Annotated in this window: 55 protein-coding genes (1 of these 55 running past the window's edge); 16 read left to right on the top strand and 39 right to left on the bottom strand. The window is 68.7% G+C overall.

Translation table 11 applies throughout. From position 1 onward, the window contains the following. On the top strand, positions 1-368 hold the end of the coding sequence (locus tag ACZYYX_RS23220; RefSeq protein ID WP_463817201.1) for a PQQ-dependent sugar dehydrogenase. Its footprint begins 736 nt before the window's first position; only the last 368 of its 1,104 coding nucleotides appear in the window; the start codon falls outside the window, past its left edge; it ends in the stop codon at positions 366-368. 6 nt (positions 369-374) lie between these two features. Here ACZYYX_RS23220 and ACZYYX_RS23225 read toward each other — a convergent pair whose 3' ends face one another. The 5 genes from ACZYYX_RS23225 to gatC all read right to left on the bottom strand — a co-directional run bounded on the left by ACZYYX_RS23225 (position 375) and on the right by gatC (position 6,228). After that, on the bottom strand, positions 375-1,745 hold the full coding sequence (locus ACZYYX_RS23225; protein WP_463816968.1) for a sensor histidine kinase: 1,371 nt from the start codon (positions 1,743-1,745) through the stop codon (positions 375-377). 7 nt (positions 1,746-1,752) lie between these two features. Continuing rightward, a complete protein-coding gene (gatB, locus tag ACZYYX_RS23230; protein WP_463816969.1) occupies positions 1,753-3,264 on the bottom strand; it encodes an Asp-tRNA(Asn)/Glu-tRNA(Gln) amidotransferase subunit GatB in 1,512 nt (503 codons plus the stop codon). Between the two features lie 100 nt (positions 3,265-3,364). Then, positions 3,365-4,396, bottom strand: a complete 1,032-nt coding sequence (locus tag ACZYYX_RS23235) for an ATP-dependent 6-phosphofructokinase (RefSeq protein WP_463816970.1) — start codon at positions 4,394-4,396, stop codon at positions 3,365-3,367. A gap of 18 nt (positions 4,397-4,414) precedes the next feature. Beyond that, a complete protein-coding gene (gene gatA, locus ACZYYX_RS23240) occupies positions 4,415-5,932 on the bottom strand; it encodes an Asp-tRNA(Asn)/Glu-tRNA(Gln) amidotransferase subunit GatA (RefSeq protein WP_463816971.1) in 1,518 nt (505 codons plus the stop codon). Continuing rightward, complete coding sequence (gene gatC / locus ACZYYX_RS23245) at positions 5,929-6,228, bottom strand: Asp-tRNA(Asn)/Glu-tRNA(Gln) amidotransferase subunit GatC (protein ID WP_463816972.1); 300 nt, start codon at positions 6,226-6,228, stop codon at positions 5,929-5,931. Before gatC ends, gatA begins: the two co-directional genes overlap by 4 nt. 82 nt (positions 6,229-6,310) lie before the next feature. Here gatC and ACZYYX_RS23250 point away from each other — a divergent pair, with 82 nt between their 5' ends. Further along, complete coding sequence (locus tag ACZYYX_RS23250; protein WP_463816973.1) at positions 6,311-6,970, top strand: ACT domain-containing protein; 660 nt, start codon at positions 6,311-6,313, stop codon at positions 6,968-6,970. Here the strand turns inward: ACZYYX_RS23250 and ligA are convergent. Beyond that, positions 6,967-9,111 carry an NAD-dependent DNA ligase LigA gene (gene ligA / locus ACZYYX_RS23255; RefSeq protein WP_463817203.1) on the bottom strand — a complete coding sequence of 715 codons (2,145 nt, stop codon included), beginning with the start codon at positions 9,109-9,111 and terminating at the stop codon, positions 6,967-6,969. The genes ACZYYX_RS23250 and ligA overlap by 4 nt on opposite strands. A 93-nt stretch (positions 9,112-9,204) precedes the next feature. On the opposite strand from ligA, the gene ACZYYX_RS23260 reads away from it, so the two are divergent. Together ACZYYX_RS23260 and ACZYYX_RS23265 are read left to right on the top strand one after the other, a co-directional pair. After that, on the top strand, positions 9,205-9,636 hold the full coding sequence (locus ACZYYX_RS23260; RefSeq protein ID WP_463816974.1) for an MmcQ/YjbR family DNA-binding protein: 432 nt from the start codon (positions 9,205-9,207) through the stop codon (positions 9,634-9,636). Between the two features lie 16 nt (positions 9,637-9,652). Further along, on the top strand, positions 9,653-11,269 hold the full coding sequence (locus ACZYYX_RS23265) for a 4-coumarate--CoA ligase family protein (RefSeq protein WP_463816975.1): 1,617 nt from the start codon (positions 9,653-9,655) through the stop codon (positions 11,267-11,269). A gap of 35 nt (positions 11,270-11,304) precedes the next feature. On the opposite strand, the gene ACZYYX_RS23270 is transcribed toward ACZYYX_RS23265, so the two are convergent. Beyond that, on the bottom strand, positions 11,305-12,315 hold the full coding sequence (locus tag ACZYYX_RS23270) for a uroporphyrinogen decarboxylase/cobalamine-independent methonine synthase family protein (protein WP_463816976.1): 1,011 nt from the start codon (positions 12,313-12,315) through the stop codon (positions 11,305-11,307). A gap of 35 nt (positions 12,316-12,350) precedes the next feature. Between ACZYYX_RS23270 and ACZYYX_RS23275 the strand changes: the two genes are divergently transcribed. Then, positions 12,351-13,004, top strand: coding sequence for a sensor domain-containing protein (locus tag ACZYYX_RS23275; protein WP_463816977.1), 654 nt, complete (start codon positions 12,351-12,353; stop codon positions 13,002-13,004). Between the two features lie 24 nt (positions 13,005-13,028). On the opposite strand, the gene ACZYYX_RS23280 is transcribed toward ACZYYX_RS23275, so the two are convergent. After that, a complete protein-coding gene (locus ACZYYX_RS23280) occupies positions 13,029-13,631 on the bottom strand; it encodes a TetR/AcrR family transcriptional regulator (protein ID WP_463816978.1) in 603 nt (200 codons plus the stop codon). A gap of 94 nt (positions 13,632-13,725) precedes the next feature. Here ACZYYX_RS23280 and ACZYYX_RS23285 point away from each other — a divergent pair, with 94 nt between their 5' ends. Continuing rightward, positions 13,726-14,445, top strand: coding sequence for an SDR family NAD(P)-dependent oxidoreductase (locus tag ACZYYX_RS23285; RefSeq protein ID WP_463817204.1), 720 nt, complete (start codon positions 13,726-13,728; stop codon positions 14,443-14,445). A 3-nt stretch (positions 14,446-14,448) separates the two neighbouring features. On the opposite strand, the gene ACZYYX_RS23290 is transcribed toward ACZYYX_RS23285, so the two are convergent. The 8 genes from ACZYYX_RS23290 to ACZYYX_RS23325 all read right to left on the bottom strand — a co-directional run bounded on the left by ACZYYX_RS23290 (position 14,449) and on the right by ACZYYX_RS23325 (position 22,275). Then, a complete protein-coding gene (locus ACZYYX_RS23290; RefSeq protein WP_463816979.1) occupies positions 14,449-16,029 on the bottom strand; it encodes a Na+/H+ antiporter in 1,581 nt (526 codons plus the stop codon). A 35-nt stretch (positions 16,030-16,064) separates the two neighbouring features. Then, the gene (locus tag ACZYYX_RS23295; RefSeq protein WP_463816980.1) at positions 16,065-16,235 is read right to left on the bottom strand and encodes a hypothetical protein; all 171 of its coding nucleotides are present in this window, start codon (positions 16,233-16,235) and stop codon (positions 16,065-16,067) included. Between the two features lie 40 nt (positions 16,236-16,275). Further along, entirely contained in the window at positions 16,276-17,349 is a 1,074-nt protein-coding gene (gene mnmA, locus ACZYYX_RS23300) for a tRNA 2-thiouridine(34) synthase MnmA (RefSeq protein ID WP_463816981.1), read from the bottom strand. Positions 17,350-17,351: 2 nt separating this feature from the next. Next, positions 17,352-18,545, bottom strand: coding sequence for a cysteine desulfurase family protein (locus tag ACZYYX_RS23305; protein ID WP_463816982.1), 1,194 nt, complete (start codon positions 18,543-18,545; stop codon positions 17,352-17,354). Positions 18,546-18,592: 47 nt separating this feature from the next. Then, positions 18,593-19,438, bottom strand: a complete 846-nt coding sequence (locus ACZYYX_RS23310; RefSeq protein WP_463816983.1) for a lysophospholipid acyltransferase family protein — start codon at positions 19,436-19,438, stop codon at positions 18,593-18,595. Beyond that, positions 19,435-20,295: a GNAT family N-acetyltransferase gene (locus ACZYYX_RS23315; protein ID WP_463816984.1), complete on the bottom strand. Its 861-nt coding sequence runs from the start codon at positions 20,293-20,295 to the stop codon at positions 19,435-19,437. Before ACZYYX_RS23315 ends, ACZYYX_RS23310 begins: the two co-directional genes overlap by 4 nt. A gap of 163 nt (positions 20,296-20,458) precedes the next feature. Continuing rightward, positions 20,459-21,415 (bottom strand): electron transfer flavoprotein subunit alpha/FixB family protein, encoded by a 957-nt coding sequence (locus tag ACZYYX_RS23320; protein ID WP_463816985.1) that lies wholly within the window; start codon positions 21,413-21,415, stop codon positions 20,459-20,461. 68 nt (positions 21,416-21,483) lie between these two features. After that, positions 21,484-22,275 (bottom strand): electron transfer flavoprotein subunit beta/FixA family protein, encoded by a 792-nt coding sequence (locus ACZYYX_RS23325; RefSeq protein ID WP_463816986.1) that lies wholly within the window; start codon positions 22,273-22,275, stop codon positions 21,484-21,486. 191 nt (positions 22,276-22,466) lie between these two features. Between ACZYYX_RS23325 and ACZYYX_RS23330 the strand changes: the two genes are divergently transcribed. The 3 genes from ACZYYX_RS23330 to ACZYYX_RS23340 are packed head-to-tail and all read left to right on the top strand — an operon-like array spanning position 22,467 to position 26,091. Then, complete coding sequence (locus tag ACZYYX_RS23330; protein WP_463816987.1) at positions 22,467-23,273, top strand: class I SAM-dependent methyltransferase; 807 nt, start codon at positions 22,467-22,469, stop codon at positions 23,271-23,273. Further along, entirely contained in the window at positions 23,270-24,850 is a 1,581-nt protein-coding gene (locus ACZYYX_RS23335; protein ID WP_463816988.1) for a 1,4-alpha-glucan branching protein domain-containing protein, read from the top strand. Before ACZYYX_RS23330 ends, ACZYYX_RS23335 begins: the two co-directional genes overlap by 4 nt. Positions 24,851-24,852: 2 nt before the next feature. Next, positions 24,853-26,091 (top strand): glycosyltransferase family 4 protein, encoded by a 1,239-nt coding sequence (locus ACZYYX_RS23340; protein ID WP_463817205.1) that lies wholly within the window; start codon positions 24,853-24,855, stop codon positions 26,089-26,091. On the opposite strand, the gene ACZYYX_RS23345 is transcribed toward ACZYYX_RS23340, so the two are convergent. Next, the gene (locus ACZYYX_RS23345) at positions 26,088-26,825 is read right to left on the bottom strand and encodes an acyltransferase (RefSeq protein ID WP_463816989.1); all 738 of its coding nucleotides are present in this window, start codon (positions 26,823-26,825) and stop codon (positions 26,088-26,090) included. The two genes, ACZYYX_RS23340 and ACZYYX_RS23345, sit on opposite strands and share 4 nt — an antisense overlap. Positions 26,826-26,907: 82 nt before the next feature. Between ACZYYX_RS23345 and ACZYYX_RS23350 the strand changes: the two genes are divergently transcribed. Further along, positions 26,908-28,185, top strand: a complete 1,278-nt coding sequence (locus tag ACZYYX_RS23350) for an outer membrane protein assembly factor BamB family protein (protein WP_463816990.1) — start codon at positions 26,908-26,910, stop codon at positions 28,183-28,185. 4 nt (positions 28,186-28,189) lie between these two features. Here ACZYYX_RS23350 and ACZYYX_RS23355 read toward each other — a convergent pair whose 3' ends face one another. The 8 genes from ACZYYX_RS23355 to ACZYYX_RS23390 form a co-directional block, all read right to left on the bottom strand. Then, complete coding sequence (locus ACZYYX_RS23355) at positions 28,190-28,879, bottom strand: esterase (protein WP_463817206.1); 690 nt, start codon at positions 28,877-28,879, stop codon at positions 28,190-28,192. Between the two features lie 109 nt (positions 28,880-28,988). After that, positions 28,989-30,206 (bottom strand): THUMP-like domain-containing protein, encoded by a 1,218-nt coding sequence (locus ACZYYX_RS23360; protein ID WP_463817207.1) that lies wholly within the window; start codon positions 30,204-30,206, stop codon positions 28,989-28,991. After that, positions 30,152-31,162, bottom strand: coding sequence for a class I SAM-dependent methyltransferase (locus tag ACZYYX_RS23365; protein ID WP_463816991.1), 1,011 nt, complete (start codon positions 31,160-31,162; stop codon positions 30,152-30,154). The genes ACZYYX_RS23360 and ACZYYX_RS23365 overlap by 55 nt, the downstream gene beginning before the upstream one ends. Before the next feature lie 34 nt (positions 31,163-31,196). Continuing rightward, positions 31,197-31,862: an enoyl-CoA hydratase gene (locus ACZYYX_RS23370; protein ID WP_463816992.1), complete on the bottom strand. Its 666-nt coding sequence runs from the start codon at positions 31,860-31,862 to the stop codon at positions 31,197-31,199. Then, positions 31,859-32,716 (bottom strand): NUDIX hydrolase, encoded by an 858-nt coding sequence (locus tag ACZYYX_RS23375; protein ID WP_463816993.1) that lies wholly within the window; start codon positions 32,714-32,716, stop codon positions 31,859-31,861. The genes ACZYYX_RS23370 and ACZYYX_RS23375 overlap by 4 nt, the downstream gene beginning before the upstream one ends. Further along, a complete protein-coding gene (locus ACZYYX_RS23380; RefSeq protein ID WP_463816994.1) occupies positions 32,716-33,564 on the bottom strand; it encodes an ABC transporter ATP-binding protein in 849 nt (282 codons plus the stop codon). Before ACZYYX_RS23380 ends, ACZYYX_RS23375 begins: the two co-directional genes overlap by 1 nt. Before the next feature lie 13 nt (positions 33,565-33,577). Beyond that, complete coding sequence (yczE, locus tag ACZYYX_RS23385; protein ID WP_463816996.1) at positions 33,578-34,267, bottom strand: membrane protein YczE; 690 nt, start codon at positions 34,265-34,267, stop codon at positions 33,578-33,580. Further along, positions 34,264-34,416 carry a hypothetical protein gene (locus ACZYYX_RS23390; RefSeq protein ID WP_335333498.1) on the bottom strand — a complete coding sequence of 51 codons (153 nt, stop codon included), beginning with the start codon at positions 34,414-34,416 and terminating at the stop codon, positions 34,264-34,266. Before ACZYYX_RS23390 ends, yczE begins: the two co-directional genes overlap by 4 nt. Positions 34,417-34,478: 62 nt before the next feature. Here ACZYYX_RS23390 and yczR point away from each other — a divergent pair, with 62 nt between their 5' ends. After that, a complete protein-coding gene (yczR, locus tag ACZYYX_RS23395; protein WP_463816997.1) occupies positions 34,479-35,918 on the top strand; it encodes a MocR-like transcription factor YczR in 1,440 nt (479 codons plus the stop codon). Between the two features lie 18 nt (positions 35,919-35,936). On the opposite strand, the gene serB is transcribed toward yczR, so the two are convergent. Beyond that, on the bottom strand, positions 35,937-37,166 hold the full coding sequence (serB, locus tag ACZYYX_RS23400; protein ID WP_463816999.1) for a phosphoserine phosphatase SerB: 1,230 nt from the start codon (positions 37,164-37,166) through the stop codon (positions 35,937-35,939). Between the two features lie 26 nt (positions 37,167-37,192). Next, on the bottom strand, positions 37,193-38,938 hold the full coding sequence (ctaD, locus tag ACZYYX_RS23405; protein WP_463817000.1) for an aa3-type cytochrome oxidase subunit I: 1,746 nt from the start codon (positions 38,936-38,938) through the stop codon (positions 37,193-37,195). Between the two features lie 228 nt (positions 38,939-39,166). Here ctaD and ACZYYX_RS23410 point away from each other — a divergent pair, with 228 nt between their 5' ends. Then, positions 39,167-40,300: an iron-siderophore ABC transporter substrate-binding protein gene (locus tag ACZYYX_RS23410; RefSeq protein WP_463817208.1), complete on the top strand. Its 1,134-nt coding sequence runs from the start codon at positions 39,167-39,169 to the stop codon at positions 40,298-40,300. On the opposite strand, the gene ACZYYX_RS23415 is transcribed toward ACZYYX_RS23410, so the two are convergent. Genes ACZYYX_RS23415 through ACZYYX_RS23465 form a run of 11 tightly spaced genes read right to left on the bottom strand, consistent with a single transcriptional unit; the run spans position 40,293 to position 51,886 of the window. Next, positions 40,293-41,336, bottom strand: coding sequence for an isopenicillin N synthase family dioxygenase (locus ACZYYX_RS23415; RefSeq protein WP_463817001.1), 1,044 nt, complete (start codon positions 41,334-41,336; stop codon positions 40,293-40,295). The two genes, ACZYYX_RS23410 and ACZYYX_RS23415, sit on opposite strands and share 8 nt — an antisense overlap. Further along, positions 41,333-41,848: a hypothetical protein gene (locus ACZYYX_RS23420; protein WP_463817003.1), complete on the bottom strand. Its 516-nt coding sequence runs from the start codon at positions 41,846-41,848 to the stop codon at positions 41,333-41,335. The genes ACZYYX_RS23415 and ACZYYX_RS23420 overlap by 4 nt, the downstream gene beginning before the upstream one ends. Then, positions 41,845-42,864 carry an allantoicase gene (alc, locus tag ACZYYX_RS23425; RefSeq protein WP_463817004.1) on the bottom strand — a complete coding sequence of 340 codons (1,020 nt, stop codon included), beginning with the start codon at positions 42,862-42,864 and terminating at the stop codon, positions 41,845-41,847. Before alc ends, ACZYYX_RS23420 begins: the two co-directional genes overlap by 4 nt. Positions 42,865-42,877: 13 nt before the next feature. Further along, positions 42,878-43,648: an aspartate/glutamate racemase family protein gene (locus tag ACZYYX_RS23430; RefSeq protein WP_463817005.1), complete on the bottom strand. Its 771-nt coding sequence runs from the start codon at positions 43,646-43,648 to the stop codon at positions 42,878-42,880. After that, the gene (allB, locus tag ACZYYX_RS23435) at positions 43,645-44,988 is read right to left on the bottom strand and encodes an allantoinase AllB (RefSeq protein WP_463817006.1); all 1,344 of its coding nucleotides are present in this window, start codon (positions 44,986-44,988) and stop codon (positions 43,645-43,647) included. Before allB ends, ACZYYX_RS23430 begins: the two co-directional genes overlap by 4 nt. Further along, positions 44,943-45,782 carry an N-acyl homoserine lactonase family protein gene (locus tag ACZYYX_RS23440; RefSeq protein WP_463817007.1) on the bottom strand — a complete coding sequence of 280 codons (840 nt, stop codon included), beginning with the start codon at positions 45,780-45,782 and terminating at the stop codon, positions 44,943-44,945. Before ACZYYX_RS23440 ends, allB begins: the two co-directional genes overlap by 46 nt. Beyond that, positions 45,782-47,359: an ABC transporter substrate-binding protein gene (locus ACZYYX_RS23445; protein ID WP_463817008.1), complete on the bottom strand. Its 1,578-nt coding sequence runs from the start codon at positions 47,357-47,359 to the stop codon at positions 45,782-45,784. Before ACZYYX_RS23445 ends, ACZYYX_RS23440 begins: the two co-directional genes overlap by 1 nt. Beyond that, on the bottom strand, positions 47,356-48,003 hold the full coding sequence (locus ACZYYX_RS23450; RefSeq protein WP_463817009.1) for a cysteine hydrolase family protein: 648 nt from the start codon (positions 48,001-48,003) through the stop codon (positions 47,356-47,358). Before ACZYYX_RS23450 ends, ACZYYX_RS23445 begins: the two co-directional genes overlap by 4 nt. Beyond that, positions 48,004-49,008: an ABC transporter permease gene (locus ACZYYX_RS23455; RefSeq protein ID WP_463817011.1), complete on the bottom strand. Its 1,005-nt coding sequence runs from the start codon at positions 49,006-49,008 to the stop codon at positions 48,004-48,006. Then, positions 49,005-49,877: an ABC transporter permease gene (locus ACZYYX_RS23460; protein ID WP_463817209.1), complete on the bottom strand. Its 873-nt coding sequence runs from the start codon at positions 49,875-49,877 to the stop codon at positions 49,005-49,007. The genes ACZYYX_RS23455 and ACZYYX_RS23460 overlap by 4 nt, the downstream gene beginning before the upstream one ends. Next, positions 49,877-51,886, bottom strand: a complete 2,010-nt coding sequence (locus ACZYYX_RS23465) for a dipeptide ABC transporter ATP-binding protein (RefSeq protein WP_463817012.1) — start codon at positions 51,884-51,886, stop codon at positions 49,877-49,879. Before ACZYYX_RS23465 ends, ACZYYX_RS23460 begins: the two co-directional genes overlap by 1 nt. 224 nt (positions 51,887-52,110) lie before the next feature. Between ACZYYX_RS23465 and ACZYYX_RS23470 the strand changes: the two genes are divergently transcribed. From ACZYYX_RS23470 to ACZYYX_RS23485, 4 genes are all read left to right on the top strand, one after another. Further along, on the top strand, positions 52,111-52,776 hold the full coding sequence (locus ACZYYX_RS23470; protein ID WP_463817013.1) for a TetR/AcrR family transcriptional regulator: 666 nt from the start codon (positions 52,111-52,113) through the stop codon (positions 52,774-52,776). A gap of 130 nt (positions 52,777-52,906) precedes the next feature. Further along, on the top strand, positions 52,907-53,953 hold the full coding sequence (locus ACZYYX_RS23475) for an NAD(P)-dependent alcohol dehydrogenase (RefSeq protein WP_463817211.1): 1,047 nt from the start codon (positions 52,907-52,909) through the stop codon (positions 53,951-53,953). Between the two features lie 202 nt (positions 53,954-54,155). Further along, the gene (locus ACZYYX_RS23480) at positions 54,156-55,751 is read left to right on the top strand and encodes an APC family permease (protein ID WP_463817014.1); all 1,596 of its coding nucleotides are present in this window, start codon (positions 54,156-54,158) and stop codon (positions 55,749-55,751) included. 40 nt (positions 55,752-55,791) lie between these two features. Beyond that, a complete protein-coding gene (locus ACZYYX_RS23485) occupies positions 55,792-56,445 on the top strand; it encodes a response regulator transcription factor (RefSeq protein ID WP_463817015.1) in 654 nt (217 codons plus the stop codon). Here the strand turns inward: ACZYYX_RS23485 and ACZYYX_RS23490 are convergent. Next, on the bottom strand, positions 56,427-56,807 hold the full coding sequence (locus ACZYYX_RS23490) for a response regulator (RefSeq protein ID WP_463817016.1): 381 nt from the start codon (positions 56,805-56,807) through the stop codon (positions 56,427-56,429). The two genes, ACZYYX_RS23485 and ACZYYX_RS23490, sit on opposite strands and share 19 nt — an antisense overlap. Positions 56,808-56,853 lie beyond the last annotated feature (46 nt).

The following is a 56,853-nucleotide window of genomic DNA, read 5'->3' on the forward strand; positions in this document are numbered from 1 at the left end:
CGACCGGCGACCGGCTGCAGCGCATCACCAAGGACTCGAAGGTGTCGACGGTGTGGTCCTGGCCGGACCGCCCCGGGGTGGCCGGCTGCGCCGCGCTCGACGGCACCGTGCTGGTGAACCTCGTCAACACCAAGCAGACCGTCGCGGTGCGGATGGCGCCCGACACCGGCGCGGTGACCGGCGAACCCGAGGTGGTGCGCCAGGACCAGCACGGTCATGCCTGGGCGCTGCAGGTCGCACCCGACGGCAACATCTGGGGTGCCACGGTCAACAAGACCTCCGGGGACGCCCAGAAGCTCGACGACGTGGTGTTCCCGCTGTTCCCGCAGGGCGGCGGCTTCCCGCGGGCCAACGACGAAAAGACCTAGAACGACTCAGGTCTGGCTGGGCCCGGACCCCGGCAGGCGCAGGATCAGACGCGTACCGCCGAGCGGACTGTGCTCCAACGTCGCTGTGCCACTGTGGATTTCAGCCTGCTGAGCGACGAGCGCCAACCCCAGGCCTGAACCGGAGCGCGACGCGGTGGACCCCCGGTGGAAGCGTTGGAAGACTTCCTGACGTTCCTCGTCGGGCACACCGGAACCGTTGTCGTCCACGGCGATCTCGACGCCGTCGGCCGAACTGATCACGCTGAGCTGGACGCGCGTGGCACCGCCGTGCTTGACGGCGTTGGCGATCGCGTTGTCCACCACCAACCGCAGACCCGCGGGCATGCCGAGCATCAGCACCGTCGTCGACGAGGCGAGGGTGACCTCCAGCCCCGGGTAGTTGTGCATGGCGTCGTGGGCGGCGCGGTCGAGGAGTTCGGCGACATCGAGGGGGACGAAGTCGGCCGTCGTGGTCAGCTCGCCTTGGGCCAGCCGCTCGAGGGCCGACAGCGTCGCCTCGATACGCGTCTGCGTGCGCATGACGTCACCGATGACCTCGCGGCGCTGCTCCGGGCCCAGGTCGAGGGTCATCAGCACCTCGAGGTTGGTGCGCATGGCCGTCAGCGGGGTGCGCAGTTCGTGCGAGGCCACCGCGGCGAAGTCACGCGCTGATTCCAGCGCCGCCCGGGTCCGCTGCTGCTCGTCACCGATGCGCGCGAGCATCCCCTCCACCGCCTCGGAGATCTCGACGGCCTCCCACACCCCGCGCACCTGCACCTCGTCGGGGTTGGACTGGGCATTGATGGCGCGCGCCTGCTGGGCGAGCAGCCGGAACGGGTTGACCATGATCAACCCGATCACCCACCCCACCAGCAACGTGGCCAGGATCACGCCCGCGCAGATCCAGAACACCCGCCAGTGCAGCGAGTCGATCCGGGCCTTGGTGTCGGCCAGCGGCGCACCGAGTGCGATCGACGCGGACCCGGTGGTGATCGTGCGGATGCGGTACTCGACGCCGCCGATGGTCGCGTCCGCGTACCCGTTGGGCAGCTCCGGCAGCGTGATCTCGGGCGGCATCGAGACGGCGACGGGGCCGATGCGCGCAGTCCGCACGAGTCCGCCCTCGGCCGGTTCCGGTCCGACTCCCTCTTGCGCGCTGCGCAGCAGCGTGTTGACGTCGCCGAGGCTCGACAGTGAGTCCAGCCGCCGGTCGAGCTGGTCGTACTGGTCGTTGGTGACGCCCACCCACACCCAGATACCGAGGGTGAGAACCAGGATGATCACGCCGACCTGGGCCAGGATGACGATCGAGCGCAGCGACAGCAGCCGCAACGGGTGCGAGAGCAGGCGCAGTACCAGGTCCTGGGCGCGCGTCATCGGAGCGTCAACTGCAGGCGGCCATGACCAGCTCGCGCACGCGCGCGGCGTCCGCCTGCCCCTTGGTCGCCTTCATCACCGCGCCGACGATCGCGCCGGCAGCGGCGACCTTGCCGCCTCGGATCTTCTCGGCGATATCGGGATTGGCGGCCAGCGCCTCGTCCACCGCGGATTGGATCAGCGAGTCGTCGCGGACCACCGCGAGACCGCGCGCGGTCATCACCTCGTCGGGTTCACCCTCACCGGCCAGCACACCCTCCACGACCTGGCGGGCGAGCTTGTTCGAGAGCTTGCCGTCGTCGACGAGTTCGACCACTGCGGCCACCTGGGCGGGGGTGATGGCGAGCGCGTCGAGCTCGACCCCTTGCTCGTTCGCCTTCTGCACCAGGAAGTTTCCCCACCAGGCACGTGCGGCGTCGCTGGAGGCCCCGTGCTCGACGGTGGCCGTGATCAGGTCCAGCGCCCCGATGTTGACCAGATCGCGCATCACCTCGTCGGAGATGCCCCAGTCCTGCTGAACTCGCTTGCGCGACAACCACGGAAGTTCGGGGATGGTGGCGCGCAGCCGCTCGACGAGGTCATCGCTCGGGGCGACGGGCTCGAGATCCGGTTCCGGGAAGTACCGGTAGTCCTGCGCGGTCTCCTTGCTGCGCCCCGGCGAGGTGTAACCGTCCTCGTGGAAGTGCCGGGTCTCCTGGGTCACCGTGCCGCCGGACTCCAGAACCGCTGCCTGCCTGCGCATTTCGTAACGCACCGCGACTTCCACGCTCTTGAGCGAGTTGACGTTCTTCGTCTCGGTGCGGGTACCGAACTCGGCTCGGCCGATCGGCTTGATCGAGACGTTCGAGTCGCAGCGCATCGAGCCCTGATCCATCCGCACATCGGATACGTCCAAGGCGCGCAACAGGTCTCGCAATGCGGTCACGTACGCCCGGGCGATCTCGGGGGCGCGCTCACCGGTGCCTTCGATCGGCTTGGTGACGATCTCGATCAACGGCACGCCGGAGCGGTTGTAATCGGCCAGCGAGGTCGTGGCGCCGGCGATGCGACCGGTGTCACTGCCCAGGTGGGTCAGCTTGCCGGTGTCCTCCTCCATGTGCGCGCGCTCGATCTCCACGCGCCACGTGCTGCCGTCGTCGAGCGGAACGTCGAGGTATCCGTTCACCGCGATCGGCTCGTCGTACTGGCTGATCTGGTAGTTCTTCGGCTGGTCGGGATAGAAGTAGTTCTTGCGGGCGAACCGGCCCCACGGCGCGATCTGGCAGTTGAGCGCGAGGCCGATGCGGATCGCGGACTCGACCGCGGCCCCGTTGAGCACCGGCAGCGAGCCCGGCAACCCGAGGCACACCGGGCACACCTGGGTGTTGGGTTCGCCGCCGAAGCGGTTCGGGCAACCGCAGAACATCTTGGTCTGCGTGGAGAGCTCGACATGCACCTCGAGGCCCAGCACCGGCTCGTAGGCGGCGATGACCTGGTCGTAGTCCAGCAGCGGTGCGGTGGCCGAGGTCACGGAAGACATGACCCCGATCCTAGTGGGTCACTTTTCCCCGGCGAGCAGACGCGAACTCGCGTGGTTTCGCGGCGAGTCGCGCGAGTTCGCGTCTGCTCGCCGGGAAAAGTCAGCCGAAGAACTCCGCGGCGTCGTCGTAGCGGCTCTGCGGCACCAGCTTGAGTTGACGCACCGCGTCGCCCAGAGGGACCCGACCGATGTCCTGCCCGCGCAGCGACACCATCATCCCGAACTCCCCGGCATGCGCGGCGTCGGCGGCGTTGACGCCGAACCGGGTGGCCAGCACGCGATCGTAGGGCGTGGGGGTGCCGCCGCGCTGGACGTGCCCGAGCACCGTGACCCGGACCTCCTTGTTGATCCGCTTCTCGACCTCGATGGCCAGTTGCTGGGCGACCCCGGTGAAACGCTCGTGGCCGAACTCGTCAGTGCCACCCTGCTTCAGCGACATCGATCCCTCGGCCGGCTTGGCGCCCTCGGCGACCACGCAGATGAAGTGCGAATCTCCGCGCACGAAGCGCTGTTTGACCAGCCGGCAGACTTCCTCGACGTCGAACGGCTGCTCGGGGATCAACGTCATGTGGGCACCCGAGGCCAGGCCCGCGTTCAGCGCGATCCAGCCGGCGTGGCGACCCATGACCTCGACCAGCATCACCCGCTGATGGGACTCTGCGGTGCTGTGCAACCGGTCGATGGCGTCGGTGGCGACGTGCAGCGCGGTGTCGTGGCCGAACGTGACGTCGGTGCAGTCGATGTCGTTGTCGATCGTCTTCGGCACGCCGACGACGGGGACATTCTCTTCCGACAGCCAGTGCGCCGCGGTCAGCGTGCCCTCGCCGCCGATGGGGATCAGGACGTCGATGCCGTTGTCCTCGAGTGTCTGCTTGATCTGATCGAGGCCGGCGCGCAGTTTGTCGGGGTTGACCCGCGCCGTGCCGAGCATCGTGCCGCCCTTGGCGAGCAGCCGGTCGTTGCGGTCGTCGTTACGCAGCTGGATGCGGCGGTCCTCGAGCAGGCCGCGCCAGCCGTCCTGGAAGCCCACCACCGACGAGCCGTACCGCACGTCGCAGGTGCGCACCACGGCCCGGATCACCGCGTTCAGGCCAGGACAGTCACCACCGCCGGTCAGCACTCCGATACGCATGGTGACCATCCTCCTCTGTCAGAGCGCAGTTGGCAGAGGACCCCGGGCAACTTCATAGGCCGCACCCACGCGGTAGAGCCGGTCGTCGGCCAGCGCCGGCGCCATGATCTGCAGCCCGACCGGCAGGTTGTCGTCAGCCGACAGGCCCGAGGGCACCGACATCCCGCAGTGGCCGGCCAGATTCAGCGGAAGTGTGCAGAGGTCGAACAGGTACATCGACAGCGGATCGTCGACCTTCTCGCCGAGCCGGAACGCGGTGGTCGGGGTCGCCGGCGAGACCAACACGTCGACGCGCTGATACGCCTCGTCGAGGTCGCGCGCGATCAACGTGCGGACCTTCTGCGCTTGGTTGTAGTAGGCGTCGTAATAGCCGGCCGAGAGCGCGTAGGCGCCGATCATGATGCGACGCTTGACTTCTGGGCCGAAGCCGGCAGCGCGGGTCAGTGCCATCACCTCTTCGGCGCTGTGGGTGCCGTCGTCGCCGACGCGCAGCCCGTAGCGCATGCCGTCGAACTTGGCGAGGTTCGACGACACCTCCGACGGCAGGATCAGGTAGTACGCCGGCAGCGAGTAGTCGAAGTGCGGGCAATCCACCTCGGTGATCTCTGCGCCGAGCGCGCTGAGTTGGTCGACGGCCGCGGTGAACGACGCGAGGACGCCTGGCTGGTAACCCTCGCCGCTGCGCAGCTGCTTGACCACTCCGATGCGCACCCCGGTGAGATCACCGGCCGCGCCGGCCCGCGCGGCTGCGACGACATCGGGCACCTCAGCGTCGATCGACGTCGAATCGCTCGGATCGTGCCCGGCGATGACCTGGTGCAGCAGTGCGGTGTCCAGCACGGTACGGGCGCACGGGCCGCCCTGATCCAGGGATGACGCACACGCGATGAGCCCGTAGCGCGACACCGTGCCATAGGTCGGTTTCACCCCGACCGTGGCGGTCAGCGCGGCCGGCTGGCGGATCGACCCGCCGGTGTCCGAACCGATCGCCAGCGGCGCCTGGAACGCGGCCAGCGCCGCCGCGCTCCCGCCACCGGAACCGCCGGGCACGCGCTCGGTGTCCCAGGGGTTGCGGGTGGGCCCGAAAGCCGAGTTCTCGGTCGAGCTGCCCATCGCGAACTCGTCCATGTTGGTCTTGCCGAGGATCGGAATCCCGGCGGCACGAAGCCGCGCGGTCACCGTCGCGTCGTACGGGGACGTCCACCCCTCGAGGATCTTCGATCCGCAGGTGGTCGGCATGTCGGCGGTGGTGAACACGTCCTTGAGTGCCAGCGGCACGCCGGCCAGCGGCGAGCTCAGCTGACCGCCTGCGGCGACGGTGTCGTCGACCTCGGCGGCGGCGGCCAGCGCCTGATCACCCGCGACGTGCAGGAAGGCGTGGTACTCGCCGTCGGTCGCGGCGATCTGATCGAGGCAGGCCTGGGTCGCCTCGACCGAGGACACGTCGCCGGCGGCGATCTTGGCTGCCAGCGTGGCGGCGTCGAGCCGGATCAGGTCGCTGCCTTCTGCTCTTCGCGTAAGCGGCTCATCGCTCATTCGGGCTCTCCCAGGATGCGCGGCACCGCGAAGCGTCCGTCGACGGCGTTGGGCGCCTCGGCAAGTGCCTGGTCTTGGGTCAGGCACGGCTGCGGCTCGTCGGACCGGAAGACGTTCACGCTCGCGAGCGGATTGTCGGTGGCGGCGACGCCGGTGACGTCGACGGCTTGGATCTGGCTGACATGGCCGAGGATGGCGCCGAGCTGACCCGCGAAACTATTCAGTTCTTCGTCGGTCAGGGCCAGACGGGCCAGGCGCGCCAAGTGCGCTACCTCGTCTCGGGAGATCTGGGACACGACCCCGAAGCCTAGTTCACCGTGACGCCGGGGCTTTCGTCCGAGTCGCCGCTGCACAGGAGTCCGTGACACAGTGTTGCGCGTGCCGTCGTATCTGCTGCGCGTCGAGCTGGAGGACCGGCCGGGCAGCCTCGGTTCCCTGGCCGTGGCCCTGGGGTCCGTCGGCGCCGACATCCTGTCGCTCGATGTGGTCGAGCGCACCTCCGGCTATGCCGTCGACGACCTGGTGGTCGAGCTCCCGCCCGGCGCCATGCCCGACTTGCTGATCACCGCGGCCGAGAAGCTCAACGGTGTCTACGTCGACAGCATCCGGCCTCACACCGGGCTGCTCGAAGCGCACCGCGAACTGGAGCTGATCGACCATGTGGCCGCCGCGGACGGTAAGGACCGCCGCCTGCAGGTGCTCGTCGACGAAGCACCCAAGGTGCTGAGGGTCGGCTGGTGCACCGTGACCCGCCTCACCGAGCAGGGGCCGCACCGAGTGGTCGGCAGCTCCGGGGCGCCCGAGACGCAGGCTGCGCAGACGCCCTGGCTGCCGCTGGACTCACCGACGGCCCTCGACGGTCACGCGGACTGGGTGCCCCAGGTGTGGCAGGACATGGACACGACACTGGCCGCCGCGCCGCTGGGCGACCCCCACACCGCGATCGTGCTCGGCCGGGCGGGCGGGCCCGAGTTCCGTCCGAGCGAGGTCGCGCGGCTGGGTTACCTCGCTGGCATCATCGCGACGATCCTGCGTTAGCCCGCCGGCTCGACATCCGAATCGACCTGCGCGTCGGCCTCCGGCGCGACCTCGGATGCGACGCTGTCGGGGCCGCCGTCGAGCAGGCGGCGGAACCCGTCCTCGTCCAGCACCGGGACGCCCAGTTCGATCGCCTTGTCGTATTTCGATCCGGGGGCGTCGCCGGCGACCACGTAGGCCGTCTTCTTGGACACCGAGCTGGCGGCTTTGCCGCCACGCGCGATGATCGCCTCTTTCGCGTCGTCGCGGCTGAATCCCGTCAGTGAGCCCGTGACCACGATCGAGAGCCCCTCGAGCGTGCGCTCGATGCTCGCGTCGCGCTCGTCCTCCATCCGGACCCCGGCGGCCCGCCACTTGTCGACGATTGCGCGGTGCCAGTCGACGGTGAACCAGTCGATGACGGCGGCGGCGATCGTCGGACCGACACCTTCGGTGGCGGCGAGCTGTTCTTCGGAGGCCGACGTGATCGCCTCGAGGCTGCCGAATTCTGTGGCGAGGGCACGCGCGGCCGTCGGCCCGACGTGCCGGATGGACAGCGCCACGAGCACCCGCCACAGCGGCTGCGCCCTGGCCTTGCCCAGATTGGCCAGCAGCCGCTTGCCGTTCGCCGAGACCTGGCCGGCCTTGGTGGTGAACAACTCGGTGCGCAGCAGGTCCTCGGCGGTGAGCCCGAACAGGTCCCCCTCGTCGGTGATCACCCTGGCGGCCAGCAGCGCGGTGGCGGCTTCGTAACCCAGCCCCTCGATGTCGAAGGCGCCGCGACCGGCGACGTGGAACACCCGCTCGCGCAACTGCGCCGGGCAGGACCGCGAGTTGGGGCAGCGGATGTCGGCGTCGCCCTCTTTGGCCGGCGCCAGCTCGGTTCCGCATTCCGGACAGTGCGTCGGCATCGTGAACTCGCGCTCGGAGCCGTCCCGCAGATCCACCACGGGGCCGAGCACCTCGGGGATGACGTCGCCGGCTTTGCGGATCACCACCGTGTCGCCGATCAGCACGCCTTTGCGTTTGACCTCCGAACCGTTGTGCAGCGTGGCCAGCCCGACCGTAGAACCCGCGACCTTGACAGGCTCCATGTAGGCGAACGGTGTCACCCGTCCGGTGCGGCCCACGTTGACGCGGATGTCGAGGAGCTTGGTCGTCGCCTCCTCCGGCGGATACTTGTAGGCGATCGCCCAGCGGGGCGCACGCGAGGTCGCCCCCAGGCGGCGCTGCAGCGCCACCTCGTCGACCTTGACCACCACGCCGTCGATCTCGTGCTCGACGTCGTGGCGGTGCTCGCCCCAGTAGGCGATGCGCTGGGTGGCCGCTTCCAGCCCTCGGACCTGCGCGGTGTGCTCAGACACCGGCAGACCCCACGCTCCGAGCGCGCGGTATGCGTCGTGCAGCGTCGCGAACGGAAAGCCCCCGGGACTCTCGATGTGCCCCAACCCATGGCAGATCATCCGCAGCCGGCGCTTCGCCGTCACCGCCGGATTCTTCTGGCGCAGCGAGCCGGCGGCGCTGTTGCGCGGATTGGCGAACGGCGGCTTGCCCTCGGCGACCAGCCCCGCGTTCAGCTCTTCGAAGTCCGCCACCCGGAAGAACACCTCACCGCGCACCTCCAAGACTGGAGGCACCGGAAATTCGTCTGTGCCCGTGAGGATTTCGGGGATGTCGGAGATGGTGCGCGCGTTCAGCGTGACGTCCTCACCCGTGCGGCCGTCACCTCGGGTGGCGGCGCGGACGAGCCTGCCGTCACGGTAGACGAGCGCGAGCGCCACACCGTCGATCTTCAGCTCGCACAGGTACTGGGCGTCCGGGCCGATCTCCCCCGCGATGCGCGCCGCCCAGGCGGCCAGCTCCTCGGGATCGAAGACGTTGTCCAGGCTGAGCATTCGTTCGAGATGCTCGGCCGGGGTGAAGTCGGTCGCGAAGCCGGCGCCACCGACCAGCTGGGTCGGCGAGTCGGGTGTGCGCAGCTCGGGATGGGTGTCCTCGAGGGCCTGCAGGCGACGCAGCAGCGTGTCGAACTCGGCGTCGGAGACGGTCGGTGCGTCGCGCACGTAGTAGCGGAACTGGTGCTCGCGCACTTCGTCGGCGAGCTCCTGCCAGCGCCGACGCACCTCGGCGTCCGGGGCGTCGCCGGCCTGCTCGGCCAGCATTGCCTCGGGATTCGGGGACGGCTTCGGACTCACCCTCGCAGGCTATCGAAGAGCACAGACATGATGGCCGGGGCTTCTGGCTACTCTGCTGACATGCCGCATCCGGTCATGTTCTCCGAACACGATCCCGGGCTCGCGGAGGTCCGCGCGATCGCGCTCGCCTACCCCGGCGCATTCGAAAAGGTCTCTCACGGCAGGCCCGTGTTCTGCGCACCGAAGATGTTCGTCGTCTACGGCGGCTCCCAGAAGGGCACCCGGGGTGGGGAACACATCCGCTTTCCGTATGCGGTGCTGGTCAAGGTCGATCAGAGCGACCGGCTGGCCCTCGAACAGGACGATCGCTTTTTCGTGCCCGCTTACCTGGGTCCGTTCGGATGGCTCGGGCTGGACCTCGCCGCGACGCCCATCGCGGAGGTGGACTGGGGCGAGGTCGGAGAACTCATCGACGCCTCCTACCGTTTGACCGCGCCGAAGAAATCGATCAAGCAGCTCGACCAAGACCGACCCGATGCGCCCCGGACATGATTCGATCGGAGACACCATGAGCTTCTCGAGCCCCTTCCCCGAAGTCGACATCCCCACCGCAAGCGTCTACGACTATCTGTTCGCCGGCTTGGCGGGCCCGGACGCCGAGCATCTGGACCGCGTCGCGCTGGTCGATTCCACCACCGGCCGCCACACCAGCTATCGCGAAATGGTCGCGAGAATCGACTCGTTCGCGGGCGCGCTCGCGGCACGCGGATTGGGGGTCGGCGACGTCGTCGGGCTGTTGGCCCCCAACAGCTCGGCGTTCGCCGTCGCGTTTCACGGCATCCTGCGTGCCGGAGCGACCGCAACGACCATCAACGCGCTGTTCACCGCGAAAGACATCGCCAAACAGCTGACGGATTCACGAGCGACCATGCTGATCACAGTGTCCGCATTGGCCTCTGCGGCGGCGGAGGCCGTCGAGCTGGTCGGGATTCCCGCCGAGAACCTCGTGGTGCTCGACGGACCGGGCCGGGCCGTCGACGGCCACCCCAGCGCCGTCGAACTCCACGACGGCAACCCCCCACCTCCGGACGTGACGTTCGCGCCGTCGTCGCATCTGGCCGCGCTGCCCTACAGCTCCGGGACGACGGGCAACCCCAAGGGTGTGATGCTGACCCACCGCAACCTGGTGGCCAACGTCGCGCAGATCCGACCGCTGCACGGCATGGTTCCCGACGACGTCGTTCTGGCGGTGCTGCCGTTCTTCCACATCTACGGGATGACGGTGCTCCTCAACGCCGCGCTGCACGCGCGGGCCCGCTTGATCATCATGCCGAGCTTCGACCTCGGCCAGTTCCTCGGCAACATCGCCGAGCATCGGTGCACGATCGCGTTCATCGCACCGCCGGTTGCCGTCGCGCTGGCCAAGCACCCGCTGGTCGACGAGCACGACCTGTCGTCTCTGAAGGTGGTGATGTCGGGGGCGGCTCCGCTGGACGCCGACCTCGGTCGCGCCGTCGCCGAGCGGCTGGACTGCCGTGTCGTGCAGGGCTACGGGATGAGTGAGCTCAGCCCCGTCAGCCACATCACCCCGTTCGACGCCGGCAAGCACGACATGCATGTCGATGCGCCGCTGAGTTCGGTGGGCTGGACGGTGTCGAATGCGGCGTCCAAGATCGTCGACCCCGAGACCGGCCAGGACATCAACCCTCCCGAGGAGGGTCTCAGTGCCACCGGTGAGCTGTGGTTCAAGGGCCCCAACGTGATGGCCGGATACCTGAACAACACCGAAGCCACTCGCTCGACGATCGACGACGACGGCTGGCTGCACACCGGTGATCTCGCGCAGGTCGACGCCCACGGCTGTGTGTACATCGTCGATCGGCTCAAAGAGCTGATCAAGTACAAGGGCTATCAGGTGCCCCCGGCCGAGCTGGAGGCCGTGCTGCTCGGCCATCCTGGCGTCGCCGACGCGGCGGTGATCGGGGTGCCGAACGACGACGGCGAAGAGGTGCCCAAGGCGTACGTGGTGAAGCAGGCCGACGCGGAGCTGACCGAGGACGAGGTCATCGACTTCGTCGCCGGCCAGGTGGCGCCCTACAAGAAGGTTCGGCAGGTCCAATTCATCGACGCCATACCGAAATCCGCGTCGGGAAAGATCCTACGCAAGGATCTGCGCAACGCCTGAGAGCTGCACCGTCTGAGCGCTACCCCGTCTGCGAGCTATGCGGAGTCGGGGTCTTCGGCCAGGCCGTCGGCGACCTTCTGTGCCAACTCGACTGCGCGGCGGGCCCACTCGACCGTCGCGGACGTGAGCCCGCATGCCGGGGTGACACCCACCCGGTCGCGCAGCACGGTCCGGGGGAAGCCGAGCCTGTCGGTCACCGCGGCCACCGTGGCGGCGATCTCCTCGACTGCTGGCCGGGGCGCGGGCGCGAGTGCCGGCACCGCCCCGAGCAGCACCGTGCGGCCGGACTCCAGGAACTCGCCGACCCCGTCGAGATCGGTCGCGTTCAGCGTCCGGACATCGACCATCACCGCAGCAATCACGCTGCGCTGCAACACCGTCCACGGAACGTCGGCGGCGCAGCAGTGCACGGCGACCTCGCCGCCGACGCGGGCGACACACTCGTCGAGCAGCCCGGTGACCACTGCCGCGTCCACCGGGTGGACCGGGTTGAGACTGCTCACCCCGCTCAGCCGCCCGGCCAGCGCCGAGGGCAGGGTGGGCTCGTCGAACTGGACGACGACTGTGGCCTGCAGTCGCCGTTCGAGCTCCGCCCGGTGCGCTGCCACCCCCTCGGCCAGCGACGTGGTGAGATCCCGCACGGCGCCGGCATCGGTGATCGCTCGATGCCCATTGCCCAGTTCCAGGTGCGCGGCGAGTGTCACTGGACCGGGGGCCTGCACCTTGACCACCCGATCACCGCCGCGCAATCCTGCCTTCTCCCAAGCCTCTTCGAGTGCGTCGACGTCCTCGTCGAGCAGGCTCACCGCACGACGAGTCGCCGCGCTGCGCCCCGCCGCGATGCGGTAACCGCGGGGCACCGTGTCCAATGCGATGTCGACCAGGAGCGCACCCGCGCGTCCGATCATGTCGGCGCCCACGCCGCGGCCCGGCAACTCGACCAGATGGGGCAGCCGGTGCAGCTCCCCCACCACCACTTCGGCGGCATCTCGGGCCGACACACCCGGCCATGATCCGATCCCTGTCGCGGTGGCGAAAGCAGTCATTCGCCCGACGATAGGCGACGCATTAGTGTCGGGGCATGACGGGCCGTGTGCTTCTGTGCGCGCTGGCAGTCGTCCTTTCCGGATGCACGCAGACCGTCTCTGGCGCAGCCACCCGACCGGTGCCCGCCCTCGACGAGAATTCCCGCTCGCCGGTCGACGTCGACGCCTTGTTGCTGGATCGGTCGCAGATGCAGGCGCTCAGCGGCGCCGGCGCCGACCTCAGCCCGGTGCCGGGCATGGAAAGCAAAGTGCCCGTGGACATTCCGACCGATCAGGGATTTCTCCCTGACCCCTTCTCCCGAGAGCTGCCGCAGGAGTGCGGATGGCTGTTCGCCGAGACGGAGGTCTTCGGCCCCGACGTCGAGGAGTTCCACAAGGAGACCTACCAGAGCCCCCGGCGGGGCGGGCTGATCTCCCAGGCCGCTGCCGGGTATCGCGACACCGCGACCGCGGTCACCGCGCTGACCGATCTGACCCGGCAGATCGATGCGTGCAGCGACACCGAGCAGGGCTCGATGCTGGTCGGCGATGTGCTCGCCACTGACGATTCGGTGCGCATCCGTCCGGGCTCGTGTGGCCGTGACTACCAGGTGAAGTCGGTGGTGATGGTCGAGGTGACGTTCTGTTCGTTTCCCGACTCGGTGCCCGAACTGGTGATGACGAACATCGTCGACAACGTGCCGCGCTGAGGGGCGCGAGCCGCAGAAGAAAAGCTACGGCAACACCGGCGCGGGGTGCGGGAGCGGGTGCGCGCCCTGCGGCCGCAACCCGTCGAAGATGATCGCGAGGTAGCGCCGCCACAGCTCCGGCGACGGGTCGGCGACGTACTCGACCGCATGGACCGGCGCGCACATCAGCAGGAACACGTCGGCCTCGGTGATGTCGGCGCGCACAGCCCCCGCCTCGCGGGCCCGCCCGACGAGCACCTCGAGGCTCTCGTGCAGTTCGGTGCGCGCCCTCACCACGCGGGGATCGTCGTCGCTGGCGGTCTGCACGAACGTCAGGTCGTGCTGCCGCCGCTGATCCGCGGCGACGGTGAGGAACTCCAGCAGGGCCTCCCCCGGTTCCACAGAATCTGCGAGTTGTCTTGCAGCACTGGACAGTACAGCGATGTGATCGCACACGACCGAGGCGATCAGATCCTCTTTGGTGGCGAAGTGCCGGAACACGGTGCCTTTGGCCACCCCCGCGGCAGCGGCGATGTCGGCCACCGAGGCGGAGTGCCCCTTGTCGGCGAAGACCTTCTCGGCCGCCGCCACCAGCGACGCGCGGTTGCGGGTGGCATCGGCGCGCTGGGGGCGGGCAGGCGACGACATGGCACCAGGGTACCAAGTTGACCGATCGGTCATGTTGTGCCACGGTGGAAACATGACCGCATGGTCATCTTCACTGCCCGAAGGGAACACTCCTATGCAGATTCACGGCGCCACCGCTCTGGTGACCGGTGCGAACCGCGGCCTCGGCCGATCCTTCGCCATCGAGCTGCTGCGACGCGGGGCGAAGGTCTACGCCGCGGCGCGACGCCCCGAACTCATCGACGTGCCCGGGGTCGAGCCGGTCCGGCTCGACATCACCGACGCCGGCCAGGTCGACGCCGCCGTGGCGGCGGCGCCAGACGTCGACATCCTGATCAACAATGCCGCCGACACCGCCGGAGGACATCTGATCACCGGAGACCTCGGTGCGATCAGATCCGTGATGGAGACGAACTACTTCGGCACGCTCGCGCTGATCCGCGCCTTCGCACCCGTCCTCGCCCGCAATGGAGGCGGCGCGATCCTCAACGTACTCTCGGCAGCAGCATGGACGACCGTCGACGGAAACGCCGCCTACGCTGCCTCGAAGTCAGCCGAGTGGGGTCTGACCAACAACGCGCGCATGGAACTCGCTGATCAAGGAACGCTTGTCGCAGCGTTGATTCCAGGTCTCATCGGTACCCAGACGCTCTTCGACTTCGCAGAACGGCAAGGAATCGAGTTCGGTGAGGGCGCTGTCGTCGACCCCGCCGACCTGGTCACCGTGGCTCTCGACGGGCTCGAGGCGGGCGAGGTGGAGATCTTCGACGCGCTCGGCCGCAAGGCCAAGGAACTACTGTCCGGCCCGCCTCTGGCCTTCCCGTTCGAGGTGTGACGGTCACGTCTCCAGGCGCGACTCTTCGAGATCGATGTCGTAGAGGATGCGGTTGAACGCCTCGTTCGAGAGCTTGCCCTCTCGCCGCATCACCAGCAGCTCGCGACGCTGCGCCTCGAGGACCGATCGCACCATGTCCTGATACGCCCGCGAACGTTCCTCGTACTCACCGACCTCGTCGCCGGCCAGCCGGGCCTCGAAACGCTGGGTGCGGTACTCGTACAGACCCCGCATGCGCTCCGCGGTGTCGGTCCGCGTCCACTCTTCGTCCGCGAGTTCGTCGATGCGCTCGATCGCCGCACGCGCAGCCGCCAGACGCGCACGGTCTTCTTCTGCGGTCTCGGGGTCGGCCGTGCGATCCAACCGGTCGATCAGCGCCGGCAGCGTCAACCCCTGCACCACCAGCGTGAAGAAGATGACCGCGAACGTGAGGAACAGGATCAGCTCGCGGTGCGGAAACGGCGACCCGTCCGCTGTCTGCACCGGCACGGCCAACGCCACCGCAAGAGACACCGCACCGCGCATCCCGCTCCACGCCAACACGAGTCGCCACGATGCCGGTGCGCGTCTCCGGCGCTGCTGGGGGCGTCGGTCGAGTACCCGGATCAGATACGGCACCGAGAAGAACCACAGGAAGCGGCTGGCCACCACCGCGGCGATCACCGCGACTGCATAGCCCATCAGCGCCGGGAAGCGGTATTCGTGCAAGCCCGACACGATCGCGTGCAGCTGCAGACCGATCATCGCGAACAGGGTGGCGTTGATCAGGAAATCGACGATGTCCCAGACGAAATAGCCCTGCAGCCGCGGCCGGGCCTCCAGCACCTCGGGGCTGCGGATCGCCATGACGATGCCTGCGGTGACGACTGCCAGCACGGCCGAGGCCCCCGCCGCTTCGGCGGGTAGGAACGCGGCGTAGCCGGTGAGAAGCGAGATCGTGACACTGATCTGCGCGTCGTAGATGCGGGCGCGCACCCACCCCGACAGCCAGCCCACCACCAGCCCGATCGCGATGCCGCCGAGCGCACCCAGCACGAAGCTCAGACCGGCATCGGCGAGCGAGAAGCCACCCGCGACCGTCGCGGCGATCGCGACCCGGAACGCGACGAGCGCGGTGGCGTCGTTGAACAGACCTTCTCCCTCGACGCTGCTGATCAACCTGCGGGGCGCGCCGAGGCGGCGCATGATCGTCGCGGCGGCAACGGGATCTGTCGGCGACACGATCGCACCGAGGACAAAGGCTGCCTCCCAAGGCATGTCGGGAATGACAGCGTGGGCGGCGCATGCGACGACGCCCATCGTGACGACGACCAGGGCGACGGCGCTGAGCGTGAGGCTGCGCAGCCCCGTGCGGAAATCGCCGAAGTTCGCATAGATCGCCGACTTGTAGAGCAGCGGTGGAAGGAACAGCGCGAGCACGAGGTCGGGTTCGAGGCTGATGTCGGGCAGGCCGGGGATGAACCCCGCCAGCGCGCCCCCGATCACCAACGGAATCGGATACGGCACCGAGAGTCGGCACGCGAGCGCACCCAGCGCCGCGACGGCCATCAGCAATGCGGTGATCAGCACCTCGGCATGGTCCACCTCGTCACCCTCACGCCACGGTGCACACCTGTCAATCAGGCGCCGCAGCGGCGGTACACGTAACCGTCATCAGCCGGGGTGACGATGCCATGGTCGCGCAGGATCATCACGGCGGGCCGACCCGGGCTGGTGCAGGCGGCGCTGAAGGCATGCTCGCCGAGCGGCGCGGCCGGAGCGAGCGCCGTGCACCACACTCCGAGCGCCACGGCACACCGGAAAGCATTGCGCCGCAGGCGAAGCGGTTCGTCAGCGCGCCTCGGCGATCGTCGCACTACCGAGCACCTCGTCCCCCTGAGGGTCAGGGCGGTAGAGCACGAGCGTCTGCCCCGGCGCTACCCCGCGCAGCGGGCTACGGAGGTCGACGACGACGGCACCGTCATGGACGTGCGCGACGGCGTCGGCCGTACCGCCGTGAGCGCGCACCTGCACCGTGGCTTCGACCGGACCGTCGGGGGCGACCCCTGAGGTGAAGACCGGCCGCTCTCCGCGCAGCGAATGCACCTCGAGATCGGCGGCGTCACCGACGTAGACGGTGCCCGAGTCCGCGTCGATACCGGTGACATACCGGGGTCGACCGTCCGGACCGGGACCGGGGATGCCGAGCCCCTTGCGTTGCCCGATCGTGAAGCCGTGCACACCGTCGTGTTCGGCCAGCACGGCGCCGGTGGTGTCGACGACCGCTCCCCTGCGCACACCGATCCGCGCGCCGAGGAACGCCCGGGTGTCCCCCGTGGGGATGAAGCAGATGTCGTGGCTGTCCGCCTTGTCGGCGACCGACAGTCCCCGCCGGGCCGCCTCCTCGCGAATCTGCGCCTTGGGGGTGTCGCCGATCGGGAACACTGCATGACGCAACTGCTCGGCGGTGAGCACCGCCAGAACGTAGGACTGGTCCTTGTCATGATCCACGGCCCGGCGCAGCCGACCGTCGGACAGTCGCGCGTAATGGCCGGTGGCCACCGCATCGAAACCGAGCGCCAAGGCGCGAGCGGCCAACGCGGAGAACTTGATTCGCTCGTTGCAGCGAACACACGGGTTGGGCGTCTCGCCGCGCGCGTAGGCCTCCACGAAGTCGTCGATGACGTCTTCTTTGAAGCGATCGGCGAAATCCCAGACGTAGAAGGGGATGTCGAGCACATCGGCGACACGACGGGCGTCGCCGGCGTCTTCCTTCGAGCAGCATCCCCGCGAACCGGTGCGCAGCGTGCCCGGCGCCGACGACAAAGCCAGATGCACGCCCGTCACGTCGTGTCCGGCGTCCACCATGCGCGCCGCCGCCACCGAAGAGTCGACGCCGCCACTCATCGCAACCAGAACCCGCATGGCTACGCCCGTCCCGTCGCGCTCGCCAACGCCGCATGCCGCGCGCGCTCCACGGCCGCGGGCAGCACAGCCAGCACCGCGTCGATGTCGTCGTCGGTGCTGGTGTGTCCCAGCGAGAATCGGAGAGAACCGCGGGCGCTGGCCGGATCGGCCCCCATCGCGGTGAGCACGTGCGACGGTTGCGCCACTCCCGCGGTGCACGCCGACCCGGTGGAACACTCGATTCCCTTGGCGTCCAACAACATCAGCAGCGAATCACCTTCACACCCGCGGAAAGTGAAGTGGGTGTTGCCGGGTAACCGGCCGGCACCCGACGGGCCGTTGAGTTCCACGTCGTCGATGGTCGCGAGCACCTGGTCGATCATGCGGTCTCGCAGGGCACGCACCCGGGCCGCCGTGACATCCATGGTCTCGACGGCGTCGCGCGCTGCAGCGGCCATTCCGGTCACCCCGGCGACGTCCTGCGTGCCCGAGCGCACGTCGCGTTCCTGGCCACCGCCGTGAAGTTGCGGTACGCACGCGGTGTCCCGCCGCAGCAGGAGCGCGCCCGCGCCGGTGGGGCCGCCGAACTTGTGTGCGGTCACACTCATCGCCGACAGGCCCGACGCGGCGAAGTCGACCGGGATCTGACCGACCGCCTGCACCGCGTCACTGTGCATCGGGACACCGGCGGCCGCAGACACGGCGGCCAGCTCGGCGATCGGCATGATCGTGCCGACCTCGTTGTTGGCCCACATCACCGACACCAGGGCGACATCGCCCGCGTCGCCGATGGCGGCGCGCAGGGCCTCGGCGGTGACCATCCCGCGCCGGTCGACAGGCACCCAGGTCACCTCGGCGCCTTCGTGGTCGACCAGCCATTCGACGGCGTCGAGGACCGCATGGTGTTCGACGGGCGTGGTGACGATCCGGCGGCGGGCGGGGTCGGCGTCACGGCGGGCCCAGTAGATGCCCTTGACGGCGAGGTTGTCGCTTTCGGTACCTCCGGCGGTGAAGATCACCTCCGAGGGGCGCGCGCCCAAGAGGCCCGCCAGGGTCTCGCGGGACTCTTCCAGCCGACGCCGCGCCAGGCGGCCCGATCCGTGCAGTGACGAGGCATTCCCGACCGAGGTCATCGCAGAGGTCATCGCCTCGATGGCAGCTGGGCGCATCGGGGTGGTGGCAGCGTGGTCGAGATACACCGCGGACGCAGTCACAACGCTCCACAATAGCCGTGACGAGGCCCGCGCCCGCATTCGAGCACTCAGGCCGCCAGCGCGTGACCCTCTCCGCGGGCCTTGATCGCGATCGCGCTGGTCCCCCGCACAGCGGCCTCGCATCGCGCGGCCAGGTCGCGGCGATCCTCTCCCGGCAGCTGCAGTGATTCGACGCGGACGTGCACGACGGTGCGTTGCGCCGTGACGAGTCTGCGGATCGAGGTGAGCAGGCTGTCGTCACCGATGTAGGCCGCCACGGTGGACGCCCGTCCGTCGCGGTGGTGATAGCTCAGCCGCAGCGGTTGCACCGGACGGCCGGCGTCGATCGCGGCCTGGAACATCGCAGGGCGAAACGGCCCGTAACCCAGGCCACACCACGTCGTGCCTTCGGGGAACGCCACCACGGTGCGGCCGGCGCGTAGCCGCTCGGCGACCGCGTGCACCACCTCCGGCAACCGGCGGAGGTTGTCCCGTTCGATCGGGATGACCTTCATCAGCCGGGCCAGCGCCCCGAGCCCGGGCCATCCGATCATCTCTGCCTTGGCGACGAAGGCGCCCGGCATGACGGCGCCGATCGCGAAGATGTCGACCCACGAGACGTGCCCGCTGACGACGAGCACGCCGGGCACGTTGCGAATCGGCCCGCCGGACACCGTGATCCGAATCCCCAGGCAGCGCAGCACGATTCGGCAGTATCGGCGCTGCAGATGCGATCGGCCTGGCAGCGGAACGGCCAGCACCGGCAGCGTCGGGAGCAGTACCACGGTCAGCGCCGCGCGCAACGTCACGCGGAAAGCGGTGGCGGCGCGCCGGCTCGACGTGGCGGTGCCCGCCGAGATGCAGGCCGGGCCGCACGAGGCGGCGGGCAACCAGGCGTGCGGGCGGGCGCTCACGATGCGCCCACCGTCGAGGTCGCCGCGCCCGCCGAGCGCAATCTCGTCAGATAGCGGATGTCGGCCCTGCGCTTGTCGAGCAGCGCCGGGAAGTCGCCGACGCCGAAGTCCGGATCGTGGGCGGGTTCGCCGCAGACCTGGGCGCCGAGGCGCAGGTATCCGCGCATCAACGGCGGTACCGACACCCGGGCGGGCGGGGCGATGTCGTCCAGGTTGCGGCCATCGACCAGCACCGGCCGGTACGGGCGGACGGTGAGGTCGCGCGGCGCGCGGTGGCGGCGCATCACGAAGTCGCGGACGCCGCGCAGGTGGGTGCCGGCGGGTTCGACACCGGCCGGGTCCGCGACGGGCACCGAGACGCACCCGGTCACGTAGTCGTAGCCGCTGTGGTCGAGGTAGGCCAGGATGCCCGACCACATCATCAGGACGACGGCACCGTTGCGGTGCCCGTCGCGCACCACGGCCCGACCCATCTCGACCAGCGACGGCCGCAGCGCGTCGAGGGCCGAGACGTCGAACTCGGTTGCGGTGTAGAGGCCGCCGGCGGCGATCGCACCCGGCGGCGGCAGCATGCGATAGCAGCCGACCAGCTCGCCGGTGCGGTCCTCGCGGACCAGCAAGTGGTCGCAGTATTCGTCGAATCGGTCTCTGTCCAGACCACTCGAGTCCCGGCCACTGCCGCCGTCGGCGAGGGTGAATCCGGGCTCAGAGGTGAACACGTCGTAGCGCAGCCGCTGGGCCGCCTCGATCGAGGCGTCGTCACGGCACAGCAGGAGCGAGTAGCGGGGCGCCGTACCGGCCGGCATGTGTGTGTCGTGGACGTCCTGGGCGGAGATGAGTACAGAAGCAGTGCTCATGGTCAGCACGGTCGCGCAGGCGATCGGCGCGACGGCAAGCGGTGCGTGACGTGTTCATGAGCGGTGGGTGACGGTTCGGGTGCGCCCCCGGACGTTCGAGGCTCGAGACAGCGAGCGGCCCCCGTCCGCAAGGACGGGGGCCGCTCGGTGTGCCTGGAGGTGATCAGCCCTTGCGAGCCTTGATGGCCTCGGTCAGCTGCGGGGTGACCTTGAACAGGTCACCGACGATGCCGAGATCGGCGATCTCGAAGATCGGCGCCTCTTCGTCCTTGTTCACCGCGACGATCGTCTTCGACGTCTGCATGCCGGCGCGGTGCTGGATGGCGCCGGAGATTCCGAGCGCGATGTAGAGCTGCGGCGAGACCGTCTTACCGGTCTGGCCCACCTGGAACTGGCCCGGGTAGTAGCCGCTGTCGACGGCCGCACGCGACGCGCCGACGGCGCCGCCGAGCGAGTCGGCGAGCTCTTCGACGACCTTGAAGTTCTCTTCGCTGCCGACACCACGGCCGCCCGAGACGACCACGGTCGCCTCGGTGAGCTCCGGACGGTCACCCTGGACAGCGGGCTCACGCTTGGTGATCTTGGTCGCGTTCTCCGCGGGTGCGGGCACCTCGACGGAGACGACCTCGCCGGCACCGTCGGACGGCGCGGCCTCGATCGAGCCCGGACGCACGGTGATCACCGGGGTGTCACCGACAGCCTCGGCCTCGACGGTGTACGCCCCACCGAAGATGGAGTGGATGCCGACGCCACCCTCGCGGACCTCGACGACGTCGCTGAGGATGCCCGCGCCGATACGCGCGGCCAGCCGTCCGGCGATCTCCTTGCCGTCGGCGCTGGAGGCGAGGATGACCGCCGCAGGCGATGCGGACTCGGCCAGCGAGGCGAGCACGTCGACGTACGGGGTGATCAGGTAGTTCTCGGCGTCGTCCGATTCGGCGACGTAGATCTTCGCGGCGCCGGCCGATTTCAGTCCGTCGACGAGCCCGTCGGCGGTGCCGGGCTTGCCCACCACGACCGCGGCGGGCTCACCCAGGGTGCGGGCGGCGGTGATCAGTTCGGAGGTGACCTTCTTCAGCGCACCTTCAGCGTGCTCCACGAGCACAAGTACTTCAGCCATGAGATTCGTTGCCTCTGAGTCTTTCGGTGATGGAAGGGGGAGTTTTTCGGGGTCGGCCGGGGGTCTGCCTAGACGATTTTTTGAGCGACCAGGTACTCGGCGATCTTGGTGCCGCCCTCGCCCTCGTCGGTGACCTTCTCGCCCGCGGTCTTGGGCGGCTTGGGCGTCGACGACAGCACCTTGGACCCGGCGTTGGCGACGCCGACCTCGTCGGACTCCACGCCGATCTCGGCGAGGGTCAGCTTCGTCACTTCCTTCTTCTTGGCGGCCATGATGCCCTTGAAGGACGGGAAGCGGGGTTCGTTGATCTTCTCGTTGACGCTGACCACGGCGGGCAGGGTCGCCTCGAGGGTGAACACGCCGTCGTCGGTCTCGCGCTCGCCGGTGACCTTGCCACCTTCGACCGTGAGCTTGCGCACGTGGGTGAGCTGCGGCAGGCCGAGGTACTCGGCGATGATCGCCGGGACGGCGCCACCGGTTCCGTCGGTGGCCTCGTTACCGGCGATGACCAGCTCGGTGCCTTCGATGGTGCCCAGCGCGCGGGCCAGCGCCCAGCCGGTCTGCACCATGTCCGAACCGTGCAGGCCCTCGTCGACGAGGTGCACCGCCTTGTCGGCACCCATGGACAGCGCCTTGCGGATCGCCTCGGTGGCACGCTCGGGACCGGCGGTGAGCACCGTCACCGTGCTGTCGCCGCCTTCGCGCTCCTTGATCAGGAGCGCTTCCTCGACAGCGCGCTCGTTGATCTCATCGAGCACCGCATCGGCGGCCTCACGATCCAGCGTGTAGTCACCGTCGGAGAGCTTGCGCTCCGACCATGTATCGGGAACCTGCTTGATCAGAACCACGATGTTCGTCATGAGTTCGTCCTTCTCGAAGGGGCCGGTGACCGGCCCGCCTTATCACGTTTGGAGCTCTCACCCCCATGTTACCAGTGGGTAACTTAAGGCGGTTCGCAAAAACACCATAGCTGGTCGAAGTACGCGGTCTCGCCCGCCCGGGTGCGACGAACTATTCGTCATCGCTCGGTTACGGGTTAGCCTGCCTTCCGATGAGCACACACGTGACCACCTCCGAGGTGGGTGAGCCGCCGGCCGATGCGCCGATGGCGCTGACCGGCGAGCGAACCGTGCCCGACGTCGCCGAGGAGAATTACTGGTTCCGCCGCCACGAGATCGTCTACCGCGACCTGGTCGCCCGGCTGGCCGAGCGCTTCGCCGACGCCGATGTGCTGGAGGCCGGATGTGGCGAAGGTTACGGCGCCGACCTGATCGCAGGCGTCGCGCGCCGCGTGATCGGTCTGGACTACGACGAGTACGCCGTCGCCCATGTGCGGGCCCGCTACCCCAGGGTCGACATGCGCCACGGCAACCTCGCCGAACTGCCGCTGCCCGACGAGTCGGTGGACATCGTCGTCAACTTCCAGGTGATCGAGCACTTGTGGGACCAGGGCCAGTTCGTCGCCGAGTGCCGACGGGTGCTGCGCCCGGGCGGCCTGCTGCTGATGTCGACGCCCAACCGCATCACCTTCACCCCCGGCAGCGACACCCCGGTCAACCCGTTCCACACCCGCGAGCTCAATGCCGCGGAGCTGACCGAGCTGCTGACCGACGCGGGCCTTCACCTCGACGGTCTGTACGGCGTCTACCACGGCGCCCGCCTGCGTGAGCTGGACGCCCGACACGGCGGATCGATCATCGACGCACAGATCACCCGCGCACTGTCCGATGCGCCGTGGCCGGCCGATCTGCTCACCGACATCGCCTCGATCACGATCGAGGACTTCGACATCGATCGCGACACCGATCGGAACATCGATGAGAGCCTCGATCTGGTCGCGATCGCGGTACGGCCGTGACATCGGGGCAGCCGAGCGCCGAGCCGGTGCCGGGACTGTTCACCTTCGTCCTGCACACCCACCTCCCCTGGCTGGCCCACCACGGCAGATGGCCGGTGGGTGAGGAATGGCTCTACCAATCGTGGTCGGCGGCCTACCTGCCGCTGGTCCGGGTGCTGCGCACGCTGGCCGCGGAGAACCGACGGCATCTACTCACCCTCGGCGTCACGCCCGTGGTGGCCGCCCAGCTCGACGATCCGTATTGCCTGCAGGGCATGCACCACTGGGTGGCGAACTGGCGGCTACGCGCCCGTGAAGCCGCGACGATACGCACCCCGACCGGTCCGTCTCCTGCTTCTGCGCCAGAAGCGTTGCGCCGCTTCGGCTCCCGCGAACTGGCAGAGGCCGACCGGGAGCTCGCCGAGTTCGAGACGCTGTGGCGCCACGGCGGCAGCCCAGTGCTGCGCGAGCTGATCGACGGTGACGTCATCGAGCTGCTGGGCGGCCCGCTGGCCCACCCGTTCCAGCCCCTGCTCACCCCGCGACTGCGCGAATTCGCGTTGCGCGAGGGCCTCGCCGACGCCGGCCAACGCTTCGCCCACCAACCGGCAGGCATCTGGGCGCCGGAGTGCGCCTACGCCCCGGGCATGGAGATCGACTACGCCGCAGCCGGCGTCGGCCACTTCATGGTCGACGGGCCGTCCCTGCACGGTGACACCGCCCTGGGCCGGCCGGTCGCCGACTCGCCGGTCGTGGCGTTCGGCCGCGACCTGACCGTGAGTTACCGCGTGTGGTCGCCGCGCTCGGGATACCCCGGCCACGCCGCCTACCGCGACTTCCACACCTACGACCATGCGACCGGGCTCAAACCCGCCCGGGTCACCGGGCGCAATGTGCCCTCCGACGAGAAGGCGCCCTACGATCCCGAGCGTGCCGCGGCCGCCGTCGACGCCCACGTCGCCGACTTCGTCGCGACGGTGCGGGAGCGCCTCCTCAATGAGAGCGCGCGCATCGGCAGGCCCGCTCACGTCATCGCGGCGTTCGACACCGAACTCTTCGGACACTGGTGGTACGAGGGGCCGCAGTGGCTCGCGCAAGTCCTGCGCGCGCTGCCGGAGGCCGGTGTCCAGGTCGGCACCCTGGCCGACGCACTGGCCGCCGGTTACGTCGGCCAACCGGTCGAATTACCGCCCAGCTCATGGGGATCTGGTAAGGACTGGCAGGTGTGGTCGGGAGAGCAGGTGGCCGACCTCGTGCGGCTCAACACCGAGGTCGTCGACACCGCGCTCAGCACCGTGGACAAGTCCCTGGCGCATTCGGCGGCCCTCGGCTCACCGGGCCCACGGCTGCTGGTCGCCGATCAGATCCTGCGGGAGACCCTGCTGACGGTGTCCAGTGACTGGCCGTTCATGGTCAGCAAGGACTCGGCCGCCGACTACGCCCGCTACCGCGCGCACCTGCACGCCCACGCGACCCGCGAGATCTCCGACGCGCTCGCCTCGGGCCGCACCGAGCACGCCGAACGTCTTGCCGCCGGCTGGAATCGCGCCGACGGTCTGTTCGGTGCGCTGGACGCCCGCCGACTCCCGAGCCCGTGACGATGAAGATCCTTCTGGTGTCGTGGGAGTACCCGCCGGTGGTGATCGGCGGGCTCGGCCGGCACGTGCATCACCTTGCCACCGAACTCGTCGCCGCCGGCCACGACGTCGTCGTGCTCAGCCGCAGGCCGACCGGCACCGACCCCGCCAGCCATCCGACCGCCGACGAGATCAGCGACGGCGTGCGTGTGATCGCCGCCGCCGAAGATCCGCACGAATTCGCCTTCGGCATGGACATGATGGCCTGGACCCTGGCGATGGGCCATGCGATGGTGCGCGCCGGCCTCACCCTCGGCGACTGGCGGCCCGACGTCGTGCACGCCCACGACTGGCTGGTCGCCCACCCTGCCGTCGCGCTGGCGCAGTTCTTCGACGCGCCGCTGGTGTCCACCATTCACGCCACCGAGGCCGGCCGGCACTCCGGCTGGGTGAGCGGTGCGATCAGCCGCCAAGTGCACGCGCTGGAATCCTGGCTGGTGCACGAATCCGATTCGCTCATCACGTGTTCGGCGTCCATGCGGGACGAGATCAGCTCACTGTTCGGCCCCGGCCTGCCCGAGATCGCCGTGATCCGCAACGGAATCGACACCGAGGGTTGGCCTTTCGCCATGCGCCGGCCACGGACCGGCCCCGCCGAGCTGCTCTACTTCGGCCGGCTCGAATACGAGAAGGGGGTCCACGACGCGATCGCGGCCCTCCCCCGCATCCGGCGCACCCACCCCGGCACCACGCTGACGATAGCCGGCGACGGCACGCAGCTGGCGTTCCTGACCGAGCAGGCCCGTCGGCACCGCGTGCTCAAGGCCGTCGACTTCGTCGGCCTGGTCGACCACGAACAGCTCCTGGCGCTGCTGCACCGTGCCGACGTCGCGGTGCTGCCGTCGCGCTACGAGCCGTTCGGCATCGTCGCGCTGGAGGCCGCGGCGGCCGGCGCACCCCTGGTGGTGTCCGACGCGGGCGGTCTCGGCGAAGCCGTCGGCCACGGCACCACCGGTCACACGTTCCCGCCGGGCGATGTGGCCGCGTTGGCGGCCGCCGTACGCACCGTGCTCGATGCCCCCCACGCCGCCCAGCGGGCCGCCACGGCCGCGCGTGAGCGACTCACCTCCGACTTCGCGTGGGCGACGGTGGCCGCCGAGACCGCGCAGGTGTATCTCGGCGCCAAGCGCGGCGAACGCCGCCCCCAACCGCGCCGACCGATCGCCGAACTGGCGCTGCCCGAGCGGCACCGCGAGGGTTAGCGGGAGGCCTTTTTCCGTTCGATGTCGGCCAGCGCTGCCGCCAGTTCGGCGCGCTGGGCAGCTGAGGTCTCCCACGAGGTCTTGCGGTTCTTGACCACCTTGGCGGGCGCCCCCACCGCGATCGAGAAGTCCGGGATGTCGCCGCGGACCACCGCGTGCGAGCCGAGCACGCAGCCGCGCCCGATCGTGGTGTTGCGCAGCACGCTGACCTTGACCCCGACCCACGTATCGGGGCCGATGCGCACCGGGCCCTTGACGATGCCCTGGTCCTTGATCGGCAGCTCGATGTTGTCCATCCGGTGGTCGAAGTCGCAGATGTAGCACCAGTCGGCCATCAGCACCGAATCGCCGAGCTCGATGTCGAGGTAGGTGTTGATCACGTTGTCGCGGCCGAGCACCACCTTGTCGCCGATCCGCAGCGAACCCTCATGGCAGCGGATGGTGTTCTTGTCGCCGATGTGCACCCACCGGCCGATCTCCATCTGCGAGAGCTCCGGGGTGGCCTGGATCTCGACGCCCTTACCGAGGAACACCATGCCGCGGGTGATGATGTGCGGATTGGCGAGCTTGAACTTCAGCAGACGCCAGTACCGGACCAGGTACCACGGCGTGTAGGCGCGGTTGGCGAGAACCCATCTCAACGACGCCACCGTGAGGAAGTTCGCCTGGCGAGGATCCCGCAGCCGCGATCCACGCCAGCGCTTGTGCAGCGGCGCGCCCCACATCGTCGTCATGGCCGGAAAGCCTACGCGAGCGTGGAACCCCGAACGGTTACCCTCACGGGGGCTGACGTCCACCGCGACAAGAAGGGAACCCGTGCTCCGGCGAATCATCGTGCTGGCCAGCGCCGTGCTCGTCGCCGTAGCCACCTCGTCATGCGGGACGACCGATTCCTGGGTCGATGCCCGCGCAGCCTCCGGCTGGGCCGCCCAGTACGCCGACGCCGCCAACCGGAGTTCTGTCGCACGAGCCGGCGCCGACACGTTGCGCCTGGAGTGGGTGCGCTCGGTCAGAGGTGAACTCGCCGCGCAGGTCGCGCTGGGTTCGGGCAACTACCTCGCGGTCAACGCCCAGACCGCCGGCGGCTGCTCGCTGATGGTCTGGGAGACCAACAACCGGGCGCGTCAACGGTGGTGCACGCGCCTCTGGCAGGGGGGCGGCCTCTCCAGTCCACTGTTCGACGGCTTCGACAATCTCTATGTGGGCCAGCCTGGCGCGGTGCTGTCGTTCCCGCCGACGCAGTGGATCCGCTGGCGCCAGCCGGTGATCGGTATGCCGACCACGATGCGCTTCCTGGACCCCGGTCACCTGCTGGTGGTCACCCACCTCGGCCAGGTGCTGGTCTTCGACGCGCACCGGGGCACAGTGGCGGGCACGTCTGTGGACCTCGTGGCGGGCCTGGATCCGCGCGACTCGGAACGTGGTCTGCAGGACTGCCGGCTCGGCGGGCCGGAGTGTCCCGTAGCTGCCGCGCCGGCCTACTCCGAGTCCTCCGGCGTCATCGTGGTGACGTTGTGGCCACCCAGCGCCGGGGAACCCGAACTGGTCGGTCTGCGCTACCGGCCGGGACAGACCCCGCTGATCACCCAGGAGTGGACTAGCGACGCCGTCGGCCGCGGTCCGCTGGGCAGCCCGGTCTTCTCCCCGGACGGCAACACCATCTACGTCAACGGCCGCGACGAGCGGCTGTGGGCGATCAACGCCGAGGACGGTTCGGTGAAGTGGTCACAGCCGCTGGACTACCTGGCGCAGACCCCGCCCTCGGTGACGCCCGAGGGGATGATCGTCGCCGGTGGCGGCCCGGGTGCCACGCTGACCGCTATCCGCGACACCGGTGACGGGCCGGAACGGCTGTGGCGCCGCGACGACACGGCGCCGCTGACGACGAGCAGCATCGCGGGCGTCGGATACACCGTGACCCCTGACGGCGACGGCATGGCTCTGACGGTGTTCGACCTGGGCGACGGGCACACCGTGCACAGCTACCGCCTGCCCAACGCGACGGGCTGGCCGGTCGGGGTGTCCGTCGGTCACGATCGCCGCGTGGTGACCGCGACGAGCGACGGCCGGGTCTACGGTTTCGCGCCGGCTTGACCTGTCAGGCCATCATCGCGGCGACGGCCGAGCGAGGCACCGTGGCCTGCAGCGCGCCGCCGGCGCCGGCCATGATCTCGCCCTGGCCGAAGAAGAAGATGATCGAGTCGTCCGTCACGGCGAACTCCGAGTACTTGGCCGGATCGAGGCCGTCGGACGGGGTGATCGGGGAATCGACGCCCAGTTGACGGGAGATCTCGGACTGCACGATCGGGAAGATGACGTCCAGGGGCCGGGTGTCGGGCTTGAACAGCGACGCGAAGGTGATCGGAGCCTTCTTGGCGACGTCCCAGTTGAACGACTTGTACCAGGTCTGCGGGTGCGCGCCGCCGACGTTCTCGTACACCTCGAACACGACGCTGCGGGTGCCGCCGTCGTCGGGGCCGCTGCGATACCCCGCGCCCTTGCCGTCGAGAACGTACGGCAGGTTCCACGAGCCCGGCATCTCGGCGACGTTGACGAAGCCGTCCCGGGTCTGGGTCAGGTAGCCGATCAGGGCCTGCTGGTCGGGATAGTCGGCTGGAAACGTGAAGTCGACGGTGTAGGTGGGGTTGTCCATGTGCACGGTGCACACATGCTGCGCATCGACCGTGCCGCCCAGATCGGTGCACGCCGGTTCGGCCGCGGCGGCCGGGATAGCGACGGAGCCGGCGAACACACCGGCGGCCAGAAGGGCGGCGGCGATCACGCGCATCGTCAACAGCATCCTCATCGTCGGCGCCGTAGTCGCTCGGGGGCGCGGGGTGGACTTCGGTGGTGGGAACAGTGGTGGAAGTGCGTTCACCGCCAGGGTACGTGAGGGTTCACCGTGACGGACGGCATATGAATGCCGTTGCCCTGCTTGAGGCTCCGGAACCGAGACGGGTGATGACGACCGATGCCCGCTCCGCGCCGCGCAGCCGCATGCGTTTGCGCAGAGCGTCGGGATCGACGTCCACACCGCGGACCAGGAATTCGACCGCGCCCACTGCGCGCGCCGAAAGCGCCTGGCGCAGGTGGCGTTCGCTGTAGGCGAGTTGCTCGAGCACCTCGAATCCGCGCACGCCGTCGGGCAGCCCGTCCCCGGACAGGTAGGCGATGTCGGGATCGATCTGCCAGAGCCCGTGCCGCGCCGCGTAGTGGCGCACCAGGCCTGCGCGCACGACCGCCCCGTCGGGGTCGACCAGCCAGCGGCCTGCCGGCGCGACGCCGCAGTCGTCGGGGTCGGTGTCGACGACCTGCTCCCCGGTGTCGAGGACCGTCGCGCGTCGGCGCACCCGGTCTCTCGTCAAGCCCGGGGACCACAGGCACGCCTCCCGCACGCTCCCGGCGAGTGAGGTCACCTCGATCTCCCCGGTGAAACCCATCTCCTCGACGACGTCGAAATCGATTCCCGGAGCGCACTTCACCGCGTGATCACGGTCGGCCAGTGCTTCGAGCAGATCATCGAGGGGCGGCTGGTAGGCGCGGGGGTCGAAGCGGCGCGACGATCCGGTTCGCCGCGCGGGGTCGGCGAGGATGACCGCATCCCTACTGACGGGGTGCAGCACGTCGGCGCGGCAGAGCGGCACCCGGGCGCCGACGTTGTGGCGCGCCATCGCCAGCCGGACCGGATCGAGATCACTGCCCATCACCGATGCTGCCGAATCCGCAAGCGCCACAAGCTCGGAACCGATCGAACAGGTGGCGTCGTGCACGGCTGCGCCGACGAGCCGTCGCGCGCGATGAGCGGCGACCGGCGCCGCGGTGGCCTGCTGCAGCGCCTCGTCGGTGAACAGCCACTGCGCCGCGCCGTCGAATTTGGCGGCGGCCTTGCGCCGCAGACGCACGGTCTCCACCAGCACCGCGGCACGCTCGCCGAATTGCTTTCGCGCCGTTGCCACATCGGTGACCAAGGTGGTGGCGGTCAGGTCCAGCAGGTCGACCTCGGCGAGCGCCTGCCGACCGGATTCGGTGCGCAGGAAGCGAACATCGTCGAGTCCGAACGCTACGACGATGCGCCGCCCGGCTTGACCCCCGTGATCATCACGTTGTAGAACCAGCCCTTGGGCACGACCCGGCGCCACACGGTGGAGTCCACCCACGACAACGTCGTCCAGCTGGAGAACGCGAATTTGGCCCAGCCCCAGCCGAGGCGTCCGGGAGGCACTGCCGCCTCGAACGTCCGGACCGGCCAGCCGAGCATCGCCGCAGTGAATTCCTCACTGGCCGTGCGCACCTCGACGGCGCCGGCGCCGGTCGCCATGCGCTCGAGGTCGCTCGGGTCGAAGGTGTGCAGATCGACGACCGCCTCGAGTGCTGCAGCCCGTGAGGACTCGTCGAGCTCGGCCTGCGGGCGACGCCAGCCCGAGAGCATCGGCAGCTTCGTGACGTTGGTGGCGATCCGCCAGGTCAACGTCGACAGTTCGCGGGCGTAGCGGTTGCCCACAGTGGTCGGCTCCCCCGCGAACACGAAGCGGCCGCCCGGCTTGAGCACGCGCACGACCTCGCGCAGCGACAGCTCGACGTCGGGGATGTGGTGCAGCACCGCGTGCCCGACCACCAGGTCGAATGTGTCGTCCGGGTAGGGGATCCCCTCGGCGTCGGCGACGCGGCCGTCGATGTCCAGCCCGAGAGACTGGCCGTTGCGGGTGGCCACCTTCACCATGCCCGGGGACAGGTCGGTCACCGACCCGCGCCGGGCGACCCCGGCCTGGATCAGGTTGAGCAGGAAGAACCCGGTCCCGCAGCCCAGCTCCAGCGCGCGGTCGTAGGGCAGCTGCCGCTGTACTTCCTCGGGCACCGCGGCGTCGAAGCGGCCACGGGCGTAGTCGACGCAGCGCTGGTCGTAGGAGATCGACCACTTCTCGTCGTAGGTCTCGGCTTCCCAGTCGTGGTAGAGCACCTGGGCGAGCTTGGTGTCGTGCATCGCGGCGTCGACCTGCTCCTTGGTCGCGTGCGGCGTCGGAGCCGGGTCGGCGACATCAGACTGGGCGCCGGGTTCCTTCGTTGTCGTCATGCAGGGCAGCCTAACGCTCTGAGGCGGAGGCCGGTCATGGCCGGTCGAAGGCGGCCTTGGCCGCAGCCAGCGCATCGGGCGGGTAGTCGAGGAAGCGGCGCGCCCTCGACAGGGCGGCGTCGTACACGCCGTCCGGTGACACCAGCTCGTCGACAAGGCCGAGCTCGAGCGCTTCCCGCGCGTCCACGAAACGACCGGTGAACACCAGGTCGCGGGCCTTGCTGGGACCGACCGCCGCGGTGAGGCGCGCTGCACCACCGGCGGCGGGAACCATCCCTGCCAGGATCTCCGTCGCTCCGAACTTCGCATTGTCACCACTGACCCGCCAGTCGGCGGCCAGTGCGAGGGCCAGCCCTGCACCGAGGGCATAGCCGGTGACGGCGGCGATCGTCGGGCGCGGCATTCGGGCGAGCGCCTCGACCGCTGTCTCGCACAGTTGCGCCGCGACCGCGGCCTCCTCGCCGGTGAGGGTCTGCAGCTCGGGCATGTCTTCGCCGGCGGAGAAGATCTCATGGCCGCCGAAGACGATGATGGCGGCGAGATCGGACCGCTCCCCCAGCTCGTTGGCGGCGTCGGCGAGCTCCCTGTAGACCTGGCGGGTCAGCGCATTGGTCGGCGGACGCGAGAGCAGTAGCGTCGCGATCCGGGGCTCGTCGTGGGCCTGATCGCTGCCGGTGTGGACACTGACGAACTCCCTCACGGTTGCGGAGCGGCGTCGGTGTGGCCCTGGGGGGCGCGGCGGTTGCGGGCGGCGTTGTAGCGGTCGCTGTTGAAGAACTCGATCTCCCAGTTTCCGCCCGGCTTCGCTGCCAGCGTCGGCTCGATCGCGGTGATCTGCCGCTCGACGGCGAGCACCTCGGCCACGCTACGGCCGGCCAGCGCGTCGAGCTGCGTCCACGTCGGCGGGAGCAGGAAGCTGCGTCCTTCGGCGAAATCGTCGAGGGCGGCCTCCGGAGTCACCCAGCCCGCCTTGTCGGTTTCGGTGTTGTCACCGTCAGCGCGCTGCCCCGCAGGTAGCGCGCCGACGAAGAAGTAGGTGTCGTAGCGGCGGGTGCGCTCTTCCTTCGGCGTGACCCAGTTCGCCCACGGCCGCAGCAGATCAGAGCGCAGCACGAGGTTCTCGGCGCGCAGGAACTCGCCGAACGACAGCTGCTTGCTTTCCAGCGCAGCACGCTGTTCGCGATACACCGAGGCGTCGTCGACGAGCAGGTCGGGATCGTCGGCCGACCCCGCGAACAGCACCCCGGATTCTTCGAACGTCTCCCGCGCGGCAGCGCACACGAGCGCCTCGGCGAGCTCGCTGTCGACGCCGAAGCGCTGCGCCCACCAGCTCGGGTGGGGTCCGTGCCAGGCGATGTCGGCGTTGCGGTCGCGGTCGTCGACCCCGCCGCCGGGAAACACCATCACCCCGGCGACGAACTCCATCGCCGCGTGCCGGCGCATCAGGAAGACTTCAATGCCGCCTGCGATGCCTCGGCGCGTGTCCCGCACCAGCATCACGGTCGCGGCAGGCCGCGGGACCAGCGGATCGTCGGAATTCGTCGACGAAGCCATCAACGCCTCCTGTGCGCGGCTCGGCTGCGCGTGCGGCGTGCGAAGTAACGGCCGTCGATCAGGTCCAGCGCGATCGACTGACCGAACGCGGCGGACAGATTGTCGGCGGTCAGGACGTCGGTCAGCAGGCCGGCATCGACGACCGCACCCTCGGACAGGATCAGGCAGTGGGAGAAACCGGGTGGGATCTCCTCGACGTGGTGGGTGACCAGCACCATCGCGGGCGCGTCCGGGTCCAGTGCGAGGTCGCTGAGGCGGGCCACGAGTTCCTCGCGGCCGCCGAGATCCAGCCCGGCGGCCGGCTCGTCGAGCAGCAGGAGCTCAGGATCGGTCATCAGCGCGCGGGCGATCAGCACCCGTTTGCGCTCGCCCTCCGACAGCGTGCCGTACGTCCGGTCGGCCAGGTGCTCGCCGCCGACGCTTTCGAGCATGTCGAGCGCCTGGGCGTAGTCGACGTCGTCGTATTTCTCGCGCCACCGGCCGAGCACCGCGTAGCCCGCCGACACCACGAGGTCGCGCACGATCTCGTCGTCGGGCACCCGCTGGGCGAGGGAAGCACTGCTCAGCCCGATCCGGGCCCGCAGCTCCGACATGTCCACTCGCCCGAGTCGCTCACCGAGGATGTGGGCGGTGCCGGACGACGGGTGTTCCATCGCCGCGGCGATGCGCAGCAGCGACGTCTTCCCGGCCCCGTTCGGACCGACGATCACCCACCGCTCGTCGAGCTCCACCGACCAGGTGACGGGTCCGACGAGAACCCGCCCGTTGCGCCGCAACGTGACCTTCGTGAAGTCGATGAGCAGGTCTTGATCGGCTGCTGGTTCTTCATCACGGGGGTCGGCAGGCACCCGCTCATCGTAGTCAGCTCGCCGTGCACTGCCCGCGCGCCTCGGCGAGCGGGCCCGCATCGGCGGCGGTGACCGGTCGGCGAACCTGCGCCCATCCACTCGCGGCGAGGAGCCGCTGCGGGGTGAGGCGGACGAACAGTTGCACCAGCGGTCCGATGCCGAAGGCATAGGCCAGAGTTCCGACGCCGACGGTGCCGCCGAGAAGCCAGCCGAGCGCCAGCACGGTGACCTCGATCGTGGTGCGGACCAGGCGCACCGATCGGCCGGTGGCGCCCACCAGTCCCGTCATCAAGCCGTCCCGTGGGCCGGGTCCGAGCCCAGCCCCGATGTAGAGCACCGTGCTCACAGCGTTGAAGACCACCGCCCCCACCATCAGCGCAACCCGCGCCGGGAGGGACTGCGGCGCCGTGATGAAGGACAGTGCGACGTCGACGGTCACGGCGATGACGACGACGTTGGCGACGGTGCCGATACCGGGCCGGTTGCGCAGCGGGATCCAGGCGAGCAGCACCGCCACCCCGACCACCGCCGACGCGGTGCCGATCGTCATGCCGGTACGTAGAGCCAGTCCCTGATGGAAGACGTCCCAGGGGTCCAGTCCGAGACCGGCGCGCACCATCATCGCCATGGAGGTGCCGTAGCCGGTGAGCCCGGCGAGCAACACGGCACCCCGCACGGCTCCCCTGCCGACTGCGGCCTTCACGAGTGGTCGGGGAAGTGCATGCGTATCGCGTCCAGTTCGGTGCGCATGCGGCGGGCGTCGGAGTCCCGCTCGTCGAGCGTCCCCCCGATCGACGGTAGGTAGTACAGATCAGCCAGCCTGAGGGCCAGTCGAGATATCCAGTGAGTCATGCCGCCATCTTCTGGCCCGACTGGCTTGCTTATCAATAGCCAGTTGGGCAATACTGGCCTCAATGACCGCTTCCATGACTGCCAGATCCCTCGATGTGGACCTTCTGTGCCGCGAACTGGGTAACTGGCGCACGTCCAGTCGCGCCGGACCGGCCTATCACGGCCTGTCCGACGCCATCCGGTTGTTGATCGTGGACGGCCGCATCCCGATCGGGGCGCGGCTGCCCAGCGAGCGCGCACTGGCCGAAGCGCTGCATGTCTCCCGGACCACCGTGACCGCCGCGTACACCCAGCTCCGCGAGGACGGCTACCTCAACGCCAGGCAGGGAGCGCGCAGCACGACAGCGCTGCCTGTCGCGCCGGCAGCGCCCTCGCTGACCATCCCGACCGCCAACTTGGCCGCCGCAACACTCTCCGCCCCCGCCGCGCTGGTGTCGCAGGCCTACTCCGAGGCGGCCGACCTGATCACCCCCTATCTGCGCGATATTGGCATCGAACTGCGCGGCGTGCCGGCCCTACGCGAGGCGATCGCCGAAAGATATTGCGCCAGAGGACTTCCCACCGATCCTGACGAGATCATGGTGACCACCGGTGCGCTGCATGCGATCGGGCTGATCCTGGCCACCTACACCCAACCCGACGATCGGGTGCTCGTCGAACAGCCCACCTACCACGGCGGACTCGCGGCGATGGCCACCCGCGGTGTGCGGCCGGTGCCCGTCGCGATGACCTCCACCGGCTGGGAGCTCGACGCCGTGGACGCGGCCATCCGGCAGTTGATGCCGAGCCTGGCATACCTGATTCCCGACAACCACAACCCGACCGGATTGACGCTGCCGCCGGCAGGGCGGCGCCGCCTCGCGCAGATCATCGCCGATACGCGCACCCGCACGATCATCGACGAGACCATCACCGACATGTGGCTCGACGAGCAGGTGCCGCCGCCGTTCGCGGCGTCGATGACGACGGGCAGAGAACTCGTGCTCACAGTCGGCTCGATGTCGAAGTCGTTCTGGGGCGGGCTGCGAATCGGCTGGATCCGCGCCGAGCGCACCACCTTGGCGACGGTCGCGGCGCTGCGTCCCGCGATCGACATGGGCACCCCGGTGTTCGAACAGCTGGCTGCGGCAAGGCTTTTGGCAGTCGAGAACGAGGTGCTCCCGGAACGGCGGGAGATCCTGCGGGCCCGGCGCGCGCTGCTGCTCGACCTGCTGAGCGAGCATCTGCCTGACTGGCGGCCCGCGCCCGGAACGGGTGGGATGTCGGTGTGGGTGCGGTTGCCGGCGCCGATGAGTTCGGCGTTGTCGGCGGCTGCGTCGCGGATGGGTCTGGAGATCCCTCCCGGCCCCCGCTTCGGCGTGGACGGCACGCTCGAGCGGTTCATCCGCGTGCCCTTCACGTTGCCCGACGATCAGCTCACCGAATCGATCGCGCTGCTGGCGAGGGCCTGGCGAACGGTGACCGGATCGGCCCCCACCGAACCGGCCGCAGTGGTCGTCTGAGCGCAGTTCTCGTCTGACTCAGTCCGGGATGTCGACCCGGCGCACCATACCGTCGAGAGCATCCGCGGCCTCGATCTCACCGCGGGTGATGCCGAGGATGAACAGCACCGTGTCGAGATAGGGGTGACTCAGCGAGGCGTCGGCCACCTCACGTAGCGCGGGCTTGGCGTTGAAGGCCACGCCCAGACCGGCGGCGGTCAGCATGTCGATGTCGTTGGCGCCGTCCCCGACCGCGACCGTCTGCTCCATGGGGACACCGAATTGAGCCGCGAAGTCTCGCAACGCCTTTGCCTTGCCTGGGCGGTCCACCACCGTGCCGGTCACGCGACCGGTCAACACGCCGTCGACGATCTCGAGGTGGTTGGCGGCAACGAAATCGAGCATCAGGTCTTCGGCGAGAGGTTCGATGACCTGTCGGAAACCGCCGGAGACGACACCGCAGTGGTAACCGAGTCGGCGCAGAGTGCGCAATGTGGTGCGGGCACCGGGGGTGAGCTCGATCTGGTCGGCCACCTCGTCGACGACGGCCGCGGGAAGCCCGGCCAGCGTCGCGACCCGTTCGCGCAGCGACTCCTCGAAGTCCAGTTCTCCGCGCATCGCGGCCTCGGTGATCTGGGCGACCTTTGCCTCCACCCCGGCCCGCGCGGCCAGCATCTCGATCACCTCACCCTGGATCAGCGTGGAGTCGACGTCGAAGACGATCAGACGCTTGGCCCGGCGCGACAGGCTGTAGTCCTCGACCGCGATGTCGACGGCCTGCTCGGCACTGACTTTGGCGAGGACGGTCTGCAGTTTCCGATATGCGCCGGTGGGCACCGAGACGCGCAACTCCAGACCGGTCACCGGATAGTCCGATACGCCGCGGATGGTGTCGATGTTGACGCCCAGTGCAGCGGCCTCGCGCGCCACGACGCCGAAAGCCCCTGCGGTGATGGGTCGGCCGAGCACGACGATGGTGTGGGTGGAGGGCTGACGCAGGACAGGCAGACCGTCGCTACCCTCGATCGTCACGTCGAGCCCGACGTCCCAGATGGCCTTCTGCACCTCATCGCGCAGCGTGATCCCGCCCGCAGCATCGGCCGGTCCCGCCACCAGGACAGCGAGCGTGAGACGACCGCGGACGACCACCTGCTCGACGTTCAGCAGCTCCACGTCGTGTGAGGAGAGCACCTCGAACAGCGCCGACGTGACACCCGGCTTGTCTCGGCCGGTGACGGTGATGAGCACCGACACCTTAGGCGTGGTCACCCCCGCAACGTCCGAGCGCGCGGAAGTCAGCTGCGAACTTCGACGTCGTCGATCCGCGTCACGTCGCCGTCTTCGGGTCCGTGCGCGCGCCCTACGTGGGCCTCCCGCCGCATGCGCTCCACCATGTGGGGATAGTGCAACTCGAACGCGGGCCGCTCGGACCGGATCCGGGGCAGCTCGGTGAAGTTGTGCCGCGGCGGCGGGCAGCTGGTGGCCCACTCCAAGGAGTTGCCGTAACCCCAGGGGTCGTCGACCATCACGGGCTCGCCGTAACGCCAGCTCTTGAAAATGTTCCACAGGAACGGCAGCGTCGACAGGCCGAGGATGAACGCACCGATCGTCGACACGATGTTCAGCGTGGTGAACCCGTCGCTGGGCAGGTAGTCGGCGTACCGGCGGGGCATGCCCTCGTCACCGAGCCAGTGCTGGACCAGGAACGTCGTATGGAAGCCGATGAACGTCAGCCAGAAGTGCACTTTGCCCAGCCGCTCGTCGAGCAGGCGGCCGATCATCTTCGGGAACCAGAAGTAGATGCCGGCGTAGGTCGCGAACACGATGGTGCCGAACAGCACGTAGTGGAAGTGCGCGATCACGAAGTAGCTGTCGGTGACGTGGAAGTCCAGCGGCGGGCTGGCCAGCAGCACACCCGACAGACCACCGAGCAGGAACGTGACGATGAACCCGACCGAGAACAGCATCGGTGTCTCGAAGGTCAGCTGCCCCTTCCACATCGTGCCGATCCAGTTGAAGAACTTGATGCCCGTGGGCACCGCGATCAGGAACGTCATGAACGAGAAGAACGGAAGCAGCACGGCACCGGTGGCGTACATGTGGTGCGCCCACACCGCGACCGACAGGGCTGCGATGCCGAGCGTGGCGTAGATCAGCGTGGTGTAGCCGAAGATCGGCTTGCGCGAGAACACCGGGAAGATCTCGCTGACGATGCCGAAGAACGGCAGCGCGATGATGTACACCTCGGGATGGCCGAAGAACCAGAACAGGTGTTGCCAGAGCAGGACGCCGCCGTTGGCCGGGTCGTAGACGTGGGCGCCGAGGTGCCTGTCGGCAGCGAGCCCGAAGAGTGCAGCGGTCAGCAGCGGGAACGCCAGCAGCACCAGGATCGACGTCACGAGGATGTTCCAGGTGAAGATCGGCATCCGGAACATCGTCATGCCCGGGGCGCGCATGCACACGACGGTGGTGATCATGTTGACCGCGCCGAGGATGGTGCCCAGACCGCCGACGGCCAGACCCATGATCCACAGGTCGCCGCCCGCGCCGGGCGAGTGGATCGAGTCGGTCAACGGCGAGTACGCCGTCCAGCCGAAGTCCGCGGCGCCACCGGGGGTGATGAAGCCGGCGATCGCGATCGTGGCGCCGAAGAGGAACAGCCAGAAGGAGAATGCGTTGAGCCGCGGGAACGCGACGTCAGGGGCGCCGATCTGCAGAGGCAGCACCAGGTTGGCGAACCCGAACACGATGGGGGTCGCGTAGAACAGCAGCATCACCGTGCCGTGCATGGTGAACAGCTGGTTGTACTGCTCGTTGGACAGGAACTGCAGACCCGGCACCGCGAGTTCGGTGCGGATGAACAGCGCCATCAGCCCGCCGATGAGGAAGAAGGCGAAGCACGCGACGCAGTACATGATGCCGATCAGCTTGTGATCGGTGGTGGTGATGAGCTTGTAGATCAGGTTGCCTTTGGGCCCGATGCGCGACGGGAAAGGACGCCGTGCCTCGAGTTCTCCGATTGGGGGCGCTTCGGCTACCAATTGGTCCTCCAACCTTCCTGACGCACCGGGATGGCACAGGCTTGCCGACACGCTTTCCCGGTGAAGTTCGACCGCAATCCTAACCCCCGAACCCGACAGAAGTCGGGGTGGTCCTACAAACTGTCGTAATCATGTCAGTTGCGGCGCCGCCGACCCGCGTGACCAGCATCGGGAGCCTCCTGGAGGACACCGGGTGTTACCGTCGGCGTCGTGTCGATGGGCGTCTCGATGGCAGCAGCACGGACCCGCCGACCAGGCGCGGTCCGCCTGCCCGTGATCGCGCTCGGCACGGCACTGACGGCCCTCCTGTCCGGGTGTGGCCAATCGGATCAGCCCGCGGCTCCCGGGGCCGATCCGACGTCGATCGTCACCAGCACCACCCGCATCGCCAGTGCCGGGGTGCTCGGCAACGACCGCCGGCCGGACGAATCCTGCGCTCCCGAGCCCGCACCACTCGATGACGGACCGCCCGAGCGGGAGGTGCGCAACGCCACGGGCCATGCCATCACTCCCCCGATACCGGACACCACGACCGTCGTCGCCGATCCGCAACGCATCGTGGCGCTCGCCGGCGACCAGCTCGACACGCTCTGCGCCCTCGGGCTGCAGTCCCGCGTCGTCGCCGCCGCACTGCCCGACGGCTCTCCCGACCAACCGTCCTATCTCGGCACCGCGATCCACGAGCTGCCGGCCGCCGGAAGCCGCACCGATCCGGACCTCGAGGCCATTCGCGGGGCGCGGCCCGACCTCATCCTCGGCTCGGTGGGGCTCACCCCCTCAGAGCATCCGGCACTCGCGCAGATCGCACCGACGGTGTTCACCGGTCCGCCCGGTACGGCGTGGAAAGACGATCTCCGCGCCGTCGGTGCCGCGACCGGTCGGCTCGACGCCGCCAACCGGCTCGTCGAGGATTTCGACCGCCAGGCCGACCGGGTCGGCACCGACACTGACGCCGTGCATTTCCAGGCCTCGGTGGTGCAGTTCACCGATACCACCATGCGGGTGTTCGGCACCGACAACTTCCCCGGCAGCATTCTCGCCGATGTGGGCGTAGATCGTCCTGCCTCACAACGGTTTTCGGACAAGCCCTACGTCGAGGTGGGAATCTCCGACGCCGATCTCTCGGGCTCGCCCGACTTCTCCGCCGCCGACGGGGACATCGTCTATGTCTCGTTCGCGACGGCCGAGGCGCGGGAGCGGGCTCCGAAGGTGATGAACAGCGACGCCTGGAGGAAGTTGTCGGCCAACCGCGACAACCGCGTGTACGCGGTCAACAACGAGATCTGGCAGACGGGCGAAGGAATCGTCGCCGCCCGCGGCATCATGGCCGATCTTCGACTGGTCAACGCTCCGATCAACTGATGCGGTCGTGGTGGCGCGCCTGCTGCCCGAACTGGTTGGGCTCCAGTGCGCCGTCGGGCAGGACCAGCTCACCGGACTCGATGCGCCGGCGGAGATAAGCGAACGTCTGGGCCGTCTGGGCGAACAGGTGCTCACCCGCCCGCAGCGCAGGCCGCGCCACCGTACCCGCGTTGGCGAACTGCGCAAGAGGGGCGACCTGGGTGTCGTAGTCGACATTGAAGAACAGCGGAAAGGAGTAACGCTCCTCGGCGACGCGCCGGACCCGATGGCTGGTGGCCACGTACACCCCGTTGGTCCACAGCTCGAGCAGATCACCGATGTTGACCACGTAGGTGCCCTCGATCGGCGGTACGTCGATCCACTCGCCGGCGCCGTTCTGCACTTCCAGCCCGGGCGCCGTCGGCTTGAGCAAGGTGAAGCATTCGTAATCGGTGTGCGCGCCGATCCCGGGCGCGTCACTGGCGTCCGAGTTGTAGGGGTAGTGCACCAGCCGCAGCTGACTCGGGGGCTTGGTGGTGTGGCGGGAGAAGACATCCGGATCCTCGCCGAGGGCCACCGCGAACGCGCGGAGCAACCGATGCCCGACGGCCATGATCGCGTCGTAGTAAGCGGTGACCGCCGCCGCGAAACCCGGCACCGCGGGCCAGGTGTTCGGCCCGAGCATCGGGTTACCGCTGAGGTATTCGGGATCGTCGGCGGGCAGATCCAGCCCGGTGTCGAAGGCTTCCTTGAAGTCACCGACGCCGGATTCGACCCCTTCCTCACCGATCGGAACATAGCCGCGATGGCATCCGGACAGGCCGATGTAGCTGCGCATCTTCTCCTCCAGCGGCAGGGCGAAGAATGCTTTCGTGGCTGCCAGCAGCTGATCGAAGAGGGCCTCGTCGATGCCCGATCCGCTGATGTAGAAGAAGCCGATGTCGCGGGCGGCGGCCCCGATCGATGCCGCGACCCCCTCCCGATCGGTGGGCTCCTCCGAGCGCAGACCGCTGATGTCGATGATGGGTATCGATGTGAAAGACGTTGCGCTGCTCACGATGTCGTGACTCCTTCTCGTGCGGTGATCGTCCAGCGCACACCGTCGGCGACGATGTGGTCCTCATGGCACGGCCAGCCCTGAATCCGCTCCGCGTCAGCGACCAGGGCGCCTGCGGCGGTCGCCCATCCGATCAGCCGGCCCACGCGCACCAGGACGGCGCGCTCGGCACCGGCAGACAGGAACAGCGCGCCGGCGGGTTCGGCCGGCCCGTACTCGCGGACCCAGTGCTCGGTGTAGCGTTCGTGAACCCCGGTCTCGATCAATGTGCTGTCTTCCCAACGCATTCGGCCGGCATCCGGGAGCTCGGTCGGTTCGGTGTCGACGTCGCGATGCCAGCTGAAGACGTCGTCGCTCTGGGACAGGGCGCCGGCGAAGCCGCGGGTGTCCACGTAACCGGTCGGTCCCTGCAGCCACAGCACATCGGTGGAGGTGTCCGGCGGCCCTTCGGCCGGCACCAGCAGCACGCGCCGCCAGAGTCCGATGCAGTCCTGTGCCGATACCTCGGTCATCGAGCCTCCTCCCAGCGGGCGCGGAGGCTCTGCATACCCGCGGGTGTCGGCGTGCCGATCGCTCTGACGCGGGCGAGCCCGCCGTCTGGATAGGCCTGCACCCGCAACGCGCAGACGTCGTCGACGGCCACCGCGAATCGGTGCCGCGTATCGGCCGCCAGCGGCGTGCGGTCCAGCACCGGCACGTCGAACGGCACCCTCGCCCAGCCGTTGAGGTCCGGACGGTGGCGGCTGGCCAGCACCGACACTTCGCGGGAGGAATTGAACACGAACCACGAGGTGTCGACCTCGAGGCGTCGCAGATCCGTCGGCACCGCGAACGAGATCAGGACCGCGTCGTGCGTCTCGGGCCCGACGTCGCGGCGCCTGCGTGTCTCCCAGCCATCACCCATCGTGCGGGGCCGGTCCGGTCGGATCAACGCACTGGCATCGGAATAGAAACTGTCGCTGGACCATTCGACGCGACCACCCTGTTCCAGCCCGGACACCTCGATGCTGACGTCACAGAATTCGGCCGGGTCGGGAAGGACCGTGCCGTAGACGCGCAGCCGGGCCACCCCGCCGTCAGAGGCGAGCCTGAGCCGAACGTGCGTCCACCGCCGGCGATCGGTCACCGGCAGCTTGTTGGCCGAATCAGGTTTGAGCGCGGTCCATTCCGTCAGCGGTGCCCAGTCCACTGTGGAGGCCGTCGGGTCCTGGGCGAGGCCGAGGACGCAGGCATCCACCCGGCACGCGGTCGGGTGATTTCCCGAGAAGAACCGGGTGTCGACGTCCACGGTGTGCACTACGCCGGGGGCGCCGAGCCTGACAATCGCCCAGTCACCCTCGGGCCCGGCGTGGCGTCGTGTCTCCCACCCGTCGACCACCTCGCCACGCAGGTCGTAGGTGCCGGGAACGAAGGCGGGTTCTGCCGGGTCGACGAGACGTTCTTTGACGCCGAACGATTCGTCGCTGGCGGCGACGACGCTTCCGCCGAGGATCCGTGACGCGAGGTCGACGTCGTTCTTTGGATTCATGAGTTCTGTGAATTCATGAGCCCTGCCCGTTCATGATCGAATGCCCCAGTGCCGCCGACAGGGGCCAGTGGCTTCGTGGGTTGGCCGGCCCAGGCGCGTACACGCCGACCTTGCTGGTCGACAGTCCGAGGCCCACCACCGCCTGGGCCAGCGCGACGGCCGCTGCGACGCCGTCGACCGCGGGCACTCCGACGTGTGTGGAGATGGCAGCGGTCACCCCGGCCATGCCCGCGCAGCCGAGGCAGATGACGTCGGCGCCGTCTTCGGCGACGGCGCGCGCCGCCTCGGCCACGATGGCGCGGACCGCGCCTGCCGGGTCCGCGTCCACCTCGGCGGTGCCCAGACCGCAGGCCCGGACGGACGCACAGTGCGCGTCCAGACCGGCCAGCAGCAGCCGGTCCTCGATCGGCGCGATCGACCTGGCCAGCGTCGTCACCACGGAGAAGCGGCGCCCGATCAGGTGGGCGACATGGGCGGCGCACTCGGCGATGTCGAACACGGGAACGGTCAGCATCTCGGCGAGCGCGTCGCGGCCGTGCTCGCCGAATCCCGCGAGGACCACGGCGTCGAAGTCGAACTCCCCCGCCTCCTGCAGGGTCGCGACGAGATCCATCACCGCGACCGCCGACAGGTAGCTCTCCGCTGCGGAGTCGATGGCGGTGGCCCCGAATGGTGCACTCCGACAGATGATCTCGGTACCAGGGTGGGCCGCTGCGGTGGCCGCTGAGGCGATCTCACCGGCCATCGACACCGACGTGTTGGGGTTGAGGACGAGCAGTCTCACGCCGTCACCCCCGCAGCCTCGTAGACCGGCCTGCCCTCCACCCACGTCCCGAGGACACGGCCACGCAGGACCATGCCGTCGTACGGAGTCAGAGGGTGCCGGTGCCGCAGATGTGCCGCGACCACGGGTTCGGTGGCGTCGGGGTCGAAAGCGCACAGGTCGGCGCGGGCTCCTGCGGCGATGCTGCCACGGTCGGTCCAGCCCGCCAGCCGCGCGGGCCGCTCCGACATCCATCGGCTCAACTCGGCCAGCCCGACACCGCGTTGCGCGGCTTGGGTCCAGACGGCGCGGGGGCTCACCTGAAGCGAGCTGATACCCCCGAACGCGGCGCCGAAATCGCCGGACCCCTTGAGTGCCGGCGCGCACGGCGAGTGATCCGAGACCACCATGTCGAGGGTTCCGCCGGCCAGCGCGGCCCACAGCGCATCACGGTCGTCACTGCGGCGGATCGGCGGGCAGACCGCGAACTGTGTTCCCCCCGCGGGAATCTGGTCGGCGGCGAACGTCAGGTAATGCGGACATGTCTCAGCGGTCACGGTGACACCGGCCGCTTTGGCGGCGGCAAGGACCTCGACAGTCTCAGCGCTCGACACGTGCACGATGTGGATACGCGCTCCGGTGTCGCGCGCCACCGCGACAGCCAGCTCGACGGCGCCGACCTCGGCAGCCGCCGGACGGGATGCCAGGAACGACATGTAGGACGGGCCCGATGGGGGTGCGCTCCCGGCCACGACGTCGTGATCCTCCGCGTGCACCAGCAACACCGATCCCAGGTCGGCGATCTCGCGGGCGGCGGCCGCGAACTCCTCCGGTGTGAGACGGCCGAAATGCGGGTTGCCGGAGTCGGCGAGGAAACACTTGAACCCGCGCACTCCCGCGTCGGCCAGCGGCCGCAACGCGCCGACGTTCTCGGGCACCACTCCGGCCCAGTACCCGACGGCGACGTGACATCGGCCCTGTGCCACCGCCCTTTTCGCGCCCAATGCGGCGACGGTCGTGGTGACCGGCAGCGAATCCAGCGGCATGTCGACCAGCGTCGTGATGCCGGCGCGCGCGGCGGCCTCGGTCGCGCTCGCGAACCCTTCCCAGTCGGGCCCGGGTTCGCTGACGTGGACATGGGTGTCGACGAATCCCGGTAGCAGCACCGCACCCCGCGCGACGGAGATCTCGGCGCGGGTGTCGTAGGCGGCATCGCGGACACCGACGTCGACGACGAAACCGCGCGCCACAGCCACCGATGCCGGCCGGATCTCGCCATCGATCAGCGCCCGATCGGCCCGCAGAACCAGGTCGATCACCGCGGGAACCGCTCGTCGAAGTGCCGTGTCATCTCCGGCCACACGTGCGGATCATGGCCGGGGATCAGCGGATACTCCTTCTCCTGGGCCAGTCTCTTGAGCCGCCGGATGGGTTCCACCGTGTCGGCGGGGTCGACGTCGATGAAGCCGCCGACCGGCAACTCGCCCTCGATGTTCTCCATGAGGTCGGCCGCGTCGAACGCGAAGACGTAGCCGGCGGGTCTCCCTGCCTCGCAGACGGTCTCGTCGAGTTCGACGACGAAGCTCTGATGCCCCGGGGTGTGCCCGTAGGTGGGGATCGCGGTGACACCGGGGGCGATGTCGGCCTCGCCGTCGGCGAGTTGCCAGTCGATCGTCGGGTCGTCGAAGTCGACCCGGAAGATCGCGTGCCGTTCGGGCTCCGGATGATTGGCCAGGCCGTACTCCACCTCGCGCCGCTGGGCGTGCACCGGCACCTTGCCGGCGAACAGTTTCAGCCCGCCGGCATGATCGGTGTGCAGGTGCGACACGGCCACCACCCGGATGTCGTCGACGTCGATTCCGATGCCGGACAACGACTCCTCGATCGGCTCCCCCGGCCCGGGCAGGATGGGCTGGTACTCGACACTCGGGTAATAACGGCGCCGCAGGTGCGGGTCGCGGATCAGCGCCGTGTTGAACCCGGTGTCGAGCAGAACCCAGCCGCCGTCGGTCTGCAGCAGCACCCCGGGAACCGGCTCCCGCAGACGGATGTCCGACGGTGCGCCGTGGACCGACACCGACTTCGGCAGGTCCTCCCACCCCAGGGTGAGCAGGACGATCCGGCGTACGCCGCTGCGCCGTGTCAGCGTCGCCATCAGCCCACCGACAGTGCCGCCAGGCGCAGCGAGTTCGGGTTCGTCACGACGTGGGCCGCTTCGACGCCCTTGAGCCACGGCTGAGCCACCATGAAGTCGTTGACGTCCGCGACGTTGAGCCAGCAGCCCGTCTTCACGGCTTCCTCACCGGCGGTGGAGAAGTCGGCGTCCGATCCGGTGGGCAGGCCCTTGGCCAGCGCATCGGTGATTCCCGGGGAGGAGCAGCCGAAGAAGTTCAGACCGCCGTCGGCATCCCAGGAGATGTGGCCCCAGGTGTAGGGCGACGGTGCGTCGGGCCACCCGAGGTAGGTCATGATCTCCGGCCCCGCCTGCCCGTCGCCACCGATCCACCCGTAGATCTCCGAGGTCGGGTACGCCTGCACCTTCGCCGTGAGACCGGCTGCGGCCAGCTGGGTTTGGAGCAGATTGCTGATCAGCTGGTTGTCTGGGTTGGACGAGTCGTAGCCGATGGTGACGGCCTTCTGGTCGGCGGGCAGGGACGCGGCGATGCCGGACAGCACCGACGGGTCGTGGGTCACCGATTGCTTGGCGTACTGCGCCTCCATGACGTTCGGCGGGTAGATCTGCTCGGCCTTCTTTCCGCGACCGAAATAGGTCTGCTTGACCAGCTCGTCGACGTCGACGGCTTGCATCACGGCGTTGCGGTTCTTCGCGTCGGCCATCATCCCCTTCTTGGGATTGATGTAGACGAAGTTCGACATCATGGTCGGCAGCGAGTAGTTGGCGAACGCCTTGTTGTCGAGGTAGGACTGCACCGCCGACGAGGGCAGGTCGTGCAGGATCGCGGCGAGCTGACCGTTGTTGAACTGCAGCTGCTGCGCCGAGACGTCGGTGATCACCGGCATCTCGACCTTCTCGAAATACGGCTTCGTGCCCCAGTAGTCCGCGAACGCGGTCAGCTCGTACTTCGAGCCGACCTCGGCGGCGGTCAGCGTGTACGGACCGGTGCCCAGATCGTGAGAGGTCAGGTAGCCCTGCGCGTTGTCGGCGCCCCCGTTCTTCTGCAGCCCAACGGGGCTGAGCATCCTCGGACCGTACGGACAGGCCAGGTAGTCGAGGAACGCCGAGTTGGGCGCCTTGAGCGTGACGGTGACGTCGTAGTCGCCCTGGGTGGTGACCGACTCGATGTCGGAGACCATGTACGCCGGCCCCTGGTTGACCGCGGCCCGCCGGTCGAAGGAGGCCTTCACCGCCGCGGAGGTGAACGGTGTTCCGTCGTGGAACTTCACGCCCTCGCGCAGTTTGAAGGTGTAGACCCGGTTGTCGGGTGAGGCCGTCCACTCGGTGGCCAGCAGCGGCTCGAGTTCGGGCTTCTCAGTACCGGCCTTGTACTGCAGCAGACCTTCGTAGGTGTTCGTGGTCAGCAGCAGGCCCTGGCCCGCGTAGTAGATGTCAGGGTCCGGCGGCTGGCCGATGTCCTGCAGGAACGACAGGTGCAACACCTTGTCGGTGGGCGCCGCATTGGGCGTGCTGCTGCCGGAATCCGATCCGCCGCAGGCACTCACTGTCAGGACGAGCGCAGCCAGCGCGGCGCCGAACCTCAGACGTCGGCTCATCGTGCCGCTCCTTCCAAAATGTTTGTCGCTGCACCGATTTCGGCGAACGCGTCGAGGATCTCCTCGGTGGTGCGCATCGCACCGGTCTGCAGGTACTCCATCGCATCGAGCGCCGCGTCGTGGCGGTACTGCGTCGAGCCGCCGACGCAGTCGGTCACCACGCGGACGTAGAAGTCACGCTGGTGGGCGTCGGCGAACGTGTAGTGCACGCAAACGTCGGTGAGGCCGCCGATGAGGATCAGCGTGTCGGCCTTGAGTCCGGAGAGCACGATCTCGAACTCCGTGCCGATGAAGCCGGAGTAGCGCCGCTTGACGATGTGGAATTCGTGGTTCGGTCCGTCGAGGTCGGGCAGCAGGGCGGGGTGCAGCGGAGTGCCTGGGCGGCCGTCCACGCAGTGCTCGCCTTCCACGCCGTCGAGTTCCCGGCCGAAGTCGATGCCGCTGGGCCGGTGCACCTCCTGGAAGAACACGATCGGGATGCCGGCCGCGCGGGCGGCGTCGATCATGCGTTGGGCGCGGGCGACGCGGTCGTCGAAGCCGGGCATGTGTTCGATGCCCACCTCGTCGGCGGGCATCCCGCCGGCCTCCTGCATGTCGACGACGACGAGCACTGGATTGCCCACGATCAGTGGCTGTTTCGGCACCTATCCTCCTGTGACTGCGATGCGGGGGTCTGCGGCGGCCTGGAGTAGGTCCACGGCCGTGTTGATGACGACATAAAGGGCGCCGAGCATGAGCGTGACGCCGGCGATGGCGGGAAAGTCTGCGACGGGGATGCTCTGCGCGATGTACTGACCGATCCCCGGCCAGCCGAACACCTGCTCGACCACGAGGACGCCGGAGAACATCAGGCCGACCTGCAATCCCGTCATGGACAGTGCGGCGCCGACGCAGTTGCGCAGGACGTGGCGGGCCATGATCTGGGTCTCCGACAGGCCTTTCGCGCGGGCAGTCCTGGCGTAGTCGCTGTCGATGTCGTCGATCAGGCTGCTGCGCAGCACCCGTCCGATCGCCACGGCGGGGCCGAGTGCGATGACGACAGCCGGCAGCAGAAGGTGATGCAGCGCGTCGGCCACGACGTCGAATCTGCCGTGCAGAAGTCCGTCGACTGTGAAGAGACCGGTCGGTCCGTCCGGGACGTCGGCCAGCGCGGTGCGGCCGTTGGCAGGCACCCATCCGAGCGTCTTGTAGAACACGAGCAGGCCGAGGATGCCGAGCAGGAACATCGGCGCCGACGAGCTGGTGAACAGGACGGCGCGCAACACCTGGGCGCCAGGCCATTTCAGTGTGGTGCTGAATGCGAGCAGGGCGGCGAGCACCAGCGCGATCGCCAGACCGTACATCGCCAGTTCCAGCGTGGCGGGGAAGAACGTGCCGAGATCGGAGAGCACGGGGTGCCTGGTTCGATACGACGTGCCGAGGTCGCCGGTCGCGGCCCCGGTCAGATAGTGCCAGAACTGCACGAGCACAGGGTCATTGAGGCCCAGCGCCTCCCGGCGCGCCGCGACGGCCTCACCGGAGGCCTGCGCCCCCATCTGTGCCTTGACCGGATCCAGCGGCGAGATGTGCTGGAGTACGAACAACACCCCGGTCAGCGCGATCAGGATCGCGAGCATCGCAGCGACCCGCGTCATCACGAACGTCTTCACGCGCGGTCCTTCATCAGGTTGCGCAGGCAGTCGCCTGCGATGTTCCCCACGAGAGCCAGGACCAGCACGGCGAGGCCAGGCATCACCGGGATCCACCACTGCTGCAGGAAGTAGCTGAGGTTGCGCGCGGAGTCGGCGCCCAGTTCGGGGGCCGGCGCGGCCTGACCGAGCCCGAGGAAGGACAGCGCCGCCAGGGTCAGTATCAGCGTGCCGATGTCCAGGCTCGCGGCGACCAGACTGTTGGGCAGCGCGCCGGGCAGGAGGTGCCGGATGGCCAGCCGAATCGGACTGACGCCGGCCAGTTTTGCGGCCTCCACGTGGGGGCGGGCCGCCAGGCGTGCCACTTCTCCGCGGACGAGCCGGGCATAGAACGGCCACCACACGATCGACACCGCGATCAGGGTGTGGACGAATCCCGGTCCGAGCGCGGCGACCACGGCGATCGCCAGCACCGGCGCGGGCAGCGAGAGGAACGCGTCGGTGATGCGCATGAGCACGGAGTCGAGCCAGCCCCCTGCTGCTCCGGCGATCAGACCGATCAGCCCGCCGATGAGCAACCCGACGGCGACGACGACCAGAGCGGCGAACCAGCTGGAGCGCGCCCCGAAGAGCACCCGCGACAGAATGTCGCGGCCGATGCTGTCGGTGCCGAGGAGGAACCCGTTGGTGCCCGGCGGCTGGAGCGGCATGCTGACCGGTAGCAGGGGGTCATACGGCGCGAGCACCGGCACTGCGATCGCCACCGCCGTCACGACGAAGATCGAGGCGAATCCGATCCAGTTCAGCAGTGGCAGCGTCGACGTGGGCATCCGAACCAGACGCAGGGGACGCCGCGACCGGACCGGCGCCATCGGGACCGCCAACGCCATCAGTCGGCCCGCCGTTCGATGCATGCGACGCGGTGTGCGCTGCCGGGGCGGCCCTCGAGCCGGACGTCGAGGCCGGGGTCGGCACACGCGTCGATGGAGATCGGGCAGCGCGGATGGAATGCGCAACCGTCCGGCGGCGCCAGCGGACTCGCGGGTTCCCCTGGCAACGCACGCAATTCGCGACCGAGATCGGGAATGGAGGCGACCAGCGCCTGCGTGTAGGGATGTGCGGGACGGCTGATCACCTCGTCGGCGTAGCCGACTTCGACGATGCGGCCCAGGTACATCACCGCAATGCGATCGGCGACGACGCGCGCCACCGCCAGGTCGTGGGTGACGAACAGGACCGACATGTTCAGGGAGCGACGCAGATCGGCGATCAGGTTCAGCACCGACGCGGCCAGGGACACGTCCAGCGCGCTGGTCGGCTCATCGCACAGCAGCACCGACGGCGGAATCACGGTGGCACGCGCCAGCGCGACCCGCTGCCGCTGCCCGCCCGAGAGTTGGCCGGCCCGCGCAGTGGCGATGTCGGCCGGCAGCCCGACGCGTTCGAGAACCTCGGTCACCGCGGCACGGCGTTGGGCGCGTGTGCCCTTCTTGATCCGCTCGCCGATGATCTCGCCGACCGACAACCAGGGCGTCAGCGATGCGCCCGCGTCCTGGAACACCATCTGCGGGCGTTGACCGCTCGGGAGCTGCACTGTGCCCGAGGTGGCCTTCTCCAGACCCGCGATCACCCGCAGCAGCGTCGATTTACCGGAGCCGCTCTCCCCCACCAGCGCCACGGATTCCCCGTGCGCGACACGCAGCGAAACTCCGCGCAGCGCCTGGAGTTTGCCGGCACCGGTGGTGCGGTCGAGCCACCGGCGCGCCACCGTGAACGTCTTCGTCACGTCGCGCAGGTCGACGGCCGACGGTGCGTCATCGGCCGTGACGGCCTCCGTTCGGGCGGGATCAGCGACGGACTCGACGGGCGTCCGATAGTGCTCGGCGACCTCCGCGGGGGTGCGCACGCAGGCGCTCACCCGTCCCGGAGCGACCGCAATCGGCTCCGGCGGGGCCTGCTCGCACTCCGGCGCGGCGAGGGCACACCGGGGAACGAACGCGCACCCCGGCAGCGGATCCACCGCGCTGGGCACCGAGCCTGCCAGGGCAGCCAGCCGGCGGTCCCGCGCGGTCTGCAACGTCAACCGGGAGCCGAGGAGGCCAGCGGTGTAGGGATGCGCGGGACTGTCGAGAACCTGTGCGGTAGGACCGATCTCGGCGATGCGTCCGGCGTAGAGCACCGCGATGCGGTCGGCGATCTGCGCGGCGACGCCGAGATCGTGGGTGATCAGCACGATGCTGCAACCGATCTCGTCGCGCAGCCGCTGCAGCAAGGCCAGCACCTGAGCCTGCACGGTGACGTCGAGGGCGGTGGTGGGTTCGTCGGCGATCACCAGCTCGGGATCGCCGGCGATCGCGATCGCGATCATCACGCGCTGGCGCAGACCTCCCGACAACTGGTGCGGGAAGGCCCGCATGCGGGACTTCGGGTCGGGGATGCCGACGGCGGTGAGCAGCCGCAGCGCCTCCTCGGGGCTCCCCGCCACCTCTTCGACCTGCTTGCCGATGCGCATCGTCGGGTTCAGCGACGTCATCGGATCCTGGAACACCGCACCCAGGTCGAGCCGACGCACCTTGCGCAGGTTCTTCGAATCGAATCCGGGCATTCCCGGCAGCATGTCGGAATCGGCCACCCGGACCCGGCCGCGGACTCGCGCACCGTCGGCGAGCAACCCCAGCATGCTGAAGCCGAGAACGCTCTTGCCCGAACCTGATTCACCCACCAGCCCGACGATCTCGCCCGGCGCGATCGCCAGCGACACACCCCGCAGGGCATGCACGTCGCGCCCCCTGCGGGTGAACGTGACGTGCAGGTCGGCGACCGTGGCCACGGGAGATCCGGAGGCAGGCGCCTCCGAGCCTGCTGCCGCGTCGGCAACGGTGGATGCGGTAGTGCCCACGCGGATGCTCCTGGAGTCTCGGGCTATGAGTCTGGGTGCGGCGGCAGCTCGTCGATGCGCAGCTCGCCTGTCGATCGACAGTTTTCTCGGACTGGACGCCCCGTGGGTGTCGCTGGCGTAACCAATTGACGGCCGAGGTAACCGATTGATGTCCCGTGTTTCTATCGCGTGACAGATATGAGCGGAGGCACCTAATCGGACCGATCATGGGCCACGATGAAGCCATGCCGCTGACCCGCGCCGGACGACCCCGGCTGCAGGCCCAGCGCCGTCCCGGTGTCACCGCTCGCGATGAAATCCTCGACGCCGCAGGGGAACTGTTCACCACGCAGGGCTATGCCGGGACCTCGACGCGCCACATCGCCGAATCCGTCGGCATCCGGCAGGCGTCGCTGTACCACTACTTCAAGACAAAAGACGACATCCTGTGCGCCCTGCTGAGCCAGACCGTCTCCCCCACCCTGTCGATCATCCCTGTCCTGCGTGAGGCCGACCCGGCGATGAGTCAGGCCCAGCAACTACACGCGCTGGCCGTCTTCGACGGCAGACAGCTGCTCAGCGGCCGGTGGAATCTCGGCGCCCTCTATCTGCTTCCCGAACTCCGCGACGCCCGACTGGAACCCTTCTACTCCGAACGCGAGCGGCTGCGCCGGCACTACCTGGAGCTGAGCTCCGCCATCCTGGAAGACACGGGGGTCGATCCGGCGGCGGCCGACCTCCCGTTTCGCCTGGTCGAATCCCTGGTGAACATGTGGTCCACCCCCGAGGGGGTGGCGCGCCAACGGCTGCCCGGCCATGTCGCCGATGCGTGTCTGAGGGTCCTGGGCATTGCCGACCCGACCGCCCTGCACGCCCGCACCCGAGAGGCGCTGACCGCCGCCGGCCCGTGACGATTCTCACGCGCTGGTATGCGCATGGATGAATACGGGGCATGCTCGATGTTGAACTGCTCGGCCCGCGGGACGGGCCGGTTCACGCAGTGAAGACGACACGATGACAACACGACAAGAGGACGAGACTTTGACCACCGTTTCCGCGTATGCAGCAACATCGGCCACCGAGCCGCTCACCAAGACCACGATCACCCGCCGCGAGGTCGGACCGCACGATGTCGCCTTCGACATCCACTTCGCCGGCATCTGCCACTCCGACATCCACACGGTCAAGGGCGAGTGGGGCAAGCCGAATTACCCGGTGGTCCCGGGCCACGAGATCGCCGGCGTGGTGACCGAGGTCGGCTCCGAGGTCACCACGTACAAGGTCGGCGACCACGTCGGCGTCGGCTGCTTCGTCGACTCCTGTCGCGAGTGCGAGAACTGCAAGGACGGCCTCCAGCAGTACTGCACCGGCACCGGCATGGTCGGCACCTACAACGCCGTCGGCCGCGACGGTGAGCCCACCCAGGGCGGCTACAGCGGCGCGATCGTCGTCGACGAGAGCTATGTCCTGCGCATCCCGGACTCCATCCCGCTGGACAAGGCAGCACCCCTGCTCTGCGCGGGCATCACGCTCTACTCCCCGCTGCGCCACTGGGGCGCCGGGCCCGGCAAGAACGTCGCGGTCATCGGACTGGGCGGCCTGGGCCACATGGGCGTCAAGCTCGCCAAGGCGATGGGCGCGCACGTCGTCGTGCTCAGCCAGTCACTGAAGAAGATGGAAGACGGTCTTCGCCTCGGCGCCGACGAGTACTACGCCACGAGCGACACCGACACCTTCGGCAAGCTGGCCGGCCAGTTCGACCTGATCCTCAACACTGTGTCGGCGAATCTCGACCTGGGCGCGTATCTGAGCCTGCTCAAGCGTGACGGCACCCTCGTCGAACTCGGTATGCCGGAGCACGCGATGGAGGTGCCTCCCTTCCCGCTCGCCGGCATGCGCCGCAGCCTCGCCGGCTCCATGATCGGCGGCATCCCAGAGACCCAGGAGATGCTCGACTTCTGCGCCGAACACGACGTCACGCCGGAGATCGAGGTCATCGACCCCGAGTACGTCAACGAGGCCTACGAGCGCGTCCTGGCCAGCGATGTGCGCTACCGGTTCGTGATCGACACCTCGACCCTGAGGTAGTTCTCGAGTCCGGCCGCTCGTCGAGGTACTCCTCGGCGAGCGGCCGTTCTGTGTGGTCACCATCGCCGACCTGTGAGCTTCCTGGACGCCGTGTTAACACTGCATTTCTCCGGTTGTCGCGTGGTCTATACAGTGCGACGCTCTGTCCGGTCCGTCTGCGTGCGGGCCTTTCTCGCACTGGTTCTACCCCTCAGGAGACGCGATGGCCACCGAATCCGCAGCCGAATCCGCGCAAGCAGCCACCGCTGCACCCGCTGGACTGAAGAAAGGCGCGATCGGCATGGTCGCGGTGATCTTCATGGCGGTCGCCAACGCCGCGCCGATCACGGCGATGACCGGAAACGTGCCGATCGCCGTCGGATTCGGCAACGGCCTCGGCGCACCGGCGGGGTTCCTGTTCGCCACGATCGCCCTGACGTTGTTCGCACTCGGATATGTGGCGATGGCCAAACACATCACCACCACCGGCGCGTTCTACGGCTTCATCTCGCACGGCCTCGGGCAGGTGTGGGGAATGGCCAGTGGATTCCTGGCCACCTTCGCTTACGTGGTGTTCGAGGGGTCTCTGATCGGTGGCTGCGCCTACTTCGCAAATGACGCCGTCAATACCATTGCCGGAGTTGATATTCCGTGGCTCGTCTTCGCGATCGCTGCGATCGTGGTCATCGGGGTGCTCTGCCACTTCCACATCAGCCTGACCGCGGCCATCCTCGGTGTCACGCTGGTCTCCGAAGTCCTGATCCTGCTCGCGTTGGCGTTCACGGTGATCGCCAAGGGCGGCGGGCCCGACGGCTTCATGCTGGATCAGACCGTGCTTCTCAACAACGCGTTCGAGAGCCTGCCCGAAGGCGCATTCGGCACCGCCGCGGCCGCCGGCTCGATGGCGATCGGCTTGTTCTTCGCGTTCTGGTCCTGGGTCGGCTTCGAGACCACCGCCGTCTACGGCGAGGAATCGCGCAACCCGAAGAAGATCATTCCGCGCGCCACACTGATCGCGGTGATCGGCCTGGGCCTGTTCTACACGTTCATCTCCTCCATGGTGCTGGCCGGCAACGGCGCGAAGACCTCGGTCGAGGCATCGATCAGCTCCTCGCCACTCGACCTGTTCTTCAACCTGGTGCAGGCCAACCTCGGCGGTGTCCTGCTCGACGTCTACAAGATCCTGCTGGTGATCGGCTCGTTCGCGTGTGCGCTGGCTTTCCACAACGCGGCGTCGCGCTACCTGTTCGCCCTCGGCCGCGAGATCCCGGTGAGTGCGGTCAAGTCGACGCTCGGCACTGCACACCCCAAGCACGGCTCGCCCTATATCTCCTCAGCAGTGCAGGCCGTGATCACCCTCGTCATCGTGGTGCTGTTCGCGGTCTTCACCGCCGTACAGGTACCCGATGCCAGCGGAGTACCCGTCGATACGCCGAGCCTGGTGCCCTACACCAACATCTACGGCATCCTCGCGTTGATCGGCACGGCAGCGATCCTGCTGGTGCAGGCCATCTGCTCGATAGCGGTCATCTGGTACTTCTGGGTGCGAAAAGTCCACTCCGGCAACGTGATCACCACCCTGCTGTGCCCCCTGCTCGGCGGCGTGGCGATGGCGTACGTGGTGTGGCTGCTGTGGGACAACCGGGCGTTCGCGGCCGGGTACGCCGCCAACTCACTGGTCTTCAAGAGTGCCCCCTATCTGATCCTGGCGGTGTTCGTGATCGGCATCGCCTACGCGCTGTGGTTGCGCAGCGCGCGACCGGGCACCTACGCCGAGATCGGGCGCACCGTGATGGAAGACGCCCACGAACGCAGCTAGGAACGCCCGGGGCGACGCGTCGATGTCAGAATGTCAGACCATGGGCGCTCTTCGGGTCGTCGTCGCCGACGACGACGTGCTGTTGCGGGAGGGGCTGGCCAGTCTGCTCCAACGCTCGGGCCTCGAGGTCCTCGGCCAGGCCGGCGACGCGTCGGCGCTCCTCGATCTGGTCCGCACCGAGAAGCCCGATCTGGTGCTCGTCGACATCCGGATGCCGCCGACCCACACGACGGAGGGCCTCGACGCGGCCCGGGTGATCCGCGAGGAGTCGCCCGACATCGGCATCGTCGTGCTCTCGGCACACGTCGATGTCGAACACGCCATGGAATTGCTCGCCGGCGGCCACGCGATCGGCTACCTGCTCAAAACCCGCGTCACCGACGTCGACGACTTCATCGACACGGTGCAACGCGTGGCCAACGGCGCGTCGGTGGTCGACCCCGCACTGGTGGCCGAGCTGATCGGTGCACGCAAGCGCAACGATCCCCTGGCTGCGCTCAGTGCGCGGGAACACGAAGTCCTCACGCTGATGGCCGAGGGCCTGTCCAACGGTGGTATCGGACGTCGCCTGTGGGTCACCGAGGGCACGGTGGAAAAGCATGTGCGCAGCATCCTGACCAAGCTCGATCTGCCCGAGACCGGTGACGATCACCGCCGCGTGCGCGCGGTGATCCTCTACCTGGAGTCGCGCTGAGCCGTCTTGGAGGGCACGCGACCCAGCATCGTCATCACCGCAGACGGCGACAGTGCCAGCTTGGGCAGGAACCCGAGCGCGCGGCTGGCGTCGATCAGATCGGCGAAATCCTGCTCGTCGTGGGTCGAGGTCAGGATGACCGCGGTGCCGGCCAGGCGCTCGGCCACGTCGAACCCGCTGTCGGCGCCCAGATCCACGTCGACCAGCGCGACGTCGGGGTGTAGCGCGTGCGCCTGCTGCACCGCTTCGCTCGCATCAGCGGCCGTTCCGACCACGACGAAGTCCGCGCGCTCCAGCATGGCGCGCGCGGCGTCGCGGAACGACGAGCTGTCGTCGACGATCAAGCAGCGCACACCGGTCATTCTTCGAGTCTGCCCGGGGGATCCCCTGTTGGCATTCCTGTTAACG

This window comes from Mycobacterium sp. IDUB_1, from assembly GCF_055419625.1.

Coding starts and splice junctions, on each gene's coding strand:
- ACZYYX_RS23225 (WP_463816968.1), bottom strand. CDS start 1,745: ATGACGCGCGCCCAGGACCTGGTACTGCGCCTGCTCTCGCACCCGTTG.
- gatB (WP_463816969.1), bottom strand. CDS start 3,264: ATGTCTTCCGTGACCTCGGCCACCGCACCGCTGCTGGACTACGACCAG.
- ACZYYX_RS23235 (WP_463816970.1), bottom strand. CDS start 4,396: ATGCGTATCGGAGTGCTGACCGGCGGTGGTGACTGTCCTGGCCTGAAC.
- gatA (WP_463816971.1), bottom strand. CDS start 5,932: ATGAGCGATGAGCCGCTTACGCGAAGAGCAGAAGGCAGCGACCTGATC.
- ligA (WP_463817203.1), bottom strand. CDS start 9,111: ATGCTGGCCGAGCAGGCCGGCGACGCCCCGGACGCCGAGGTGCGTCGG.
- ACZYYX_RS23260 (WP_463816974.1), top strand. CDS start 9,205: ATGCCGCATCCGGTCATGTTCTCCGAACACGATCCCGGGCTCGCGGAG.
- ACZYYX_RS23265 (WP_463816975.1), top strand. CDS start 9,653: ATGAGCTTCTCGAGCCCCTTCCCCGAAGTCGACATCCCCACCGCAAGC.
- ACZYYX_RS23270 (WP_463816976.1), bottom strand. CDS start 12,315: ATGACTGCTTTCGCCACCGCGACAGGGATCGGATCATGGCCGGGTGTG.
- ACZYYX_RS23275 (WP_463816977.1), top strand. CDS start 12,351: ATGACGGGCCGTGTGCTTCTGTGCGCGCTGGCAGTCGTCCTTTCCGGA.
- ACZYYX_RS23280 (WP_463816978.1), bottom strand. CDS start 13,631: ATGTCGTCGCCTGCCCGCCCCCAGCGCGCCGATGCCACCCGCAACCGC.
- ACZYYX_RS23285 (WP_463817204.1), top strand. CDS start 13,726: ATGCAGATTCACGGCGCCACCGCTCTGGTGACCGGTGCGAACCGCGGC.
- mnmA (WP_463816981.1), bottom strand. CDS start 17,349: ATGCGGGTTCTGGTTGCGATGAGTGGCGGCGTCGACTCTTCGGTGGCG.
- ACZYYX_RS23315 (WP_463816984.1), bottom strand. CDS start 20,295: ATGAGCACTGCTTCTGTACTCATCTCCGCCCAGGACGTCCACGACACA.
- ACZYYX_RS23320 (WP_463816985.1), bottom strand. CDS start 21,415: ATGGCTGAAGTACTTGTGCTCGTGGAGCACGCTGAAGGTGCGCTGAAG.
- ACZYYX_RS23325 (WP_463816986.1), bottom strand. CDS start 22,275: ATGACGAACATCGTGGTTCTGATCAAGCAGGTTCCCGATACATGGTCG.
- ACZYYX_RS23330 (WP_463816987.1), top strand. CDS start 22,467: ATGAGCACACACGTGACCACCTCCGAGGTGGGTGAGCCGCCGGCCGAT.
- ACZYYX_RS23340 (WP_463817205.1), top strand. CDS start 24,853: ATGAAGATCCTTCTGGTGTCGTGGGAGTACCCGCCGGTGGTGATCGGC.
- ACZYYX_RS23345 (WP_463816989.1), bottom strand. CDS start 26,825: ATGACGACGATGTGGGGCGCGCCGCTGCACAAGCGCTGGCGTGGATCG.
- ACZYYX_RS23355 (WP_463817206.1), bottom strand. CDS start 28,879: ATGCGCGTGATCGCCGCCGCCCTTCTGGCCGCCGGTGTGTTCGCCGGC.
- ACZYYX_RS23365 (WP_463816991.1), bottom strand. CDS start 31,162: ATGACGACAACGAAGGAACCCGGCGCCCAGTCTGATGTCGCCGACCCG.
- ACZYYX_RS23375 (WP_463816993.1), bottom strand. CDS start 32,716: ATGGCTTCGTCGACGAATTCCGACGATCCGCTGGTCCCGCGGCCTGCC.
- ACZYYX_RS23390 (WP_335333498.1), bottom strand. CDS start 34,416: ATGACTCACTGGATATCTCGACTGGCCCTCAGGCTGGCTGATCTGTAC.
- yczR (WP_463816997.1), top strand. CDS start 34,479: ATGACCGCTTCCATGACTGCCAGATCCCTCGATGTGGACCTTCTGTGC.
- ACZYYX_RS23410 (WP_463817208.1), top strand. CDS start 39,167: ATGGCAGCAGCACGGACCCGCCGACCAGGCGCGGTCCGCCTGCCCGTG.
- ACZYYX_RS23420 (WP_463817003.1), bottom strand. CDS start 41,848: ATGACCGAGGTATCGGCACAGGACTGCATCGGACTCTGGCGGCGCGTG.
- alc (WP_463817004.1), bottom strand. CDS start 42,864: ATGAATCCAAAGAACGACGTCGACCTCGCGTCACGGATCCTCGGCGGA.
- ACZYYX_RS23440 (WP_463817007.1), bottom strand. CDS start 45,782: ATGGCGACGCTGACACGGCGCAGCGGCGTACGCCGGATCGTCCTGCTC.
- ACZYYX_RS23445 (WP_463817008.1), bottom strand. CDS start 47,359: ATGAGCCGACGTCTGAGGTTCGGCGCCGCGCTGGCTGCGCTCGTCCTG.
- ACZYYX_RS23460 (WP_463817209.1), bottom strand. CDS start 49,877: ATGGCGTTGGCGGTCCCGATGGCGCCGGTCCGGTCGCGGCGTCCCCTG.
- ACZYYX_RS23470 (WP_463817013.1), top strand. CDS start 52,111: ATGCCGCTGACCCGCGCCGGACGACCCCGGCTGCAGGCCCAGCGCCGT.
- ACZYYX_RS23480 (WP_463817014.1), top strand. CDS start 54,156: ATGGCCACCGAATCCGCAGCCGAATCCGCGCAAGCAGCCACCGCTGCA.
- ACZYYX_RS23485 (WP_463817015.1), top strand. CDS start 55,792: ATGGGCGCTCTTCGGGTCGTCGTCGCCGACGACGACGTGCTGTTGCGG.
- ACZYYX_RS23490 (WP_463817016.1), bottom strand. CDS start 56,807: ATGACCGGTGTGCGCTGCTTGATCGTCGACGACAGCTCGTCGTTCCGC.